Source organism: Arenibacter echinorum (assembly GCF_003259375.1).
GTDB classification, from domain to species: Bacteria; Bacteroidota; Bacteroidia; order Flavobacteriales; family Flavobacteriaceae; genus Arenibacter; species Arenibacter echinorum.
This window is the reverse complement of record NZ_QLLN01000002.1, coordinates 519,044-576,714: the sequence shown is the minus strand read 5'-3', so window position 1 is coordinate 576,714 and position 57,671 is coordinate 519,044. Positions and strand designations below refer to the sequence as shown.

Sequence of the window (57,671 nt, the reverse complement as noted above, 5' to 3'; positions counted from 1 at the left end):
TGACGTGCAGTCTCAACTGCTCCTTGTCAATTTCCCTTTGTAATTTTAAAATAGCCAACCTTTGATCTATTTCATCAAAAGAAGTAAAAACTTGCTTTGCCATAATTCATCAATCAAAATAATATTCCGAAAACTTCTTTAGCATAGGCTTATCCAATAGATCTCGGTATAAATAAAATACAATTCCAACCAAACTATAAAACAGTCCCACGAACAAAAATCCTAAAAAAGTATTTTCCAACCATAGCCCGATCCCATAAGCAGCGGCAAAAGACAACATAAATAATGCAAGCAAGGCAATACTTCCCAACATCAACATCTTGGCAAAAATGGTCATGCTCCGCATTCCTATCTTAAACCCTTGGAGCTTATAATACTCTCCGGTATTTTCTAAATACGATCGTATATCCCCATCAACTTCAGAAAGATTTTCCCTAATTTCCTCTAAGGCCATATAGTCCTCCCTTATTTTTGCAGTTGTGCATTCTTATTCTTAAGATCGGCCAACTTCTTTTCCAGGGCACTTATAATGTCGTCTGCCTTGTAGCTCATATTGGAAATAGTCTCTTCCAACTTTTGCTCGAAGTCCACTTTCTTGGCCTCCGCCGTTTTGGTAAGCTCCTCTTTTGCATGGGATATTCTACTAGTTAGATCATCGGTTGTCTCCATGGCCTTCTTCTTGATCCTTTTTCTAGTTTTGGTCCCTTTATCAGGTGCATACAAAATTCCAATTCCTGCACCTATGGCAGCACCTGTTAATAAAGCTAATAAAGTATTTCCACTATCGTTTGTCATAATTATATTTTTATGTTGTTATTAATAATATATTAAGGTACCCCATTTAAATTTCCACTCCTTCTATTTTTCAAAATTGATGAAAACATCCATAATTGAAATTCTGTGTGCTGAAATTTTACTAAGGGCGTAAAACCCAAAGTTAATGGAAAGAAAGATCACTAATTGACGCTATCCATCAAACTTTTGATCCAAACTGCCCAAATGGATAATATTTCAACCAAAAACTAATTAAAGGCCCTACAGCACCTCAAAACACCAATTGTTATAGAATTACCTTCGCCCAAAAAAAAACCACAGCATATGCGAGCTGTGGTCTTCGATTTTTATAGAAAATACCAATTGTTATATCAAAAGGTATAAGCTAAATTGATATTAATTTTTTTCCTGAATTTTGGCCCAAGTATCCCTTAGACCAACGGTTCTGTTAAAAACCAATTTTTCCGATTTGCTATCCGGGTCCAAATTAAAATAACCCATTCGTTGAAATTGAAAGCGATCCCCAATTTTTGCATCTGCCAAACTTGGTTCAACAAAGGCCGAGATAATCTGCAACGAATCGGGATTAATAAAATCCAAGAAATTCTTGTCTTTATGTGCATCCGGCGTTTCATCCGTAAAAAGGCGATCATACAACCTTACTTCTGCGCTAAGGGCATGCTTTGCAGAAACCCAGTGCAAAGTTCCCTTAACCTTTCTTAGGCTTTCTTCTGTACCGCTTCCACTCTTGCTCTTGGGGTCATAGGTACATTGCACCTCAATAATATTCCCATCGGTATCTTTCGTACAGGAATCGGCCTTTATGATATATCCATTCTTTAATCGCACCTCACCACCGAGCTTTAGTCTAAAGAATTTTCTATTTGCCTCCTCCTTAAAATCTTCCTGTTCAATATACAATTCCCTTGAAAATGGTAGTTGTCTATAGCCAGCCGCCTCATCCTCAGGGTTATTTTCCGCCTCAAGCCATTCTTCTTCCCCTTCTGGATAATTCGTTAATACAACCTTTAACGGATTTAAAACACCCATAACCCTAGGTGCAATTTTATTCAAATGTTCCCGAACATGAAATTCCAACAAAGAAACATCCACAACGTTGTCCCTTTTGGCGATACCAATAATATCCGCAAAATTTCTGATGGACTCAGGGGTATAGCCCCTTCTTCGCAATCCAGAAATCGTAGGCATTCTGGGATCGTCCCACCCTTTTACAAATCCCTGGTCCACCAATTGAAGCAACTTGCGCTTACTCACAACGGTATGGCTAAAATTTCTCCTTGCGAACTCCCTTTGTTTTGGCCGTACCAAATCCTTATCTACCACTTGGTCCAAAAACCAATCATAAAGCTCCCGGTGCATAGCAAATTCCAGCGTACACAAGGAATGCGAAACCTGCTCAATATAGTCGCTCTCTCCATGTGTCCAATCATACATAGGATAAATACACCAATCGGTATTTGTTCTGTGATGTGCCCTATACAAAATGCGGTACATTATGGGATCGCGCATCAACATATTGGAAGAAGCCATATCCACTTTTGCTCTTAAAACATGCTCCCCTTCCTTAAACTTACCTTCCTTCATCCCTTGAAATAACTGCAGATTCTCCTCCACGGACCTATTCCTGAAAGGGCTTGGAGTACCCGCCTCTGTGGGGGTCCCCTTTTGCTCGGCAATTTCCTCTGAAGTTTGACTGTCTACATAGGCCTTACCCACTTTTATTAAATCGATTGCCCAGTCATAAAGCTGTTGAAAGTAATCCGAAGCAAAACACTCCGTATCCCATTCATAACCAAGCCACTCTACATCCTCCTTAATGGCATCTACATATTCCTGTTCCTCCTTGGCCGGATTGGTATCATCAAAACGTAAATTAACAGGAGCCCCGTACCTTAAACCCAAACCGAAATTAAGGCAAATTGAGCTCGCATGACCAATGTGTAAATAGCCATTTGGCTCAGGTGGAAATCTAAATCTTAGCTTCTCCTTTGGAAAGCCGTTCCTTAAATCCTCCTCAACGATATGCTCAATGAAATTCAGTGATTTTAGTGCTTCACTCATATTCTCCTTTTTGATGCGCAAATGTAGGCAAAATGCGGGTAAAGCCGATGATAAAATGCGCATAGCATACAATAAAGTGGGTTTCACAACAGATTTAAATACCCTTACAACTTTAAATTTCCAGTATTATAATTATATAACATATTTGTATTTGAATACTTTGTAACTCAATGTATTGCCAAAACTTGTAAAAAGTTATCTGACAATTATCAACAATAAAAGCTGGTAGTAACCCCTAACTACAACATCTCATGAACCCGAACAAAAAAAATAACCTACTAATTTTCGTTCTTACCTTGATGCTGTTGGGTACAAATTCAATTTTAGCCCAGACCCTGAACAAACCTACTCCTGCCGACAACCCAAATCTAGCGGGCAATTCGGTTTGGACAGCTGCCTGTGCATCTGCAACCTTTAACGAATACTACATAAACTTCACATGGCTACCTAATGTAAATAGTGACAATGAATTTGTGTTGGAATTATCCGATGCCACTGGTTCCTTTGGCACTCCCAAGGAATTGGCCAGGGTAGCGGATAAGAATTCCGATTTTGACTTTGAATTTTCATTTGCACTGCCTACAGATACTAGGGGAGATGCTTACAGATTTAGGGTGAGGAGTACAAGTCCGGCAAAAACAAGTCCTGTTTCGGATGCCTTTGAAATGTATTATATAGACTTCAACTCTACACTGGCCATCAGGGAAATGGGCGACACTGGAGCACCACCAGCACAGAAAATACAACTCTGTAATGGAGGTACAACCACCTTGGAAGTATACAATGTACCTAACCCAGAAACTTATCGGTATAATTGGTACAAGAATACATCGCCCTTTACCAGTAGTGGAAGCGGATCCTCCATTGAAGTCTCCGAGAGCGGCTATTATGTTGTAGAATTGGATTACGGGTCAACCTGTTCAGGGTCGGCCAATACCCAATCGCTCTCCATTGAGGTTGAAATTGGAACCAGCGTAGGCTTGGCCTTGAATCCACCTGCGGAAACTGCCTTATGTTCAGGAGAGACTTATGCGCCCCTTGAGGCCAACATGAACTACCCAGACCTTGCCTACACCTGGTACAAAGGATCCACCATAATTCAACCAAGTACCTTAGGAGCCTATACCTATAACATAGATACCAATGATGCCAATTTTCCTGGCGACTATTCTGTAAAAATACAGGGAGATGGTATTTGTACAGAAACTTCCAATGCCATTAGCATTACCAATGCCGGACTTTTTACCGTCTCCAGGGACAACCCGGCCAATATGGTCATCTTACCTGGAGCAACTGCCAATTTAATTGCATCTTCAGATGCTACCTCCGTAACCTACCAATGGTATAAGGACAACACTTTAATTCCTGGGGCAACAAGTAGTACCTATACCGCAAATGCAGTAGGTAACTATTATGCGGAAGTTACCCTAAGCGGCGGTGCCTGTACTTCAGCGACCAAAAACACGGAAACAACTACGGTGGTAAACCCTGATTCCTTTGAACTAATTACCAATTATACCACAGAATATACCGATTGTATTAATACAAGTGTGGCCATAGAGGTCGGTAGAATCAATGCCGTATTATCGGATGGTACTAAAACCGATGTAACTGCAGATTTAAAAAGCAATTTCTCCTACCAATGGACTAAGGACGGTGCCAATATACCAACTGCCAATGGAAGTAGTATCAGTTTAACCAATACCAGTGAAAACGGAGAATATAAAGTTCAAGGTACGCTGGACAGTTTTACTTCAACTTCCAATGCCTTAGCCGTGCGTTTATTGACCAACGAAACCTTAACCATATCATCTACTGGTACCGTAATCTGCAATTCAAGCGAGACTATAGACATTTCAACCACCACTGCACTAACTGGTGAAAGCTTTGATTGGTTTAAAGATGGGGTAAATTTAAATACCTCGAGCGAATCATTGTCGGTTAGCGCAGCAGGAACCTATCAACTAGTAGTACAGAAAAACGGTTGTGATCTTAGATCCAATGAAATCGTTATTTCTCCCTTGGACGATTCCTTGATAGCCCTTAGTACCACCAACAATGAAGTGGTATTTCCCGAAGGAGGAAGTAAGATTATCTCAGCCAGTGGGGCCACAAGTTACAAATGGTACGACCAAAACAATGTTTTGCTAAGTGATACGGACACTGTTTCCATAACCCAGGAAGGAAGTTATATGGTAACGGCAACTATAAACAATTGCGAGGTTTCCAAATCATTTACCGCCTCCTATCAAGACACTTTTGGCATCCCAAATGTAATCACTGCCAACGGGGACGGCTATAACGATCAATGGATTATTCCCAATACATATACTAAAGACCCCAATATCTCAGTTATTATCTATAACGACAAAGGGGAGGAAGTACTAAGTCAAAAACAATATAAGAACAATTGGCCAGAAGCTTCCATGAAATTTCCGAAGCAAAACATGGTATTTTATTACACCATAAAAAATGCCAAGGAAACTTTGAAGAAAGGTACTATTACAGTAATACGTTAATGCACCATGTTTAAGAAAAATTATTTATATATAATCTTTATTTTACTCTGCCTTTCCAAGGTTACTGGACAGGAAGAGAGTCCGTTTGTATCTTACGACGTTCCCTCGCAGAACCTCCTAAAATTCAATAGATTTTTAATCAACCCTACCTTTTCTACGGTAAGGGAAGATAAATCCTATATAAACCTATTACACAGAAACCAATCGGTATCTTTTAATGATAACAACCAGGACTATTTCCTAAGTTACAGTGGTCGTGTTAATGATCGCAGCGGATTGGGATTAAGTCTATATACGCAAAGGGAAGGATTAATATCCAACTATGGAGTGATGGCCAACTATGCCTATGGCATTAAATTAAGCGACAAGAGCAATTTTACCTTTGGTGCTAACCTGGCTTATTACAACAGTGGATTTGACAGGAACCGAGCCAATGCCTTGGATCCAAACGACCCAGCTCTAAACGGACTACAGGATTCCAATCTTCTGTCTTTCCAACCCGGTTTTAATATTTCCTATGGCAAGTTCGATTTTGGTGTCTTCGCAGAAAACCTATTTGATTACAACCTGAAGAGCAGTGAGACAATAACCGATTTTGGAGATAAAACCTTCTCGGGACATTTACAATATACCCATCAGTTTGAAAATGGAGCCGGTATCCTTGAAGCAGGCCGTTTAATGCCGTTGGCAAGGGTACGAAAAATTGGGAACGAAGAGGTAGTCCTAGGTGGAAGTCTAATCTTGGACCTCCCCAAATTAGGTTGGCTACAAGGTGGTTATGACAGTTTCTACGGTGCGTCCGCAGGTATTGGTTTTAACATAAACCGTAGACTTTCTTTAGGCTATACCATGGAAAAAGGTTTGTCCAATAATTTTGACAATTTTGGACTAACCCATGAGATATCCTTTGCCTACTCCATAACCCCGAATCTTACAGAAGATCGTGTAATGCTGGAAGAAGGTTACGAGGAATTGGCGGAAAATGAGGAAGAACAGGAAGATACCCTTACTGCACAACAACTGGAAATAGAAAAACTAAAGAAAGCCTTGGCGGAAAATGATGCCATATTGGCCGAGCTAATGTTCCGTCAAGATTCATCGGAAACCAACCGTCAAAAAGATTTGGAACGCAGGTTCGAAATGGTAATGAAAATGGTCCGCGAAGAAACTCAGGGCAAGCGTCCGGACATTGAGGAAAAAGCCAAGAAAATGTATCTCGTAAACAATGAAAACGGCGGGCTGGTCAACAATTCCAAACCAAGTCCACAGGAAAATAAACCGAACGTTATAAACCCTGTTGCTAAACCAAAGGATGCTATAGCCACTAGGAATATTGAAACCAAAATAGCCCCTAAAGTAAAGACAGAAGAAGAAGCTGATGATGAGTTTACAAGGGTAGCCCAACAAAATAATATTAAGAGTAGAAAATTTAGGAATTTGGATGGGGTAGCGGACGGCTACTATGTTGTAGCCAATGTATATAAAGGTGAAAAATATCTCAATAAATTTGTAACGGAACTTGCCAATAATGGAGTTAGGGCAGACTATTTCGAAAATTCCAACAACGGACTTAAATATGTATACCTAGAAAGGTACGATACATGGCAGGAGGCACTGGCCGCCCATAAATCCAATATCAATGGTACCTACGCCCAGGATATGTGGATAATGAACGTGGACAATACCCGTTATACTGACGCTGACAAGGCCTATGTAGACAACGTTAATAAAATCAAAGAAAAATCATCGCAATATGCCCTGGACAAACTTCAGAAAAATGTTGTGGTAAAAGACAATGTAACCTCCAATGACCCTAATGCCAAAGTTTACAAGATAAACGGTTTGGGAACAGGTTACTACATCATTGCCAATGTATTTGCCAATGCTAACAATGCCAACAAGTTTGTAAAAATGTTAAATGCCCAAGGGCTTAGTGCCAGTTATTTTATCAACCCCGAAAATAACTATAGATATGTATATCTCAAGAGACACGAATCCTGGAACAATGCATTGGTTTCCTATTACTCTAAGATAAACGATACTTACACCGACAAAATGTGGATCATGCGGGTAACGCCAAATCAAATGACATAATTGGATTCCCACTTAAAGGATACCTTAACCCATAAATTCAGTAACCTATTGAACTAAACTTCAGATTACAAATTTTATAATCGAAAAGCCGTTTTGATCAATGTTCCAAAACTTGGCATAAGATTGGAATTATTAATAAAATGAAACATTAAAGAGCATAGCAATAGGTATATCTATCCTAACGAAATAAGGAAAAATGCTATTCCAACCTATGTCATTTTAATCATAAAAACAAAGAGATAATTCAATTCCGGCACTCAACATTTACCCCAACGTAACCCTGCCTAACCCCATTAAGGTCAAAACATTGATATTGGGTTTGTCGATTTTGACAACAAACCGATTATTAAAAATATACTCCCTTAAGGTAAGGCCATGCTCACTGTTCTATTTTCCAGTATCCAATAGGTCTTATTTGATACCGGCTAAGCAAGGGTTTAACTAGCAATAATTGATAGTTGCTTCAAAATTAAATTCTTACAAGCCGCTTTTAAAAAAATGGCTAACCATCATATAAAAGCATTTCACAACATAATACAACACCCCTACAACATTAAATTCCACACCTCATTATTAAGATTAATATTTGTTATGAATGTTAGGTTTTTGGAAACTTATCAAGAATGTTTTTAACAATTTTTGGTAAAGATCCCAAAAACCAACCTTCCAAGTAGACATTATAAGCGACCCAAATCACTTAATAATGTATGCCATACCAAACTAATTTACCTAATGGGATCAAAAAATACTAAAAAATTACTGCTGACCTGTTTTTTACTATTAGGCATTTTCTCTGCCTATTCTCAAGTTAAAAACAATTTTGATGTTCGTTATGAAAATGAACTGCGTGGTGATATAACCTTTATAGCCAACAATATCGTCAACAGACAAACTGATGGTTATTGGAAGGGAAAAGGCAAGAATAAGGAATGGGTACCTGGAGAAAACCCTAACGATCCCTATAATGACACAGGGAACTCCTCGGAATACAACGACGACCTCGATATGCAGTATATCGATATCGATGGCGATGCCTCAACCTTTAGTTCCAGTAGTGCAACTTTAACCGTTCCTAACCCCGATTGTGCCAAAGTAAGGTACGCCGGACTATATTGGTCAGCAGTATTCAGTTCAAGTAACAGAACGGGCTTTAACCAGCTTAAGTTTAAGATTCCCGGTGGCACTTATCAAGACTTAACGGCAGATGAAATATTATTTGACGGCGCAGGAGACGCCGATTTTGGCTATTACAGCCCATACGCCTGTTATAAGGATGTTACTTCCATTGTTGCCGGAATGGCCGACCCCAACGGGGAATACTTTGCTGCCAACATAAGGGCCAGTTCGGGAAGTAGTATTTCCGGGGGTGTTTCCGGAGGATGGAAAATGGTCGTTGTCTTTGAGGACCCCAATTTACCTGGAAAATATATTACGACTTTTGACGGATATGCCGGGATAAAATCCGGGCAAACCGTTGATATCCCGGTAAACGGATTTACAACTCTCCCAGCACCATTTCCCGTAATTGCACAATTGGGTGTTGGTACCTTGGAAGGGGATAACAGAATAGGTGGTGACGGACTTTCCATTAAAGCCAATAGCAACCTAACCTATACCGCTTTAGGGAATACAGTAAACCCTACCAATAATTTCTTCAATAGTAATATTACCAGGGCCAATGCCATAGTCATGGACAGAAACCCCAACTCCATAAATACATTGGGTTGGGATGTTGACTTTTTTAATATCAACAATCCACTTAACGGCGTTATTCCCAACAACGAAACAGGGGCTACCTTAAGGGCCAGCTCCTCACAGGATAAATACGATATTTTCTTTACCTCCTTCGACGTTGAAATTATTGAACCAGTAATAAACTTAACTAAAACTGTTGAAGATATTGCAGGAAATGATATAACCGGACAAGGGGTAAACCTTGGCCAGACCTTGGACTATGTGCTAACCTTCCGAAACGTTGGTAACGATAGTGCTGATAATTATACGATTAAGGATATACTTCCCATTAATGTTACTTTAGACGAAACCAACTTTACCCTGCCTACGGGGGTAACTTATACCTATGACGAGCCTACCCGTACGGTTCTGTTTTCTATTCCAAACAGCTTGGTGGAGAAAAACGATCCCAGTTACGCTATACGTATGAGGGTGAAGGTGGCGGAAAACTGCTTCGATTTTGTGGATGCCTGTTCGGATCTTATCCAAAACCTGGCTTATTCTACATATCGTGGAGTACTAAACAGCAACCAAATTAGCGATGACCCCAGTGTAACTGACTTCGATAATTGTGGATTCGTTATACCTGGTGCCACCAACTTCCTTTTGGACGATTTGGCCGATTGTAACTTTATCAGAACAGTAAAACTTTGTGGAGATCAAGCATTATTGGATGCCGGTGATGGTTTTGACGATTATATATGGTATAAGGATGAAAACGGCAACCAAGAATTGGATGCCGCCGATACTGTAATAACCGATGGTGATTCGGATAACGACCCTAGTACCTTTGTGGTTAGCGCCATAGGCACCTATATTGTAGACAAAATTGTTGCCGACCCATGTAAGGGCTTTAAGGAAATATTGGTTGTGGAGCGTTTTGGTGCCACACAAACAAACCCTATTGTTGATTTTTTCAACAACAGTAACAATGATGCCGATCCTACCAATGATGTACAGGGCGAAATTGTAAGTTGTTCCGTAGACGGTAGTCCATTGCCAAAGATTTTCCTTTGTGGTGTAAATGACACCCAGCTGATACAGGTAAACATTGCCGATGCCCAAAGTATGGTTTGGGAACAGTTGGTTGAGGGTAGTTGTACGGATTCAGGGGACGATTGTGGTAACAAAAATGCCACCTGTACCTGGAACCAAGTGTCTATAGGTCCAAGTTTTACGGCAAATAGTGCCGGTAAATTCCGCTTGGTAGTCAATTACCAAAATGGTTGTTTTAGCCGCTTCTATTTTAACGTTTTCCAGAACAATTTGGATATACAGTACAATGCCAACGATATTATTTGTACTACACCAGGTAATATTACCATTACCAATCTAGGTTTGGGTTATGGCTATCAACTATATGATGTTGCCAACGGCACCATTGTAGTGCCTTATAGCGCCAATAACGGTCCAAGCTTTGATATTAGTACCAATGGTGCCTACAGAGTGGGTATTACACAATTGGATAATGTTACTGGGGAGCCAATAGATGGATCCTGTGAATTTACCACCCCGGATATAGGCATTAGAAATCGAAATTTCCAACTCAACATTACAACAACGGCAGCTACATGTAGTACGCTAGGCAGCATAAACATTCAAGCAATGAATGCTGAGGCAAATTACGAATATGAGATTAGAATAGATGACGGGAGTAACGGTGGCAATGGTACACTACTGGACAATGAGACAGCACAACCAGATAACAACTTTACTTTTGAAAATTTGAATGCTGGTAACTATATAATCCGTGTACGCACGGACGATGGTTGTTTCCTAGAGGAAAAGGTCACTGTCATCAGTGAGGCCGACCTTGACTTAACCGCAAGGATTTCCCAACATATTAGTTGTAAGGAAGGTAATATCCTTATGGATTCCAGTGGTGGAAAAACACCTCATACCTATGCCATTTGGTCTTATGTGGATGAAGGTGGTAATACTGTTACCTCCTATCCCAATGTAACCTCTATACCCCCAGGTAACTTTCAAACCAGCCAAATATTCGATATTCTAGACCCGGGAGATTATACCTTTGTGGTAGTAGATCGGAATAATTGCTATTCCTTTTCCAACACCGTTACCATAAATTTGGTTCCAGCAGTGGAATTCACCACCTCGGTCACTGATGAAAGTTGTTTTGGAGCGGAAGACGGTAGTATAGTCTATAATATGACTAATACCAACGGCTATAAGGTTGAGTATACCTTAACCTACGAAGATCCCGACACTGATGACGTAATCAATTCCTCAGGAACTTTTACTGGACTACCTCAAGGCAATTATACCGTAACACTTACTCAATCCAAAGGAGGGGCAAGTTGCGATTTCGTTCAAGATTTCACCATTGGTGGTCCCGCAGACGGCGTCTCAGGTGATGCTGCCTTAATACAGGATTATACTTGCCTACAAGACGGTATCATAGAGGCACAAAATGTTACTGGTGGAACTGCTCCTTACGCTTATAGTATTGACGGGGTTAACTTTGTTTCGGGCCCGGGTGCGGAAACTTTTTCCAATCTTACGAGTGGAAGTTATAGTATTACGATTAGGGATGCAACACTTTGTACCTTTGTTACCAATACCATAGTAATTGATCCGCTTGATGAGCCAACAGACCTCACCTTTACCTCAACAGCGCCAAACTGCCCTACCCAAACATCCAATGTTACGGTAACCGCAGTCAACGGTATTGATCCATTGACCATAGAGATTATTGCCCCTTCGGCAATTGCTTCAAATTCCATAGCTGGTAAAACGGCAACTTTTAATAACCTTAATCCGGACACCTACACCTTTAGGGTTACGGATAGTAAAGGTTGTTCCTATGACGAAACCTACACCATTACTCCTGTCGATCCTATTACCGCTGTTGGCACTTTGATCAACAACGTAAGTTGTATAGGAAATGCCGATGGAGCCATAGACTTTGATATAAACGATTTTAGCACTACCTATAGCTATTCCGTTAATGGCGCAACCGCCATTACGGGACAGTCTGCCAACACGATTAATTTAACCGGTCTGGTAGCTGGCGACTATACCATAGTAGTTACCGATGAAACTACTAACTGTACCGATACCAACACGATTACTGTAAGTGAACCGGCAACTGCCTTAGGTATTACCTTTAGCACAACCCCTTTAACTTGTAGCACCGATGGATCGGTTACCATAACAGCAACCAATGGCTGGGGAGGATACTCCTATGAACTTGAACAGCCCGATAATAACATTTTAGGTCCTCAGGGAAGCAATGTGTTTTCAGGTCTTAGTCAAACCGGTACCTATACCATAAGTGTTACCGATGCCGGAGGATGTACAGTTACCGACACCTTCGATCTTTTAGCCCCGGCTAATCCTACTGCAACTCTAGATGCCACAACGGACCTATGTTATGTTCCTGGTACGGGAGTTAGCCTTACTGCTACAGCAGCAGGTGGAATTGCACCATACACCTATAGCCTAAATGGTGCCCCGGCACAGAATGGCAATGTGTTTAACAACCTTGCTCCTGGCAACTATTCCGTTGTTGTAAGGGATGCTTATGGATGTAGTGTTACTACAAATACAATAACCATTGAGCCTCAGCTGACAGTGTCCAATGTTATTACCAAAGAATTGGATTGTTCCGCCTCTCCCGAAGCGATAATTGATATTACCATAAATGGTGGGTATGCCGCATATAGCTATCAAATAAACGGTGGAACAAGTACCGCTATAGTAGGTAATACCATAACTTATACCACGGCTGTAGATGGTAGCTTCACCTTCTTAATTACGGATAGTGAAGGCTGTACAGCACAAACCACTGTTGTTGTGGATCCCATTACCAATCCTGTAGCAACCAATAATATTACCAATCCAAATTGTGATAGTGCCGGGAACGGTAGTGTTGAAATTGTTATAGATCCCAACTTTGGAACTGCACCTTATCAGGTAAACTTTAATAGTGCAGGGCTTAGCAATCAGACCACATACTCCGGACTTGCTTCGGGAACATATAATTATATAGTTCGGGACAGTAAAGGTTGTACTTTTAATGGTAGCGCAACTTTGACAGCTCCCAATGCCATTACTGCAGATGCCGTACTAACACAACCATATACCTGTCTGCAAACTGCCAGTATACAAGCCCAAAATATAACTGGGGGAACACCTGGATATACCTTTAGTATCGACGGAATTAATTTTGTAGCAGGGGATACCTTTACTGGACTTACCGATGGAGATTATACGATCACCGTTCGTGACGCAAGTGGATGTACTTTTGCTGCCTTACCCGTAAATGTTCCGGCATTAGATCCACCAACCGATATTACTTTTACTAGTACCGCGGCCAACTGTCCGTCCGAGACATCAAATGTAACCTTAACAGCCATAGGTGGAAGTGGAGCAATAACTTATGAAATCATTGCACCTGCAGCCTCAATCGCAACAAATGCAACAGGAGTATTCAATAATCTGGTTCCGGACACCTATACCTTTAGAATTACAGATGCAAAAGGCTGCTCATATGACGAAAATTATACGGTAAACCCAGTAAGTAAAATAGATGCATTGGGCACTTTGACCCAAAATGTGTCCTGCCAGGGTAGTGCCGATGGAGCCATACAATACAATATATCCGGATTTAGTGGCAATTATAGCTTTACCGTAACTGGACCAACGGCCATTGCCCCACAATCTGGAATAAATACCAACCCATTAATCTTTAGCGGTCTTTTGGCTGGGGATTATACCATCACCGTTACCGACGATACTACCAATTGTACCGATACGGCCACTGTGACCGTAAACGAGCCTGCAGACCCATTGGCCTTTACCTTTGTGGTAAGCCCATTGACATGTGCTACTGATGGATCGGTAACCATTACCCCAACAAACGGATGGGGAGGATATACATATCAAATTGAGCAACCGGATACCGCTGTTTTGGGGCCACAGGGAAGCAATGCATTTACTGGACTAAATCAGAATGGTACTTATATTATCAGCGTTACCGATGCAGGTGGATGTACCGTTACCGATACCTTTGATATAGTTGCACCCGCAAATCCTACAGCAACTTTAGCTGCAACCACGGACCTTTGTTACGTACCGGGAACAGGGGTTAGCCTTACTGCGACCGCTGCTGGCGGAATTGCTCCATACACCTATAGTCTCAATGGTGCACCTGCACAAAACGGAAACGTATTCAACAACCTAGCCCCAGGATCTTATTCCGTAGAGGTATGGGATGCCTATGGCTGTAATGTTATATCGAATACCATAATCATTGAGCCACAGCTAAGTGTATCAAGCGCTGTCACAAAAGAATTGGATTGTACCCTAAGCCCAGATGCCACAATAGAAATTACGATAAATGGCGGATATGCTGATTATAGTTACAGAGTAGATATTGACGCTGCAGGATATGGAGCTTCAACCGCCTTGGGTGCCGGAGTGACCAACTTTAACTACACCGCAACTACAGCCGGAACCTATGTTTTCGAAATTACGGACAACGAAGGCTGTACCGTCCAAACAACAGAAATCACAATAGATCCTACCAGCAGCCCGCAGGCCTCTGAAACGGTGACCGATGTAAGCTGTAATGGTGGTAGTGATGGAGTTGTAGAAATAGTGTTCGACACCAATTTTGGAACTGCGCCTTACCAAGTAAATTTTGATGGGGGAGGACTAAACAATAATACCACTTATTCCGGCCTGGCCGCAGGAACCTATTCCTATACCGTTCAGGATGCCAAGGATTGCACCGTAACCAATTCGGTTACCGTGGGAGAGCCAGCAGCTATCACTTTCGATACCGCTATCATACAAGAATATACCTGTCTTCAGGATGCTAGTGTGGAGGCCCAGAACGTAATTGGAGGTACTTCTCCATATACGTATAGTATAGACGGCATCAATTTTGGAGCCAATAGCTTTTCCGGACTTAAGGACGGTAATTATACGCTTACCGTTAAGGATGCCAATGGATGTACCGCCACTAGGCCCATCACCATTGATCCATTAACGCCACCAACAGACATCGACTTTAGTGCCACGGCAGCCAACTGTCCAGCCGAGACTTCTGATATCACTTTAACTCCAACTGGAGGAAGCGGTGCAATCACTTTTGAAATTATTGCACCGGTGGCTGCAGTCGCTTCCAATGCAACAGGTATATTTACAGGACTTGCTCCCGACACCTATACGTTTAGAATTACTGACGCCAAAGGATGTTCATATGACGAAAACTACACCCTGAACCCTGTTTCCAAGATAAATGTGCTGGGTACTTTGACACAGAACGTATCCTGTCAGGGAAGTGCGGATGGAGCCATACAATACAATATATCCGGATTTAGTGGCAATTATAGCTTTACCGTAACTGGACCAACGGCCATTGCCCCACAATCCGGAATAAACACCAACCCATTGAACTTTAGCGGTCTTTTGGCTGGGGATTATACCATTACCGTTACTGACGATACCACCAATTGTACCGATACGGCCACTGTGACCGTAAACGAACCTACAGCTCCTTTGGCATTTACTTTTAATTTAAGCCCAATGACCTGTGCCGCTGATGGATCGGTAACCATTACCGCAACGGACGGATGGGGTGGATATGTTTATCAACTTACCGAACCCGATACGAATGTTAAAGGCCCACAGGCCAGTAATGTTTTTAACGAACTCAACAAACTGGGAACCTATACCATAAGTGTTACCGATGCCGGTGGATGTACCGCAACAGATACCTTTGATATTGTTACCCCTACCAATCCTACAGCCAGTATTGACATGGCAGCCTCTAGTTTATGCTATACCTCAACTGGACTAGCAACAATTGTAGTAGGCGCCACAGGCGGACTGGCCCCTTATTATTATAGTTTGAATGCAGGTCCTACCCAAACCTCCAATACGTTTGTGGACCTAACACCTGCTACCTATGACTTTCATGTAACTGATAGCAATGGATGTACAGATACTGTTCAATTTACCATAGAACCGGAGCTTACGGCTAATGCAGTTTTAAGCAAGGATCTGGATTGTTCCGTTAGTACAAATGCTGAAATCAATTTGAGCGTTAATGGAGGTTATCCTGCCTATACCTATGAAGTAGCATTTAACGGTGGAGCTTATGTAGCATATGCCGGAGCCTTCCCTTATACTACACCCAATGCAGGTACGTATAGATTTAGAATAACAGATTCCCAGGGTTGTATTACTGAGAGTAATGTAGTAACCGTTACACCGGCCGAAACGCCAGTTATCACGAGTGTTAACCCAACTCATGTTCTTTGCTACGGGGATAACTCCGGATCCTTGGATATCGTTGTGGATACCAGTGTAGGGGTTGCTCCATATACCATTACAATAGTTGAAACTGGTTCGGGCACGAATTATGGTAGTCAGACCTCAGGATTACCGGCCGGGAATTATCAAATAACATTGACCGATGACAAAGGATGTTTTGTTACCACTACTGAAACTATAACAGAACCCACTGCTATAAATGCCAATGTAAGCCATACAAATTTATCCTGTTCGGCTTCTACAAATGTAATGGGTACAATAACAGTAGATGCCAGTGGAGGAACATCTACCTACATATATGAAATAAATAACAATGATTATTCCTTTACGGATACTTATGATACTTCATCAGGTACCAATGACCATACCTTCACAGGATTAAACTTTGGAGATTATACCGTTAGGGTAATTGACAATAACGGTTGTGAAAGTATCTCCACTGTTACCATCACTACTGGTCCTGACGTCCTTATTACTACTTCACCTGTGGCTGGATGTGCTCCTGGAACTGGTGAAATGCTGGTAGAAGCCGCAGCAAGTAATGGAACTTTGGGGACAGGCACCTTCTACTTTGCCATTTATCCTGAAACAACTTGGTATGCTGGACATCCCGATTGGTATCTTCAAGATGGAGGTGCCGGATCACCCCCTTATACCCACAATTTTACAGGTTTAAACCCAGGTGTTACCTATACCTTTATAGTTTATGATTCGGATACTGGGTGTCAATATATTCAAGAAGCTACGGTTCCAGTAACAACAAATTCAACTTTAACTTCAACGGTAGATGCTACTTCAAATATAAGTTGTTTTGGCACAGTGGACGGATCCGTAAACTTTACCTATAGCGGTTATGGTGGAACACAAGTAAACTATGAAATCTATACCCAAACCACCAATATTGCCACCGGAATTACTGGTAGCTCTAGTGTGGTAATCGCAGGAACTTCACAAAGTAGAACATTGGCAGGGCTTGCACCAGGAGAATACTATATACTATTTGAAGAAGTAAATGGTCCAAATGCTGGATGTGTCAATGCATCGGATCCATTTGTAATAGAGCAGTCCCCAGCCTTATTGGAGATAACGGCTACTTCAACCAATGACAATTGTGTGCCCAATGCAGGTACCATAACCGCCAATGCACGTTATGGTAAGGCCCCTTATTTATTCCAGTTGGAATTGGCCTCTGCAGCGGCCCCTGATGTGTCCACATGGACCGGAACGAATACCTCTGGATTCTTCAATGCCGATGCCGAAGATTATAGAGTTTATGTAAAGGACGCCAATGATTGTATAAGATTTTTTGATGTCACTGTAGGGCAAGATCCTACACCGGCAATCAGTCTTACTGTACCAAATCAATGTGCTACAACCGAAGGTAATTTTATCATCCAAGTTACTTTGGACACCCCTGGCATGCAACCTTATTTCCTCAGTTTGGATGGAGGTGCATTTCAGGCAGTTACCTTTACCGGTGGCCCAGCAACTTATGATTTCACAGGACTAAGTTCAGGAAACCATACCGTAGAAATAAGGGATGCCAATGGTTGTGGCAATATCGAAAATATAGATATTTACACCCCAACCTCCTTGTCGGCCGAAGTTGTGGTAACTCCATCGTGTAATGCCTTATTACAGGATGATGGCGAGATTAAGGTAAATGCCTATGGGGGTACCTTGTTCAATTACAGATATGAACTTAGGGATACCTCGGACAATATTATAAGACCAAAACAATTATCATCAACTTTTACAGGTCTAACCCCAGGTACTTACAGAGCCTATGTATATGACAATCTTGCGACAGGTTGTGATTCATTTATCGATATTACCTTGGACGTACCAACGGCTGTAGTTGCTGCCATAGGGGATATACAAGATGTAAGTTGCCATGGTGCCAGTGATGGTTCTATAGTAGTAACTCTAGATCCAGGCATGGATAATCCACCTTATACCTATCAATTATTTGATAGTACTGGAATTATTCCAAGGACCTTGTTACCACAATCCTCCAATGTCTTTACCGGATTGGATCAAGGCGATTACATTGTAAGGATAAGATCGGCAAGGTTCTGTAAAACAGATATTCCATTTACTATCAATGAGCCTAGTGAATTAGTGGCCAACGCAACTGCCACCAGTTTTGCCTGTGCCGCAGATAATTCTGTAGCCCAAGCTGTAATAACAGCGGATATTCCAACAACTGGAACAGCACCTTATACATACAGCATAAATGGGATAAACTTCTTTACTACCAATACCTTTAACATCAACGATACCGGTGCAGTTCAAAATTTCACCGTAACTGTACGTGATGCCAACGGTTGTACAGATACCGATACTGTAACCATAAACCCTTTACCCACTATTACAGCCGTTACCGTTGGTCAGCAGACCGCCATAACCTGTAACAATGACGAGGTGGCAAGGGTTACCGTAACAGGAGGTTCGGGCGACTTTACCTTTGAGCTTTTGCCAACGGGAAGTGCCCCGACCCAGAGCTTGGTGAGCCAAACGGCCGACTTTACATTGACCACACCAGGGGACTATACCTTCAGGGTGACCGATAATGTGACCGGTTGTTATTTCACCACAGCTCCTTATAATGTGGCGCCTTACGACCTGATAGAAGTGGTGGCCACGGCCATTACCCCGGTGACCTGTTATGGGGACTCCGATGGGGAATTGCAGATCCAGGTGAACAACTATCTGGGCAATTACGATTATCAGGTGTTCAACAGTAGCGGAGCCAACGTTACAGCAGTTATAAGTACAGATACCTCAGCAAACCCGAGAACCATTTCAGGATTGCCCGCAGGAAACCTATACGTGGTCCTTACCGCTACGGATACCCCGTTCTGCGACGATACCACCAACACTGTGACCATTGTATCGCCAGCGGCGGACCTAGACCTGACAGTGACCAAAAATATCAATGCCAACTGTAACATCGGTGCACAGGTGACCGTCTCTGCCAGTGGCGGGAACGGTGGGTATACCTATGCCTTTGTACAGGACGGTGCGGTTGTGAACCCAGGTGATTATACCCCTAGTGCCAGTGATGTCCTTGATCCTTCCACCAACCTCAATTGGGACGTTTGGGTGAAGGATGCCATGGACTGTACCTATAAGATCGATGTGGTCATAGCCGAAGATCCTATGCCGACGGTAAGCCTTCCGGCCTATGCCGACGACCAGTGTACCTCCAACGGCACATCATATACCTTTACCGCAACAGGTACAGGTGTAGCGCCTTTAAAATACAGCATCGGGAACGGATTCCAGAGCAGCGGCACATTTACCGTTTCCGCCCCGGGAACCTATACCGTCACCGTTCGTGACGCCAACGGATGTACCGTTACCGATACCATTACCATAATGCCCCCATTGGGCGCGGCAGCAGTCGCAACCGCACAGCCCTCATGTACCGCAAACGACGGGGTGATCACCATCACCGCAAGCGGTGGGGCAGGTGCAGGAAACTACGAGTACGACCTTTTGAATTCCGTTGGTAACAGCGTAACCGGAGGGGCCCGTCAGGCTTCCAACGTATTCAACGTTCTGGCTCCGGGCAACTATACCGCCATCGTTTATGATACCTCGGGATCTGGATGTGATGCAAGGGTGCCCGTATTCTTGGAAACCCCTACTCCGGTAGTATTTACATATACCAAAGAGGACGTGTCCTGTAATGGGGGTGCAGACGGTTCCATTCAGGTAATCCTGGATGCTTCCAACGACAACCCGCCATATACCTTTACCATAAACGATGGTGCAAATCCACCGACCACACAGAACAGCAACCTGTTCACAGGTCTCACCGCAGGTACATACGACATTACCGTTACCTCGGACAGGGGTTGCTTTACCTTACAAACCGTAACCATTGATGAACCTAATGTTTTAGATGCCGCGATCACCGATGTAACCGATTTCGCTTGTAATATGAACAATGGCGTCCAATCTGCTTCTATTGAAGTTACTATTACTGCTGGTACTGGAACACCTTCCTATACCTATAGTGTTAATGGTGGTGCCTTTATACCTACAGGTGGAAATGTATTTACCTATACGGTTACAACAGCTGGCAATTATGATATTATTGTAAAGGATAGCAATGGCTGTACTTTTACAATTCCAACCCAGACTATAAACCCATTACCCACCATTACGGATGTATCCGTTGCTCAGATTACAGAAATTACCTGTAACAATGATGAGGTGGCCAGGGTGACCGTGACAGGAGGTTCGGGCGACTTTAGCTTCGAACTTTTGCCAACGGGAAGTGCTATCGTACAAGCACCTGGTGCAGCTACCTATACGGCCGACTTTACCTTGACCGCCCCAGGGGACTATACCTTTAGGGTGACCGATAATGTGACCGGTTGTTATTTCACCACAGCTCCTTATAATATTCCTCCATACGACATTATAGAGGTGGTGGCCACGGCCATTACCCCGGTTACCTGTTATGGGGACTCCGATGGGGTTATGGAAATAGAGGTAACCAACTATACCGGAAACTACTCCTATGAGGTATTCAATAGCAATGGTACTACAACCACCATTACAAATACCGGCCTGGCACCAGGTGTCCTCAGTATATCAGGATTGCCTGCAGGGAACTTCTATGTGGTAATTACCGCAACGGATACCCCGTTCTGCGATGATACCACCAATACGATTACCATAGGTTCTCCGAACGCAATTCTGAATCTGGTAGAAACGAACAATATCAACGCCAACTGTAACATCGGTGCACAGGTGACCGTACAAGCCACTGGCGGGAACGGTGGGTATACCTATGCCTTTGTACAGGACGGTGCGGTTGTGAACCCAGGTGATTATACCGCTAGTGCCAGTGCCGTACTTGACCCCGTAACCAACCTTAACTGGGACGTTTGGGTGAAAGATGCCATGGACTGTACCTATAAGATCGATGTGGTTATAGCCGAAGATCCTATGCCGACGGTAAGCCTTCCGGCCTATGCCGACGACCAGTGTACCTCCAACGGGACATCCTATACCTTTACCGCAACAGGTACAGGTGTAGCGCCTTTAAAATACAGCATCGGGAACGGATTCCAGAGCAGCGGCATTTTTACCGTATCCGCCCCGGGAAACTATACCGTGACCGTACGTGACGCCAACGGGTGTACCGTTACTGATACCATTACCATACTGCCCCCATTGGGTGCAGCAGCAGTGGCTACCGCCCAGCCTTCATGTATCGCCAACGACGGGGTAATCACCATCACCGCAAGCGGTGGGGCAGGTGCAGGAAACTACGAGTACGATCTTTTAAATAATAGTGGAATAAGCGTTGTTGGTACCCCACAGGCTTCCAACGTGTTCAACGGACTGGCCCCTGGAAACTATACAGCAGTGGTATACGATACCTCGGGATCCAATTGTGATGCACAGGTGCCCGTTTCCCTGGAAACTCCAACGCCGGTCGTGTTTACATATACCACAGAGGACGTATCCTGTAACGGGGGTGCCGACGGTTCCATTCAGGTAATCTTGGATGCTTCCAACGACAACCCGCCATATACATTTACCATCAACGACGGTACAAATCCGCCGACCACACAGAACAGCAACCTGTTCACGGGTCTAACCGCAGGTAACTACGACATTACCGTAACCTCCGATAGGGGTTGCTTTACCATGCAAACCGTAACCATTGACGAACCAAATGCAGTGGATGTAACCGCTACCGCTACCACTTTTGCCTGTAATGTTAATAACCAGGCCTCTCAGGCAGTGATAACCGCAGTGGGAACAGGGGGAACAGCTCCATATACCTATAGCATCAACGGAGTAAATTTCTTTACTTCCAATACCTTTAATATATCCGATAATGGATCCGATAGGATTATTACAGTTACCATTAAGGATGATAACGGATGTACAGATGTTACCATAGTGAACATTCCTGCCTTGAACAAGTTTACTGCTACCTTGGCCAAGGATGCGGCCATATCCTGTGCAGGACCTGAGCAAGTAACAATAACCGTAAACGACAATGGCAATGCCGCCAATGTGTATACCTATCAGTTGTTACCTGTTGGCAATACCAATGCCACACTAACAGGAAATCCAACTTATAACAGTGCCACCTTTAATTTAACTGCTGTGGGAAGTTATACCTTTAGGGTTACCGACACCACAACCGGATGTTATGTGGATACTGCCACTTATACCATTGCTCCTTATGATTTGATCAAGGTGAGTGCTACAGCTATAACACCTGTAACCTGTTTTGGCGACAATAACGGTGCCTTGCAAATAAATGTAAGCGGCTATTCCGGTCCTTATAACTATACGGTATATACCAGTGCAGGTGTAGCCACTGCAATTACGGGATCGGCCAACACATCCACCAACCCATTGACCATTACTGGACTAACGGGAGGAAATTATTATGTAAGGGTTACCGAAACCAATGCTCCATTATGTTCTGAGAATTCCAATACAATAAAAATAATTTCTCCAGACAGAGCGCTCACCGCTATTGTTGATGCAATAGCCAACGTTACCTGCTCGAATGATCAAGGTGAAATAATAGTAGACCCAAGTGGAGGATATGGTCCCTATGATATTGTACTGACCAATACCACCACCTCACAGGTATACAATGCCACTGATGTTAACGTAATGGTATTTGGAAATCTATCAGCCGGGAATTACACAGTACAGATTACCGATGCCAATGGCTGTATCCTAAACGATACCGAAACTTTGGTACAACCCGCTCCGATTACTGCAGACATCACTCCAATATCCACTACATTGGATTGCTACGGAGATAGTGATGGTGCATTGACTGCCATTAACATGGCTGGAGGTGAAGGTATATACCAATATCAATTGAATGTTTATGATTCCACAGGTAGCAACATTGTATATACCTCCGGCGGACAAGTTAGTCCAATATTCAACAACCTAAAATCTGGTATCTATACAATTACCGTTTCCGATGGTTGGGGATGCGATGTTGAAACCGTACAGGCCACTATAATAGATCCTACGGAAGTTTATGCCTCTTTAATAAGGACAAGTCCATTAACTTGCTTAAACGACGCAGAATTGCTGTTAACGGCCCACGGAGGAACAGGTCCTTATGAATATAGTTTGGACGATATCAATTATTTTCCAATGAGTGGTGGTAACACACATACTTTCACAGTGCCTGCAGGAACTTATAGATACTTTGTTAGGGATTCATTTGGATGTAATTCCACTTTGTCCAATCAAATCAAGGAAGATGTCATTGAACCATTAACGGTCACCATGGATACCTCTGCTGCTGTCATTAATTGTAATGGTGATAATACCGCTATGTTGATTGCCAAGGCAGATGGAGGATTGGGTAATTATCGTTATGAACTGTTCACAGATGCTGCTTTGACCAATAGTATTGCCGGACCACAAACAAGCCGTCAGTTCAGCAACCTTACAGTTGGCAGTTACTGGGTTAGGGTAACAAGTGATGATTGTGTAGTAGTATCCAACGAAAACAGGATAACGGAACCAACTCCATTGGTTGTTGACGATTCCTTTACGAACGTTAGCTGTAATGGCGCCAGTGATGGTAGTATAACAGTTTCCTTAAGTGGTGGTTCCGGTGGATATCAATATTCCATTTCACCCAACTTGGACAAATTTGATACGGTAAATACATTTACAAATCTAGCTCCTGGTAACTATACTGTAATTGCACAGGATATTAATGGATGTTTTGAGCAATTGAGATATACCATAACAGAACCGGCCATTATAACTGCAGTACCTACAACCACACCGGAAATATGTATTGGTAGTGAGGATGGAACCATTTCCTTGACCATTTCCGGAGGAACCGCTCCCTATAGCACTAGTATAAATTCAACTGCAGATAGCGATTTTGTCTTGGACAGAACCATGTTTACCAATCTAGCTGCTGGAACTTATGCCGTTTTCATAAGGGATGCACAGGGTTGTATGATCAACATGGCTGTAACCATTGATCCGGGAGTAAACTTAAATGCTACAGCTACCCCAATATATGAATGTACGGGTAACATCCCTAACAATTCAATTGATCTGGTACTGGAAGATCCAACAGTTGCCCCGGAAGTAATGTATGCCCTGGACTCCACCGATCCAAATGACATGGTCTTGGAACCTAATTTTACCAATATTGCTCCTGGAACCCACTATATTGCCATAGCCCATGCCAATGGTTGTGTATTGACCATAGATTTTGAAATAGAGAACTTTGAACCGTTGGTTCTTACCTTGGCACCTGGGAACATCAACGAAATTACGGCTGTTGCCACAGGTGGACAACAAGAGTACACTTTCTATTTTGACGACAAGGACAATGGTACGGATAATACACGTTATATAACGGAAACAAAAACCCACATTGTAAGGGTTGTAGATCAGAACGGATGTGAAGCCATTGCGGAAATCTTTATGGAGTTCATTGATATAGAAATCCCTAATTTCTTTACCCCTGACGGTGATGGACAAAATGATTTCTGGAGACCTAGAAACCAAGAAGGCTTCCCAAAAATACTAACCATAATATTTGACCGTTATGGTAGGGAGGTTTACAGAATGGGTCTTAATGACCAAGGATGGGATGGGCTATACCACAATACCGAACTTCCAACTGGAGATTACTGGTATGTAATAAAACTTAAAGGAGAAGAAGATGACAGGGAATTTGTTGGACATTTCACACTTTATAGATAAAGAACTTAACCTAATAAACAATGCGCAGTAAACTATTAATCTTTGTGCTACTTTTAAGTACCTTGATCACTCGTGCCCAAGAACTTAATTCGCCCCAGCTTTCACAATATTTGGCAGACAATCCCTTTGTACTTTCCCCAACATACGCAGGTATTGGTGACCACGTGAAAATTAGGTTGAACGGACTTGCGCAATGGGTTGGTATTAAGGATGCTCCTAGGACCCAATCCCTTGCAGCCGATATGAGGTTAGGGGAAAAATCGGGAATAGGTTTATTTCTATACAACGATTCCAATGGCTATACCAAACAACAAGGTGCACGTATATCCTTTGCCCACCATTTAACTCTGGACCGTTACGAGGACGAATTTTTATCCTTTGGTATCTCCTATAATTTTAATCAATTTAGATTGGATGTAGAAGAATTTATAGATGCCGGTTTTGATCCAGGCGTAACCGATGACAGATCCACTTCCAACCATAACTTTGATGTTGGTCTTTTGTACCGAAAAAATTCCTTTTATTTCAGTGTAAATGCCTCCAACGTTATCAACAAGGATGTATATATTTTCGATCCCATCTATGAACCCAACAAACTTAGAAATTTCTATGCCTATACTGGATACCGATATAAAAAATCCAGAAACAGCAATATGGAAATAGAACCATCCCTTTTATACAAAATATTTGAAAGTGACGGCAGATCCGAAGCGGATTTAAACCTAAAATTTAGATGGTACGATTTTGAGGATTACTATTATGCAGGTGTTACCTACCGTTTTTTAAATGACCAAATAGGACGGCCACTATACATAGCTCCTTTGGCCGGACTTAAAAAAAGCAATTTCTATTTCGGATATTCCTATCAGATCATACTTAACGAAATATTAGGCTATAGTACAGGTACCCACGTGGTAACTATTGGAGTAGACCTATTCCAAGGTATAAGCAATTGCAGATGTACCTACTAATACCATGCCTTTAATAATTGCAACCCTAAAATATTTCTAAAATCCATTCTTTTAAGTTTAGATTGATTTAATTTTGTACAAATTATTAATGTGTTGGGGAAAGTAAGGGTAAGCAATATAAAAGTCTATGCCAATCATGGTTGTCTTAAGGAAGAGACTATTATTGGAAGTAATTACCAAGTAAATGTTGAAGTAGATGCCGATTTAAAAAAGGCATCACAAACCGATGAACTTTCGAAAACGGTTGATTACGTACATATAAATTATATCGTAAAGGAAGAAATGTCTATTCCTTCCAAACTATTGGAACATGTGGCACAACGCATTCTAAATAGAATATTTGTCGAAATACCCATAGCTAAAAAAGTAAAAGTTGCGGTCTCAAAAATCAACCCCCCAATTGGTGGGGATGTCCAAGAAGTAACCATAATACTTAAATCCAAAAGATAAAGCTTTTAATTTTTGAAACATAAAAAAAGTATTACCTTTGCACTGCAAAAAGGCATTGTGGCCGAGTGGCTAGGCAGAGCTCTGCAAAAGCTTGTACAGCGGTTCGAATCCGCTCGATGCCTCCAAAACCTTCATCTTTACAGATGAAGGTTTTTTTGTTCTGTAAAGAAAATACATCCTAAAATCATAACCATTAGTTGCGCTTATTCAATAATTGAGGGATTCATCCTTGATTGGAAAGTTTGATCCCAATTTCTACAAGATAAATTTGTTCAAGGTTTCCTTGTTGCCTATCGTGTCATTGCATTTTAAAACGTGTTCATTTTCAGTCTCGCAGGATAAAAACAATTAGGAAAAAGAGACTAAACAAAGTATCAATACCTTGGATTTATTAAACCATTTCCTTAAAACACGGTATAGGAGATAAACAATACCAAGCAATAATACGATCATAAAAATTTGCCAAGACATGATTTTCATAACTTCTTTTTTAATCGGTTATGAGTGCAATTTATATTTGTTTGACAAAAAACAGTTTATCTTAACGTAGTGTCTATGTAAATAAATTCCTATATTTTTTTATAGGTTATCTACTCTTATACAAATGGGCCAGGTTGTTATGCAACCTTCTATGTTTCAGGGTCTAGATTCTCAATACTCACTTCTAAGTATCTTTATTTTACTACTTTATAAGTTCTATTCCCTTTTCTATATTTAATTGATCTTTGGGGAGAAAGCCTTTTATTATCAAAACCAATCCACAAATAACAAGGACTATCCCAATGCCTTTTTTAACCAAAAGAATTCGCCTTTTGGTTAATTTTTTACGCAATTGTTTGGCCAATAATATTTTAAAGATATCAGTAACAAAATAGGCCCCGATCATAGCGGAGAAGAAAAGTATTATTCTCTTGGGATCATTATCCAGACTAGGCCCTACAACAATAATAATACCCAACCAAAATACCAAAACGCCAATATTTATAAAGTTCAGCAAGAATCCCTTGACACACAAACTTAAATAATCACCTTTCGTTATCCTTATTTTGGTTTCATGTTTAACAGACTCTTTCTTAAATACATTGGTGAGCCCATAAACCAATAAAATGGTACCTCCAAAAACATAAAGTCCAGGATGATTGCTAAGATTTTCCAACAACTGAAAACTGCTAAAATAGGCTAAAGAAATAAAAACAACGTCGGCAACAATTACACCAACATCAAAACACAGTGCGGCCCTAAATCCTTTAATAGCACTGGTTTCGAGAAGTACAAAAAAAACAGGCCCTATCATAAAGCTCAACAATAAGCCTAATGGAATAGCTGCCTGAATATCCTCGATCATAAAATTTTATTACTTACATTCTGGTAATCTTTCCTCCAAAAACCGTTTTTTCTTCCATTTTGGCAGGATTGCCATAAACCATAACCTCTCCACCAGCCTTTACTGCGGCCTTTACATAATCACTTGCAAACACTTCTGCCCTAGAACCAGCATTTACATTGATTGTACTAAATTTAGTTTTGAAATCCTTACCCTTGTAGACACCTCCTGTATTTATTTGAACATCTTGAATATTGGAAGAACCCGAAGCAGAAATAATTCCTCCAGTAACACTTTTTATAAGCATTTGGTCTACTTGGGCACTGATGATCAACTCTCCACCTTCCTGAGCCTTTAATTCCAAAATATCCTGTCTTATAGGCTCTTTGGAAGAAATCCTCGCATCCTCATTAGTATCAATAACAACAAGTTTTTCAGTATAATGGACATCCACGAAAGTTCTATAGCCGCTGAATAGTTTAGTTACTTCCATTCTAATCTTAAGCACTCCATCATTGTTTACAATAGCAACATTGCCAGTATTGGCACCAGTAATCACAGCCTTGTTAACATCGGATTTTATAAGGTTCACGGACAATCCATCAAAAGCCTTAACTTCTTTGAACGGTTGTAAATTCTGAGTTACCTTTTCATTTTGCGACCTCAGTGATTGGGTGGCAACCAGTAACAAAAGCATTACTATTAATTTCTGATCCATTTTCTTAGAGCTATAGTTTATTGGCTAATTATAATTAACCAATAAACATTTTTTGCGGACTAAATCCGTAAAACACATTTATGCAATGGCAACACTTTTTTTTAAACTTATAGAGTTACCTCCTTGAGTTAAACAAATTCCGTTCCAAAACAAAAATTTAGGCGTTTTTTCCAATTAAGGAAAAATCCAAATGGCGCTTTATTAAATCTGTACTCTTAACCATTACAATAACTTCATCTCCCAATTGATAGGTTTTCTTGGTTTTTTCACCAACTATAGCGTACTCCTTTTCGTCAAAGGTATAATAATCATCCTTTATATCCCTAATTCTCACCATTCCTTCGCACTTATTCTCAATGATCTCTACATAAAGTCCCCATTCGGTAACCCCGGAAATTACACCTACAAACTCTTGATCCTGGTGATCTTCCATAAATTTTATCTGCATATATTTTATGGAATCGCGCTCTGCATTTGCAGCCAAACTTTCCATATCAGAAGAATGCTTACATTTTATTTCATAAGGTTCTGCCTTTGGAGTTTCCCCCCCGTCCAAATAATGCTGTAATAACCTATGTACCATTACATCCGGGTACCTTCTAATTGGCGAGGTAAAATGCGTATAATAATCAAAGGCCAAACCATAATGACCAATATTGTCCACTGTGTAAATTGCCTTGCTCATACTTCGTATGGCCAGAGTATCCACTAGGTTCTGTTCCTTTTTCCCTTTTACATCCTCCAATAGTTGGTTCAAGGAATTACTTATAGACTTTTTATCCTTAAAGTCCAGCTTATGTCCAAAACGTGATATTATCCCGTTAAGAGCCATTAATTTATCCTCATTAGGCTCATCATGTACCCTATAAACAAAAGGCTTAACCGGTTTTTGCTTTCCTATAAATTGTGCCACCCTTCTATTGGCCAGTAGCATAAACTCCTCTATAAGCTTATTGGCATCCTTGGATTCCTTAAAATAAACTCCTTCAGGTTCCATTTTTTCGTTAAGATTAAAACGTACCTCAATTTTATCGAAAGATATGGCTCCCTGTTGCATACGTTTATCCCTCATTATCTTGGCAAGTCGGTCCATGGTCAAAGTAGCATCAACAACCTCATCGCTAACAGTATAAGCACCGTCCCTTATGGATATCTCCAAAGGAATTGAACCTTTCCCGGTCTCTATAATATGTTGTGCCTCTTCATAGGCAAATCTCTGATCGGAATTAATTACGGTACGTCCAAACCATTCATTCTTTATAGCCGCTTTTCCATCAATTTCAAAAATGGCAGAAAAGGTATATTTTTCCTCATTAGGACGAAGGGAACAGGCGTTATTGGATAATACCTCTGGTAACATGGGTACAACACGGTCCACCAAATAAACAGAAGTTGCCCTATCATAGGCTTCATCATCAAGGATAGTATCCGGTATTAAATAATGGGACACATCTGCAATATGAATTCCAATTTCATAATTACCATTTTCCAATATCCTAAAGGAAAGGGCATCATCAAAATCTTTGGCATCCTTGGGATCAATAGTAAAAGTCAAAGTTTCCCTAAGATCCCTTCTTTTAGCTATTTCTTCCTGTTTTATACTGGTATCCAATGTATTGGCAAACATATCTACTTCCACTGGAAACTCATATGGCAAACCATATTGGGCTAATATAGAATGTATTTCTGTATTATGTTCCCCTGGTTTCCCCAATACTTGAGTTATGGTTCCAAAAGGAGAATCCGCATTATCTGGCCATTCATTTATTTCTACAATTACCTTGTCTCCATCCTCGGCCGTTGAATATTTATTCTTTGCTACGAAAATATCCGTATACATTCTGTAATCTGTAGGGCGCACAAAAGCAAAATCCTTTTGCATATCTACGATACCAACAAAAGAAGTCTTATCACGTGAAACGACTTTTGTAATTTCCCCTTCTAATTTTTTTCCTTTTCTTCTAGGAAAAATATATACTTCTACAACATCTCTGTGAAAAGCTTTTTTTAATTTATTGAACGGAACAAAAACATCATCATCCAAACCTTCAACTACAATGTAAGCATTTCCTCTTCCTGTAATATCTACGGTACCGGTATGGTACGTCTTAGTAGAAGCTACAGCTTTGTACGAACCTCTTCCTTCTTCCAATATTCTTTTCTTTTCTTTTAATTCCACCAATCTCTTGATCAGAGTGTTTCTATCATTTGCCTCTACAACTCCTATTTTAGCAGCAATTTGCTTATAATTAAAAGATTTTTCCGGCTCTTTTTCAAGAACCGTAAAAATACCTCTGGTTATTTCGTTTTTTCTTTGATTTTTGTTTCTCTTGTTATTCTTTGACATTAACACTTTTATTTTTGGAAAATTACGAATTATAATCCATTGTCTTTAGATTCCAATTTTAAGTTTCCTTCTTCTTTAATAAATATTGTTATCAACATTTATATTATATATATGTTTTCTTTTTTCTAAAATTTAAAATAAAATGGTGATTATGATGGCTTGTTTATAGTGGATATAAATATTTACCTTTAAACTTGCTTTAAACCATTAAATAAGTTTATTGACAATTTATACAGAGAGTAAAGATTATAAATCAAGCCTTTAAATGGGTTATTAATATTTGTTGACAACCCATATGAACATAAAATTATTGAAAAGTTAATGTTACGCGAGTGTTAATTACTTCTATTAATTATTTAATATCTTTCTATAAGAATGTAAGAAGTAAATTATTCTTTTACGATAACATTTTGTAAAGCAAAATTAAGGCGGATAATAAAAATTTAATATTTACTTTTTATAAGTAGTTTGTTAACAATGAGTAATTATCACTAAACGACTAAATAACAATGCTTTTCGGTTTTATTAAAATTTATGTTGTTAATAACCCAGTTTCTGTGGTGAAACCATAGGTATTTGTACATTTGTGTGAATAGAACTACTTATTTGGTATAATTTTTATTTTACTTAATTCATTAATAACCATCCTTGAACAATGAAAATAGCAATTGGTAATGATCATGCTGGTACTGAATATAAACTTGCCATTATTGGATTGTTGAAATCTATGGGTATAGAAGTAATAAATCATGGTACCGATGGATCTGACAGTGTTGATTATGCGGATTTTGTACATCCTGTAGCCATTGAAGTGGAGGAAGGAAATGCAGATTTGGGTATTATTATTTGTGGCAGTGGCAATGGAGTATCAATGACAGCCAACAAACATCAAAAAATTAGGGCCGCTTTATGTTGGACAATCGAAATAGTAAAATTGGCCAAGGAGCATAATGATGCCAATATATTAAGTTTGCCTGCCAGATTTATTTCCTTACCACAGGCATTGGAAATGGTGAAAACATTTTTGAACACTTCTTTTGAAGGTGGTCGCCATGAAAGAAGAATAGAGAAAATTCCCTGTAATTAAAATAATTACTTCATTACCAAATAGTTATAGGGTGTATTATGTAGCATTCTTTTTTCCGGGTTCTTAAATAAATGATGAGGCTGTATTTTGTAATCCCGAAATTTAGCTGTTGATTAAACTATCTAATTTTTTAAAATTGAAGGCTACTTATATTATTGTTGATATATAAAGTATGAGAACTGAAATAAAAAGATTCCAGGAACTTGATATACAGCAGTTATATGATGTGCTACAATTGCGTAGTGAAGTATTTGTAGTGGAACAAGATTGTGTGTACCAGGATATAGACTATAAAGATCAGCTTGCCCTTCATATAATTGGGTATAAGAACAATAAAATTGTAGCTTATACCAGAGTTTTTAAACAAGGGGACTACTTTAAGGAGGCAAGTATTGGTAGGGTCGTGGTACGAAAATCTGAACGTCAATATGGATATGGCTTGGAAATAATGGAGGCATCCATAGAAACAATATTTAAAAATTTTGGAACTACTCTCATACATATTTCTGCCCAGAAATATTTGACCAAGTTTTACACTTCCCTTGGGTTTAAGGTAGTTGGTGAAGAGTATTTGGAGGATGGTATACCCCATGTTGGAATGATCAAGGAATAGCCTTATTGAGTATAAATCCTTTATTTTGCGAAATTTAAACCATAAAAAAAGAGCTGTATTTTACAGCTCTCAGTGTATATATTATTAGTATTCTAATTTATATTTTGATAGGTGTTTTATCACTTAAATTGATATCCTCCAACATATTATCGGTAAATTTATAGTGTCCTTTAGTGGTGATAATTTTGAAACGATTGGAATTCATTCGGCTTAAGGTATCCAAAAACAACCATTTGGATTTCAATAATAATGGTCTTTCGGATTTTAAACTAATCTCGAAATAATATTTTTTGCCATTTTTCAAGGCTACAATATCCGGGGTAATTTTGGTGTCGCTGCCTCTTTTTAAATAGGATTTTGGACAATCATAACCTTCAATATCCGCCTTGATTTTTTCAAAACCGTGCGCTTCCAAGTGGGAAATGGACTTCTTTAGGAACTCCTCGTTTGCTGATTTTTCAATTTTTATCATAATTGTAATGTATAAAAAAATTCGATTAAAAGCAAATAAATACGCTGATTAACAGTTATTTAAGTGTATTTTAACAAATTAGTGGACATTAAGGAAACGAATCTAATTTAATTCAAGATAATTGCCATTTAATGTGGATGTTTTAATTGGTATAGGGAATAGTAATTTGAGTAAGGTCCCCATTTTGTTGCACTATGTTTTATTAGATTTCTTTTGAGATACCAGTACCTAAAAACCGGGGAATAAATTAAATTTTGTAACTGCGCTGCCCCGTATTCCTTAAATTTTTATAATTTTCCAAGTTCCAAATAAGATTTTGTATTAACAATCATAGATTTTTTTAATGAATCGCTGCCGAAAAGGAATAAACTTTATACTAATTACATTAGTTATTCTATTCATATCCTGTGAACAAAAGGTTGATAAGGATGAGCTTACCATCAATACAATAATTGAAGACGTAAAACAGGAATTTGCCCCGGACAAAAGGGTAGCCCTGTTTGATATGGAATATGTTAGGAAGGGTAATGAAACTATTCTAAAGGGAGAGTCCAACCTACCCGAGGCCGTTGCCAGCTTTAAGCAAAAGCTGGATGAGCAAAAAATAACCTATATAGATAGCATTCAATTATTGCCTAGATCCAATTTAAATGGTTTTACCCAAGGTCTTATTACGATATCCGTAGCCAATTTACGTGGTAAACCGGCACATTCATCGGAATTGGTTACCCAGGCTACTTTGGGGACTCCTGTGAAGATTTTTAAGGAAGAAGATGACTGGTATTTGATTCAGACTCCGGATAAATATTTGTCCTGGGTAGATAGGGGAGGTATAAAGCCATTATCAAAAGAAAAGTTTACGCAGTGGAAATCTACTCCTAAAGTTATATACACCAATACTATAGGTCATTCTTACACCGAACCTAATAAAGATAGCCAAGTTATTTCCGATATGGTTGCAGGAGGTGTTTTGGAACGAATAGGAGAAGAAAAGGATTTTTATTATGTGGCTTTTCCAGATGGAAGAAAGGCTTATGTTACCAAAACAGAATCTATGAATTATGAATCTTGGTTGGCGGCATTGGATCCCGGTCAGGAATCCTTGGTAAATACTTCCAAAACTTTAATGGGCGTACCATATTTATGGGGGGGTACCTCTACCAAAGGAGTAGACTGTAGTGGTTTTACCAAAACTATTTATTTTTTAAACGGCATTGTTTTACCAAGGGACGCTTCCCAGCAAATACATACGGGCAAGGAGATAGATGCGGTTAAGGATTTTGATAAGTTGGAGCCGGGAGATTTATTGTTTTTTGGAAAACCGGCAACAGATACCACCAAGGAACGTGTCATCCATGTAGGGATGTGGATAGGTAATAACGAATTCATCCATTCTGCCGGAAGAGTACATATAAGCAGTGTGGACAAAGATGCCCCAAATTTTGACGAGTACAACCTTAATAGATATTTACGCTCCAATCGTTATCTCAAGGAACCTAAGGATGGATTGATAGAGCTTGCCAAAACCCCTGTTTTTAAGGACTGACCCAAGCTTATTTTAGGTCCACAGCCATTACAAAGTCGTCCGCAGTGATATAAAGTCTTTTCTCTTCGGTATCAAAAGCACAATTGGCCGTAGCCTGTCCCGTATGGATTCTGGCCAAGGCTTTTCCTTTGGGATTAAATATCCATACCCCGCCCGGTCCTGTGGCAAATAAGATTCCATTGCTGTTTATTTTTAATCCGTCTGGCAAACCTTGTTGACCTTCTTTACCAATTAGTTCTGTTACCTCATAAAAGAGCTTTTTATCGTTTACCTTTCCAGGCTCCGGAAGTTTATATTGGTACCAAGCAGCATGTTCCGGATCTGAATTTGCTACGTAAAGGACATTACCATCCGGGGATATTCCTATTCCGTTAGGACGGGAAATAGAGTCGAGCAGTATTAATTCTCCGTTAGTCATTAGGCAATAAATTCCTTGAAAATCCAATTCTTTGCCTTCATCATCCATTCTTTTTGGCAGTCCATAGGGTGGATCCGTAAAATAGAGGTTGCCATTATTATCGAATGTGGCATCATTGGGGCTGTTCAATTTCTTGCCCATATAGGAATCAACTAGGGTAGTAAAGTCGGATGAAGGAGAACTTAACGGTGCATTCATTTTGGCTACTTGACGATTCCCGTGTTGCATGAGCACCAACTCCCCATCTTTATTTAGCAAAAGTCCATTAGAGCCCGGTTCTTCCCCTGTAAAATCGGTTCCTGAAAACCCGGAGTGATGCAAGTAGGTGACCGTATCGTTATTTTTTGGGTCCAACTTATAGACTTTATTGTTGGGGATATCCGAAAATAATAAATAATTGCCGTCTTTGATCCATAGTGGCCCCTCGGTCCAGGCGAAACCACTGGCAAGGATTTCAATTTTAGATTTCGGATCTATAATCTGTAGGGCTTCTGCATCCAAAATCTCTATAGACATGGGAGAAGGGTTGGCTTCAACGGCTATGGTTTTTTTATTCGATTCCTTACATGCCCCTAATAAAAGGGCCGAGCCTACAATAATTGCTGTTATTTTTTTCATTTTAGTGCATTATTTTAACGATGATAGTGATGACGGTCATTGCGGTGGCACCTAGGACAAAGGTCCCGGCCGATTGGATCTGATAGCCTTGTTTTACGTTCATTCCGGTAAGTTGTGTAAGTACCCAAAAGAAACTGTCGTTTACGTGCGATACTACAGAAGCACCTGCACCTATAGACAAAACAGTCATTGTGGCCATAAAGGGGTCGTTAAGACCCAAAGCAGGCATTAATGGGGCTATGATGGAAGCTGTGGTTACCAAGGCCACTGTGGACGAGCCCTGGGTGGTCTTAAGACAGGCAGCCAAAAGAAAAGGCAGGAACAGGCCCAATTCCATTCCGGTAAATTCTGAGGTGATGGTATCTGCAATTCCTGAATTCTGTAACATTTTACCAAAAATTCCTCCAGCTCCAGTAATAAAAATTATGGGGGCCGCCTCCCTTAAGGATTCTCCAAACCAACCTGTGGAGGAGAAAATCTTTTCGTCCAATTTTTTGGGCAATACAAGGGACAATAAAACGCCGATCAAAAGAGCAATTACGGGCGTGCCCATGAATGAAATAACTGTCTTTACCGGTGAGGGTTCAAAGGTAAATTCCGGATAATCCATGACCGACTTAAGGATAATGAGTACAATAGGAATTACTATGGCCAATAAGGATTTCCATAGGGCCGGTTGCTCCTGTTGTGTTGTCACAGCTTCGAGCGTTATAGGAATATTGATTCGTGATGCAAATTTGGTGGCAAAGAAATAACAGGCAATTAGTGAAATACTACTGATCAATAAGCCCCATATCATAACACTTCCCAAATCTGCCCCTAAAATACCGGCTGCAGCAATAGGCCCTGGGGTAGGTGGCACCATGGTATGCGAAGCGGTTAATCCCAATGCCAGGGCCGCGGTGGTACCTGCAAAGGAAACACCTGCCTTGGAGGAGAGCACCTTGTTTAAAGGGTTCATTATCAGCAATGCACTGTCCGCAAATACGGGGATGGATAGGATATAACCAGTTAGCAACATGGCCAAATGAATGGATTTTGCACCTATTAGTTGTAAAATTTTGGAGGCAATAACAAAGGCTCCGCCGGATTTTTCTAAAACCTTGCCAATGGTAACTCCAAACAGGATTATAAGCCCAATTTTACCCATGATATCCCCAAATCCGTTATTTATGGAATTGATTATGGATTCTATATCCATTCCCGTCATAAAGCCGTAGGCTATGGCAGAGAAAAGAAGGACAAAAAAGGGATGCACTTTAAATTTGATAATACCCACAATCAATAGGGCAAGGGAAAGTACTAAGGCTATAAGGTAACTCATGGTTTTTTGGTTGGTTATTGGTATTATTCGGTTATAATTTTACCATTCGGTAAAGTTTCCATCGGGTCCGCGCCATATGGGGTTGGACCAATTATGGCCAATTTTATGACCTTCCCTTAATTTTTCTTCATTCATTTCAACCCCCAATCCTGGTTTCTGAAATAGATCAATATAACCATCCTTGATATCAAAAATTTCAGGATTAAGAACATAGTCCAATAGGTCGAAACCTTGATTATAATGGATACCTATACTGTTTTCCTGAATAAAGGCATTGGCGGAAACAAAGTCGACATGTAATGCGGAAGCCAAGGATATAGGCCCCAACGGACAATGGGGGGCCAAAGCTACATCATAGGCTTCGGCCATTGTAGCAATGCGCCTTACCTCGGAAATGCCTCCAGCGTGACTAAGGTCGGGCTGAATAATATCCACCACCCCTTCTTCCAGAATTTTCTTAAAATCCCAACGGGAGAACATTCTTTCCCCTGTGGCAATAGGGATGCTGGTGTAGGCATAAATATGCTTTAAGGCGTCATTGTTTTCGCTAAGTACGGGTTCTTCAATAAACATAGGTTCATAAGGAGCTAGCTCGTCTATAAGCCTTTTTACCATGCCTTTATGTACACGGCCATGAAAGTCGAGTCCTATATCCAAATCGGTCCCGAACTCCTCTCTTAATAATCTAATGTTGTTGGACACCTGTTTTACATCTTTCAATGTAGAAATCCAATCCATACCCCCGGTAGCGTTCATTTTTACCGCTTGGAAACCGGCCTTTACCTTTTCGTGCGCCTGTTCCAATAAAACCTCTGGATGATCTCCGCCGATCCAGCAGTACATTTTCATTTTATGGCGCACTGCCCCGCCCAATAGATCGTAGACAGGAACACCAAGAAATTTCCCCTTTATATCCCAAAGTGCCTGATCAATACCGGAAAGGGCGCTCATAAGGATGGGACCCCCTCTATAAAACCCTCCACGGTAGAGTATTTGCCATATGTCTTCAATATTTGAGGCCGACTTGCCAATGATATACTGCTGAAGTTCCATTACGCAGGCGGCCACAGTATCTGCCTTACCTTCCACAACAGGTTCGCCCCAACCAATAATACCTTCCTTGGTGGTCACCTTAACAAACAGCCACCTTGGCGGGACTTTGAATAGTTCAATTTTTTCAATAATAAGTTGTTCCTTCATAATGATTTTACAAATTTTTAGACCTCTGTGGGGGGGTCAAAACTTGTTTTTATTGGTTGGTATTTATATAGTTCAAAGTCAATACCTAAAGCCTTGAATTTAAGGTAAAAGGGAAATAAATATAACTAAATGTTATGAATATTAAGAACTTTGGAATTTTTAAACAATTTAATTAGAGCTCAATAGTTTTTCCGGTTCGTACAGACTCATCGGCAGCCAAGACAATTTTTAGACTATTAATGGCATCCTTTAAATGTGATGATAAATCATCATCGTTCTTAATGGCGTTCAACAAGAACTTCTGTTCCAGTAGACAAAGTCCGTCATGATCCGGCTCATCTTCGGTTTTTATAAAGTCGTCTTTTTTTACAAAATCCCCGTCCTTGGTCAATTCGCTGTAATGGAGTTGTAGACTTCCTGTTTTTGTATGTCCCTCTATATCTTGGGAACTATCTTTGGGTTTGTCCGAAATGGAAACAGCTCCTTTTGGGCCAATTACATCCTTTATAAACACTGCTGTTTCGCTCATCATAGGTCCCCATCCGGCTTCGTACCATCCTACGGATCCGTCTTTAAAACGCACTTGTAATTGACCATAGTTGTACATTTTGGGATCAATTTCTTTGCTCAAATTGGCTCCAATGGCACTGACACTAATTGGAATGGATTGGGTCATTAAACACATAATATCCACATAATGAACGCCGCAATCTACTATTGGGGACATGGAATTCATTAGTTGCTTATGGGTATACCATTTGTCCCCCGAACTTTGTTGGTTTAAGTTCATGCGCATTACCAAGGGCTTGCCAAGGGTACGGGCAACTTCCACAAACTTGGTCCACGACGGATGTACCCTAAGAATATATCCGACCACCATTTTTCTGTTTTTTTCCTTTGCCAAAGCCACTAGTTCCTCGGCCTCTTCTACCGTTAGGGCAAGTGGTTTTTCTACGAATACATGTGCGCCTGCCTTAAGACTTTTTCTAACATAATCGGCATGGGTGTCCGGATAGGTGTTTATGGATACCACATCCGGTTTTGAGTGCCTCAGGGCGGTGTCAAAATTATCATAGGTAGGCAATCCTCCCAATTCCTTGGATAATTTCTCCCTACTTTCCGGTTTACGGCTTACCAGTCCAACAATTTCAAATTCCGAGAGTTGGTGATAGGCTCTGGCATGGGAAACACCCATATTTCCACAACCTACAACAAGTGTTTTAAGTTTGTTCATTTTCTTTATGTATATAATTTCTTTATTCAAGAGAAAAGGCAATAATCCTATTCCCTTTTTCAGTACCTAATTTTTCGCCGCCACAGGCTATGGCAATATACTGTTTGCCATTTACTTCATACATGGCGGGCGTTGCAAATGCTGCAGCGGGAAGTTTGTATTCCCAAAGAAGCTCCCCATTCTTTTTATTAAAAGCTCTAAAATATCCGTCTTTTGTGGCACCAATAAACAAAAGTCCGTTTTCGGTAACTACTGCACCGCCATAGTTTTCTGAACCTGTCTGAGGAAATCCCTTTTCTTTCAGGCTCATTGTTTCTCCAAACGGTTTGGACCATAGGTAATCACCGGAATTTAGGTCTATTGCATGCAATGTACCCCATGGCGGGGATATGGCAGGCAGTCCATTGCTGTCTAGGAACTTTTTATATCCCTTGTGTTTATAAGTTGATTTTATAGTTTTTGTTTTGTTCTCGGCAACAATTTGAGGAATCTCTTCCCCAAATAAAAATTGTATCAAAGCTTCCATTTCCTTTTTTTCAATTTCAGGAAAACCTGTCATCATGCCTTTTCCTTTTTTTATGGTCAGGGCAAGGGCCTCTTTATCATGGGTCGATTTTAGCTTCGTTAACGAAGGATATCCACTTGCCACATTACCCTTACGGTCTTTTTGATGGCATACAACGCAATATTTGTTATAGGCATATTCCCCTGGAGCCAAGTTGGTTTTTAAGGTATCTTTGTCCATTTGAAGGAACCAGGCCATTTCATTGGAATTTACGTACAAAATGCCATCTTCGGGATCGGCAGCGGCACCTCCCCATTCTGCAGCACCATCGTACCCAGGAAGAAGAAGCACAGGATCCAGACTGGGCGGGGCATAGATTTTTTTGTCCGCCTTACTGAAAAGGGCCAATAATTCTTCCTTGTTTTCCGCGTAGGGACTAAGGTCTTTTTCGGTCAACAAATTGGATTGTCTTGCAAATGGTTTGGGCTTGGAAGGAAAAGGTTGGGTTGCCCATGCTTTTTCTCCTTCCAAAGTGGATGGAGGTACCGGTATTTCCTCAATATCAAACAAAGGCTCTCCCGTTATCCTGTTAAAAAGAAAAACATACCCCTGCTTGGTTACTTGTGCCACTGCGGGAATTTTTCCCCCAGCTCTGGTTACGGTCAAAAGGTTAGGGGGTGCCGGTGGATCTCTATCCCATAAGTCGTGATGGGTAAATTGATAATGCCAAAGCAGTTTTCCTGTTTGTGCGTCTAAAGCCAATAAAGAATTGGCATAAAGATTACTACCTTTTCTGTCGCCACCATAAAAATCCGGCGCTGCGGAACCTGTAGGCACGTATAGGATTCCTGTTGCTTCATCCAGGGCCATACCTGCCCAGTTGTTGGCGGCGCCAACGGTGTCGCTTTTATAGCTATCCGGATCTTCCCATGTGTCGTTACCAGGTTCTCCGGGATATGGTATGGTGTGGAAGGCCCATTCCAATTGGCCCGTTATTACATTAAAAGCCATGATATCTCCCGGTGCGGCACCACTGCCTTCCGAGAGCCGGATAGGCATTACAATTAAATCCCTGTAAATGGTTCCAGGAGTGTTCGAGACTACAAATTTATCCCTTGCGCTAGTTGGTAATCCGGAGTGGAGATCGATTTTTCCATTTTCCCCGAAGGAAGAAATAGGCGTACCTGTTATGGCATTTAGGGCAAAAAGATTGGAGCCCTGGGTAAAGAGAATACGTTTATCATCATCTTTTGCCCAATACGCTACGCCCCTGCTAGTGGAATTTGTAAGTTGTAATGAATCTCCAAATCTCCATATCTCCTTCCCAGTTCCAGCGTTCAATGCCACTGCCCGTAAAGCTGCCGTAACCCCGTACAAAATGGTATCCACTACTATAGGGTTCATTTGCATTTGACCACTATCAGGAGCAGAGTAGGACCAGGCCATCTTGAGTTGGACAACGTTGTCCAAGGTAATTTGTGATAGAGTGGAAAAATGGTTGCGATCTGGCCCACCCAAATAGGAGGTCCAAGTAGTGTATCTATAAATGTCCGTTTTGGTGGAATTATCAAGGTGGCAACTTATTAAACAAATGGCCGCTATGATTATTAACGATAAATGCTTTGTGGCTTTAAGCGACATTGGCGGTGGTTTTATCGCTTAAATTAATTAATTTTTAAGTATTAAAGCGTTATTTCTTTGTGTACTATGAACTAATATTTTGGACTGGGATACAATCTTTCTTTCCCTAATTGATACAAACCCCATAAAAGGCGAGTGGATTAGACTTTAGAAAAGCATATGTATTTACACTATAACTCTTTCAAGGTTTTGTTGAGCACAGGAATAATAAGCTCGCCAAGTTCTTTATATCCCTCCTTGTTATAATGAACGTCTTGATCCCCCAAACCATTTTTGTGGTGGATGGCAATGGATTTTTTGTAGATATCGTTAATTATAACACTATTTTTTTTCATTACGGACTTTGCAATTGCATTGTATATGGCAACGTCCTTAGAAAATCTACCTACTTCATTAAGAGGAACATAGGTAGTGGTTACAAATATCAATTTAGCTGAGGTACTGGTTTTGAGGATACTCACCAACTCTTCCAGATTTTGTCTATAGGTTTTCAGATCATTGGTTAAGGTACCCTTAATTTTATCTCTATTTCCGTAGACTTTGGAATCTGGATGTCGGTAACAAAGATCCCATAATCCCCAATTGAATTGGATAATATCCCAATCTTCTTTACCTATCCAATCTTTGATTTTCTCCAATCCTGTCCCTGTATGTTGAGCGTTGCCAGGATTGTGCATAACTATTGCCTTGGTGGCCAGTGCTTCTTTTACCTTTGAAAAATAACCTATGGAAATAGAGTCGCCTATGATTAATATTTTAGGTTCTTTAGGTTTGTATCCCAGACAAAGAAAAACACATAAGGCTATTAGGAAGTAAAATTTGTTCTTCATCCTTTTGATCTTTATAAAGGAGAAAAGTAATTAAAAAATATAGAACGGTAATGGCTAGGGTGCCATAAGGTCGGTACTTTTTGTTTATGAAAACCAAGTTGCCCATTAAGATGGATTGGATAATTTGCATCCATTCATAATATTTTATGAATGTCCAAAGAAAATCACTACATTGTTATTACCAAATAATCAACCACGTACAAAATGACCAACCAAGCCACCAACCTTTCCAAAAGGTTATTTTCCCTTGACGTATTTCGAGGATTAACCATGTTTTTACTAATTGCGGAGGCCGCAGGATTTCATCGTAGCTTTGGGCTCTATACTGAAAACAATGCGGTTTTACACCCATTGGCGGAACAGTTGCACCATCATCCCTGGAACGGTTTGCGGTTTTGGGATCTTATACAGCCTTTTTTTATGTTTATAGTGGGGGTAGCCATGCCATTTTCACTAAAAAAACGCTTGGCTATGGGAAGTAGAAAGGCAGCTACCCAACATATTTTAAGAAGATGTTTTTTGCTTTTTAGTTTTGGGGTATTGCTGCACTGTGTGTATAGTCATGCATTGGTTTGGGAACTCTGGAACGTTTTGGTTCAATTGGCCTTTACTATTCTTATGGCCTATGCTATAATGAACCTTCCGCACCGTACACAGATTCTTATTTGCCTTGGAATTTTGATACTTACCGAGATTCTCTATCGGGTTTATAATCCACAGGACCCATACAATCAAGGGCAGAGTTTTGGGTCGTGGGTAGATATGTTGGTAATGGGTAAAATTAACGGTGGAGGCTGGGTTTTCATCAACTTTTTGCCAACTGCGGTACACACAGTGATGGGTGTAATTTGTGGACAAATGTTACTTTCCAATAAATCCGCCAAAGAGAAGTTAAATCCCTTATTAATGTGGGGAGCGGCACTACTTTTTTTGGGCTACGGGATGGATCTACTGGGAATAACCCCTATTATTAAAAGAATTGCGACTACCTCATTTACCTTGGCTTCGGGGGGATGGGCCTTGCTGGCCTTGGCTTTGTTTTACTGGTGGATAGATATTAGGGACCATAAGAACAAATGGTTGAAGATTTTTTCCGTTGTGGGAACCAACTCCATATTTATTTATTTGTTTGCCGAAACTGTAGGATCTCAATGGTTTAGAGATTTTGGGCATATTTTTACCGAAGGACTTTTAGCGCCTTTAGGTATGGATGAATATCTAATATGGATTATCAACTCCATATTTGTTCTATTCATGTTTTGGTATTTAACCTATTTCTTGGATCAGAAGAAGGTTTATTTTAAGATATAGTAGTTTAATACCGAGGCACTATTTGGTCGGAATTTCCTTATTTCAGAATATTCATGTATTTGCCATTATCGTTCAATAGAACGGTGGCGGTCATAATGGCTTCGTCATTTTGTAAATGGTAATCATAAAGACCTTCCCTGTAGAAATAGCGTTTAAGAATTTCATCCTCCAAATTCTTCTGGATTTCAGCTTTGTATTTATCCAAAGCCATCAATTTATTTTTATCCATCTCCAACAATAGCGATTTATACTGATCTGTTACCTCGTTGCCAAATATAGTGCTGTCCTCGCCCGACATGGCCTCTTTTAGTGCTTTTTCGGCCTTGGTCTCAAAATTAAAACTACTTTTGGAGACATAATTTTTGAAAGAAGCAAAATCACTATCCTTATAACTGAAGTCCAATACATTTTCCACGGTGTTGTTATAATAGAAATCGGTGGCGTAGTCAAAAATAACATTATCGGATAATAGGGCCTGGGTAAGGGTATTGGTTTTGGCAGCAGCAATTTCTATATCTGGCAAAACACCTCCACCATCTTGGACTTTTCGCCCATTTTTGGTTTTAAAATCCCTAAACTGAGTATTTTTGACTGCGTTTCCATTCTCATCCCTATTCCAATAATCCAAGGATTGTATACACCTACCCGACGCTGTATAATATCTGGATATGGTTACTTTTAATTGGGTACCATAAGTAAGTTTTAAAGGGCGTTGTACCAATCCCTTTCCAAAACTCCTTGCACCTACTATAACGGCGCGGTCCAAATCCTGTAGACTTCCAGAGACAATTTCACTGGCCGAGGCACTTCTACCATTGACCAATACAACCAAGGGTATTTCTGTATCTACAGGTTGGTTGGTAGTCTTATATTCCCTGTTAAATTTTTTTACCTTGGATTTGGTGGTTACCACAAGTTCCCCTTTTGGAATAAAAAGATTGGTTACATTGATGGCCTCGGTCAATAGGCCACCGGGATTATCCCTTAGGTCCAAAATAATTTTTTTGGCGCCATCATTTTTTAAGCTTAGGAGAGCTTCCTTTGTCTGTTCAGAAGCTTTTTTATTGAATTTTGACAAAACAATATAACCGGTGTTCTCCTTGATCATCTTGTAATAGGGAACGGCATCTACTTCTATAGATTCCCTGTTCACCGTTGTAGACTTGGTTTCTCCCTGCCTAACATAAGTAATGCCCACACTGGTGTTATTGGCTCCTTTTAAAAGTTCGTCGGCATCATCCTGTATATCCGCTATGGCAATATCACCGATCTTAATGATTTCATCCCCGGCCTTAAGTCCCGCCTTATCAGCGGGATAACCTTTGTAAGGTTCAACAATAACTACTTTATCCTTGTAACTACGAACCACGGCACCAATACCTGAATATTCACCTGCATTGTTTATTTTAAAGGATTCAACGTCTTGCTCATTAAGGAATTTGGTATAGGGATCCAGATCTTCCAACATGTTTTTAATGGCAGTATCCATTAATTCCGCAGGATTGGTTTCATCCACGTAGTTCATGTTCAACTCTTTGAAAAGGGTTGTAAAAATTTCGATCTGTTTGGCAATCTCAAAAAAATCGCCCTTAAAACTACTTCCTGCAATAAGTAATGTAATAGCGATAATGGGAATAAGTACCCGTTTTTTAATTATCTCTTTCATCTGTTCATAAGTTATTTGCTAGCCTTAGCAATTTCATCGACAAATTTCCGCATCAAAGGAATCATGGTATCTGTTATTTTGGATTGCGAGGGCATCTCCTTACCAAGATATAAAAACATAAACGCAAAGTTACTCTCTATGTTGTTAAAAATTAGGTGTTTGTTCAACCTATAGCTTTCCCGCATCAATCTTTTGATTCGATTTCTTTTTACGGCACTTTTAAAATTTCTTTTGGACGCGGTCACCCCAACCTTGCATATGGAACCATCGTCAAAGCTGGTTTTAAGATAAACAAGTTTTATGGGATAATTGGTAACACCAATCCCTTCCGCAAACAACTGTTCAATTAGTTTTTTGCTCTTTAGTTTTTCTTTTTTTGGGAAGCTAAATGACATTTGGCCGTAAATGTAAAATAAAAAGCACAGTTATGGGATATGACAATCATCATAGTTCAAAATCCATTTAGCCATTATCTTGGGTTATCTTTTTTACAAAACTATAAATAAGGGATTTATGGGAGAATTGCAAGTTGAAAAATTGAGGAACAATCCACTTAAAGCCAAGTATATTAAACAATTGTTGGCAGACCTTGTGGCCTTGGAACAGATACAGGATAAAAAGATGTTCGAACAAAGTCCAATTAGGATCGGTGCCGAGCAGGAATTCTGTTTGGTTGATGAATCATGGCAGCCATCCAATAAGGCTTTGGAAGTGCTTAAAAATATAGATGATCCACATTTCACCACCGAATTGGCTCTTTATAACCTCGAAATTAATTTGGATCCCATTCCATTATCCGGGAACTGCTTTTCTGAAATGCACTTGCAGTTAGATCATTTATTGGCCATTGCCAATAAAGTTGCGGAGGAATCTGCTACTAAAATTATACTGTGCGGAATTTTGCCGACCATTTCTAAAAGGCATTTGAATTTTGAATATTTGACTCCTATTCCCCGATATAAGATTTTGAACGAGGTGATAAAGGAAATAAGAAATAATGATATAGAAATACATATAAAAGGGGTAGATGAGTTGAATATTCGTCATGATTCCGTGTTGTTCGAAGGATGCAATACCAGTTTTCAAGCCCATCTGCAGATAGACCCATATGATTTTGAGGATACTTATAATTGGTCTCAGGCCATTGCAGGGCCCATCCTGTCCATTTGTACCAACTCCCCCATGCTTTTTGGAAGGGAATTATGGGAAGAGACCAGAATAGCCCTATTTACCCAAAGTGTGGATACCAGGGCCAGTAACTTTCTATTGAATGAAAGTGAACCTCGGGTGAACTTCGGAAATAGTTGGGCAAAAGGAACAGTTGTGGATTATTTTAAAGACTCTATTACAGGATTTAGGAGCTTACTTACTTCTAATAACGACGTGGACAGTTTAAACGAATTGAAACAGGGAAAAATGCCAAAGTTAAAGGCGCTGTCACTCCATAACGGAACAGTCTATACCTGGAACCGTGTCTGCTATGGTATTACCAATGGAAGACCCCATATAAGAATTGAGAACAGATATATCCCCTCCGGACCCACTACTGAGGACGAAATTGCCAATATGATGCTGTGGGTGGGAGTAATGATGGGAAGGCCTAAAAAATTCAATGCCATTCATACCAAGATGGATTTTAAGGATGCCAAAAGCAATTTTTTCAATGCCGCCAGATATGGTATGGCAGCTCAATTTTATTGGGATGGACAACTAATCTCTAGTCAACAGTTATTGTTGGATCACTTCTTGCCTATGGCCTTTAATGGATTGTATAGTATGGGGGTAGCACCAAAAGATGCAGAGCATTACTTGAAAATTATAGAACGGAGGATTGCCACTCAAAACGGTTCACGATGGACGATTAAAAGCTATAGAAAACTTAGAAAGGAGTTTAAGCTTCCAGATGCCCTGACCATATTAACGGCCAAAATGTACCAGGGTCAACAAAAAGGATATTCGGTAGATGCTTGGGAATTGCCAAGAGGTGATGAATTTGTAATTGACGAAAATGAGAGAAAGGTGTACCAGATAATGAACGTACATACCGTAACTGCCCAGGATAGTGATAGTTCGGAATTGGTGTTGAAAATGATGCAGTGGAAAAATATTCATCATGTACCTATTCTAAATGATGATTTGGACCTGGTTGGTTTGTTGACTTGGACAGACCTAAAGGCGTATTTAAAGAATCCGGACAAATTTGAAGGGCCTATTAAAGATATTATGAAAACGGAACTGATTACTACAACAGAGGAGGAAAGCACTAAGCGGGCGAAGGTCCTAATGGAATCCAAAGGTATAAATTGTCTGCCGGTTGTACAAGGAAAGAAATTGATAGGTATTATCACAACCAAGAACCTATGATTAGAATGAAGGACCAAATAGGCAGGAGCCGAACCATTGGTCATTTTAAAGGTGGCAATGGTGGCCCTACCATGATATTTTTCGGGGGCATTCACGGTAATGAGCCTTCTGGTGAGCAGGCAATACAAGAAGTCTTCAAAGGGATAGCGGAAAATGGAATTTCTGTTAATGGTAACATCTATGGGATTCGTGGCAACGTTGCGGCACTTTTGGCCGGGAAAAGATTTTTGGATGGTGACCTAAACCGATTATGGACCGATGAAAAAATTGAAAAAATTAAGGCCAAAGCGGAAAATGAACTTCTTAACGAGGACAGGGAATTATTATCCATTCACCAAGTCTTATCGGATATCCTGAAAACGGAATCCGGACCTTTTTACTTTATAGATTTCCATACTACGTCCAGCAAGACCCTGCCGTTTATTACCATTAATGATGCCTTGATCAACAGGAAATTTTCAAAGCTTTTTCCTGTCCCTATAATTTTGGGGATTGAGGAGTATTTAGATGGCCCCCTACTTAGTTATATCAACGAACAGGGCTACTTGGCCCTTGGTTTCGAATCCGGCCAGCATACGGAGCGGGCAGCGGTGGACAATAGTATAGCCTTTATGTGGTTGGCCCTCGTCTATAGTGGAGCACTTAAAAGAGTTGATGTTGAAGGGTTTGAAGGTTATTACCTTCAGCTTCAAAATTCGGCCCAAGAGAACGCCAATTTTTTTGAGATTATTTACAGACATCCTATTGTATCCGGGGACAAATTTCATATGCTGCCCGGATTTAAGAGTTTCGATGTCGTAAACAAAGGTAAAATATTGGCCGAACACAACCATAAAGCGGTATTGGCCCTGCAAAAATCCAGCATTTTTATGCCTTTGTACCAAAGCCAAGGAGAGGATGGTTTTTTTTTGATTCGTAAGACACCTAAGTTGGCCTTGTGGATATCCGTCCTGTTGAGAAAAATTAGAATGCCCGCTTTGTTGCCCATTTTACCAGGGGTTTCATGGGCAGATAAGAAAAAGGGCACCTTATTGGTGAATGAAAGAACTGCCAGATTTATGGCAAAACCTCTTTTCCACCTGCTGGGGTATAGAAATAGGCTCATCAATAAAAATGAAATCTTAATGACCAGTAGGGAGGCCACCGCAAAGAATAAGATGTATAGTGGCACATGGTGGTATCGAAATAAAAAATCCGTTTAAAACAGCCATGGTCAGCCATCTTAAACGGATTTAAAAATTTAATTATTTTTATTCTTGGGCCTGCCAAACATTGTTTTCTTCATTTACATCTGCCATTAGTTGGGATGGGTCCAATACAATGGCCTTAACGTTATTGAGCTCCTTATCCAAGATAAAGTCGTAATTGGAATATGCCCAGGGCCAATCTTGCAATACGGTTCTTTTTAAATTAGGATATGGATTCTCTTTTTCGCCATACATCATACGCAAGGGAGCATAAAATGTTTCTTGGGTACCATCGTTGTACAGAACCAAAATATCTATGGGCATGGGCATAAGACCAATTCGTTCCAAGCTTACCTTGGTTTTTTGTCCATCTGCCTCCACCGCCTTAATACCGTAATCTATGGTGTTTGTCGTTTGGGTCCAATCTGTAAGGTACCAGTCCAACTCCATCCCGGAAACCTTTTCCGCTGTTCTTTTTATATCGTTTGGGGTAGGGTGTTTAAATTTAAAGTCCTGATAATATTTTCTCAGGGTCTCCATAAGCTTATCCTGGCCTATGATATAGCCCAGTTGCGATAGGAAAATAGCCCCTTTACTATAGGCGGCAACCCCATAGGCAAAATTTAGCTCATATCTATCGGAATGGGTGGTCTGGGGTTGTTCTTTACCTGAAGCAACCAAATTATAATATCCTTGATAGGAACCAGCAAAGGGATTTTCCTTTTTTTGGTCCATGACCTGGTCCATACATAAACTGGAGATAAAGGTGGTAAAGCCTTCATCCATCCATTCGTGTTTGGACTCATTGCTCGCCAACACATGCTGGAACCAGGAATGTGCCATTTCATGCACCATAACTCCTACCAGGCTTCCAAAATTTCTACCCCCGGTAATAAGGGTACTCATGGCGTATTCCATACCACCATCGCCTCCTTGTATTATCGAGTATTGTTCATAGGGATAATCGCCAATATTTTTATTGAAGAATTGCATGGCTTCGGCCGCTTTTGGCTGAAGCTTTTTCCAATTTTCTATAATTTCCTTATCGTTTTTATAGAAAAAATGGAGCATTGGCCCATTTTCTACCTTTAGGGTATCATGAATGTAGTCTGGATCAGCAGCCCACATAAAATCGTGGACCATTGGGGCCTTAAAATGCCAAGTAAGGGTTTTGCCCTTGGTCTTTTTTATTTTTGATCCAGGGGTTTCATACCCATGACCCATTTCTTCGGGATTCTGTAAATATCCAGTACCGCCTACCACATATTTCTTGTCCAAGGTAAGCTTAACATCAAAATCGCCCCATACTCCTTGAAATTCACGGGCAATATAGGGATCGGCGTGCCAACCTTCAAAATCGTATTCCGCCAATTTCGGGTACCACTGGCTCATAGAGAGCGCTACCCCTTCACTGCTGTTTCTACCGCTTCGCCTTATCTGTAAAGGTATTTGTCCATTGAAGGTCATTTCAAAGGTGGTTTTTCCTCCAGCGGGAATGGGTTTATTTAACTCCACGACCAAAATGGTTCCTTCTTCAACAAAGGAAACTGCTTGGTTGTCCTGTGTCAGGGAAGTAACTCTAAGATATCCCATTTCTTCCGGGCTAAGGCTTGAGATCCTACTTTTCCCGTCGGCCATCATTCTACCGTCCGGATCAGCAATACTTTGTAAACGCATGTCCATCTCGCTGCCAGGTTGAAAGGCATTAAAGAAAAGATGATAATACACTCTGCTTAGTTCATCCGGGGAGTTATTGGTATAGACCAATTTTTGAGTTCCGCTATATTGATATTTTTCAACATCCACGTTCACATCCATGGAATAATCCACGTTCTGTTGCCAATAGGAAGTATTGTTTTGAGCTTCCAATTTTGCTGTTAAGCAAATTATGGCAATCACTAAACCAAAAAAAAGTCCTTTGTTATGTCTCATACCTTACAATTTGTAAAATCTATTTTTTATAGTTCAAGGGCAGCCAAGGCTTATAGGCTGTCCCTTGAATTTTTTTTAACTATTATAGTTTTATTTTCCCTCTGGACACGGCATCCGCCATAATTAAGGCATTATATGCATTTACCATTTTACCTGATTTGGAGATTTTTTGAAAATCCATTGCCATAGAGGTATCACCTGCAACCACTACCTTCGATTTGGTCGTAAGTCCGGAATTCAGCAATATTGCCTTTACTTGGGAGGCTGATAATTTTGGATAAAACGATCTAACAAGGGCAGCAACTCCTGCAACAGCAGGCGCGGCCATGGAAGTACCTCCCTGAAAATCGTATTCATTATTGGGCATTGTGGAATAGATATCGTCACCAGGGGCAAAAATATCAACGTTTATAAGGCCATAATTGGAAAATGAGGCCACCATTTCGGAACCATATGTGCTTGCTAAAGCGCCAACGGTAATCACATTATTAGCCATTTCTGGCCCATTATTGATTTGATCGTTGGGGAAATTAGGGTTATTTGGGTCATCAAGATCTTCTCCTGAATTTCCAGCGGCATGCACAAAAAGTACATCATTATCAGCAGCGTATTTAATGGCGTCATAAACCCACTCTGCATTAGGGGAGTAGGACTTTCCAAAACTTCCATTAATAATTTTGGCTCCGTTGTCCACGGCATAACGTATTCCCAAAGCAATATCCTTGTCGTATTCATCTCCATTGGGTACTGCCCTGATACTCATAATTTCTACATTGTCCGCAACCCCGTTGGCTCCAAGACCGTTATTTCTTTTTGCTGCAATAATACCGGCAACATGGGTTCCATGACTTTCATCATCAACGCGGTTCTTAGGATTTCCGTTACCGTAGTCCCTATCGTCAAAATTATAAGGATCATCACCCACCATTTTTCTGCCATCAAAATCTACATTTAGATTATAGTTAAGTTGATCTGAAAAATGTTTAATACCATCTTTAAGTTCTGAAAGAACTTCTGGAATAGTATCCTTTATGCTCAACATTTGCATTAAAATACTTATGTTTCTCTGCATGGTCTCATCTTCCGTTTTAATATCGGTCAGGTCTTTTTTGGTATAGCTATCTTTCCCCAAAAGCTCCTTTACCTCATCATCCGCATTTTGGACTGCTTGCAATATTTGTTCGTACTGTCCTTTGTTTTGAAGGGCTTTTTGATAATCCTTGTCCAAGTTGCTTTTGGCCTTGGCCTGAAGGGAGGCATCCCCCAATTTTTTGCTTACAATTCTGGCCATTTCCAATTGCTCGTTGTAGGACTCCCCTAAAAAGTTGTACCCGTGTATATCGTCTACATAACCATTATTGTCATCATCCTTGTTGTTTCCTGCAATTTCTCCCTTATTGACCCAAAGTACGTCCACTAAATCCTCATGGGTAAGGTCCATTCCGGAATCCAGTACGGCCACAATTACTTTCTCCCCTTTTTTATTCCCGATTATTTCGGCGTAGGCCTTGTCTACGCTCATCCCTGGAATGGTATCGGTAAGCAGGTCCGTGTGTCCCCACTTCTTTTTTTGAGTCTCGGTTAATTCCGATATTTTTAGGGGTAGGGTATCAATATTTTCAATTGGGGTGGAAACTAGGGCAGTACTGCCACAGCCATAAAGTAAAATAGAGGCCGACACGGCCAAAAAAGTTCTGTTCAATGTTAGTGTCATTTATTTATAGTGTTAGATTAGAATGTCTTATTAAATTCATTTCCAAGAAATTTTGCTTGAAAGCTTGCTGTGCAGCCATGGTTTGCCATGAAAGGAATTTAAAATTGATCATATTATTCAAAAAGCTGGGCAAATGTATGTATTTCTTTTAAACGTATTCCCTTGTCAGTTGTCTGTAGTGTACAGATTTCGTTGTGGGCATCGTGTTCCAAAAACAGATGGTAATTGTCTTTTACGGACTTTTCCAAAAAAATCGCTTTTTCTGAAAGTGTTAATAGCGGCCTTGTATCATAACCCATAACATATGGCAGTGGAATATGGCCTGCAGTAGGGAGTAGGTCCGCTGCAAAGACGAGAGTCTTGTCCTTGTACTGAATATGAGGTATCATTTGTTTTTCCGTATGTCCGTCCACAAACAAAATTCCAAAATCCAATTCCGATTTTTCCGTGAAAGGGTTTTCCGTCCTTTCAACAAATCGCAACTGTCCACTTTCTTGCATGGGCGATAAGTTTTCTGTTAAAAAGGAGGCCTTTTCGCGCGCATTGGGTTGCGTGGCCCATTGCCAATGGGCCTCATTGGTCCAAAAAACGGCATTTTTAAAAGCGGGTTCATAACCGGTTCTATCCTTGTTCCATTGTATGCTTCCCCCACAATGGTCAAAATGTAAATGGGTTAGGAAAACATCTGTAATATCATCCCTGTGAAAGCCGTATTTTTTTAGGGAATTATCCAAAGAATGGTCTCCCCACCTATAGTAATACCCAAAAAATTTATCGGACTGTTTATTGCCCATCCCTGTATCAATTAGGGTAAGTCGATCGCCATTTTCGATTAATAGACATCTGGCGGCCATATCTATCATATTATTTGAATCTGCCGGATTGGTCCTGTTCCATATAGATTTTGGTACCACACCGAACATGGCCCCTCCATCCAACTTAAAATTTCCAGATTCAATAGGGTATAATTTCATAGAAAACCTAGTGTAAAGAAGGTGCAAATTAACAAAAGCACTAGGGATATTTCTTGAAACTTGGTTTTATTAGTGGTTTTTTAACACTTTATCAGCAATTTATCATAGGTGTTTAGCTATTGGAGGTAAACAACACTTTCCTTGGATTTTATAATGTCCTTGTAATGAAATGGTCGCTTTATGCCATTTTCATCGAGAATCAAAATGGGTAGGATGTCCTTATTTTTGGCACTGTGCTTAAACCAATTTCTGGTAGAGATTTCCTTTTCTATCTTATCTTTCTTTTCTTCAAAATTGTTCGTGGTAATTTTGTAGGACCAAGGTACCATATCGGTTTTGTTGGCAAACAAGGAAGAGGCATCCATATGATCCAACAGGTTTATACCTACCCCATTTTCAACTGGGGAGACAAGTACTATTCTGTTCGGGATATAAAAGGAGTTGTAGGCCAATTGTGCAGAAAGAAGATTAATCTCGCTATTGCCCGTAAGTGCTATAAAGGTATTTTTGTTAATAGCGTTCGCCGCCTCAAACGCGTCCTCCCTAAGACCGTTTCCATAGATTGCTTTTACCCCCTGTGCATTAGCTTCGTTCACTAAATCCTTGTTGTAGTCTATAAGGATTACTTCATTCTGTTCGGCCAATTGCTTGGCGATGTAGAGTCCCAAGGGATTTGCACCGAGTATTAGGTATCCATGTCTCGCGTCCTGTTTTACCAGTTCCCCGCGTTTTTTGAGCCAATTGGTGGTCCAAGTAAGGAATACCGGGACCGTAACGGTAGTAGAAATGGCCATAAAAACCAAAATTGAAAATATTTCCTGTGAAATAATGTTCATCTGAAGACCTATTCCTGCAATAATTATCTCCACAGCGCCCCTTCCGTTCATACCAGTACCAATAGTGAACCCTTCCCGCCAACCGTATCCGCTGGGTAAATAAAATAGCGTGGTCCCTAATATTTTTCCCACCACCGCACCTGTAATTACACATATCAGAAGGGCCAGGTCTGTCTGAAAGACATCCAAAGTAACATGAAAGCCTGCTGTAACAAAAAAAATGGGAGCTAAAAAACCTATGGAAATATCATGAAAGACCGCTGAAACGTCTTTGAGAATTTGCCTAGAAAACACGCTATCCCTTATAAAGAGTCCGGCCATAAAACTTCCCAAAATACCATGTAACCCGGCAAGTTCTGCCAATTCGGAAAACCCCAGCACCATTACAATTAAAATGGTAAAGAGAATTGTTCGGCTGGTTAGCTTGGCCTTGGTTAGTAATTTACCCAAAAGAGGAAATAAATAGATGCCTATCAACACGGCAATAGAGAAAAATAGAATTGCTTTCCCTGCCACCCAGGCCAGCCCTGCGGTATCAATACTACCCGCTTCTACATAGCCTATAATTCCGGCAAAAATGACAAGGGCCAAGGTGTCCGATATTAGGGCTCCCGCCATCAGCACATAGGCTATTCGCGTATCCAAAAGCTTTAGATCTACAAGGATTCTACTCTTGGTGGCCAAGGAAGTTACCCCAACAGCAATACCCACAAAAAGTCCGGCAATATTAGTACCCCCAAAATACAAAATGGTATAATAGCCTAGGACAAAAGGAACCACGAATCCACCAATGGCCGCAAGTAGACCAGCCCATGAGGCTTTTCCCAGATCCTTAAAGTTGATTTCCATTCCAATATAGGCCATAAGGAAAAGTATTCCCACTTCAGCCAAAATGTTCAGGTCATCTGAAGTTTCCAGAACGGCCAACAATGCGGGACCCAAAATGATTCCAATTATAAGCTCACCCAAAATGGAGGGGAAACCCATACGTTTGGCCAAAATCCCCCCTAGCCAAGCGGCGGCCAATACCATCAACAGGTTTACTATATTCAGTTCTACCATAGCAGTAAATTTTTGATGGGGAAACCGATGATAAAATACCTAAAAATTGGCAAATCCCAAAGAAACCGGGAACTTTCTATTATTACTCCCAAAAGAGGGTGTTTTTACCGTATTTTTTAAAATGAATTACCTTTTCCCGAAGTGGAAAACTGGCATTTTTTAATGGGGAGACAAGGTTTTTTTACCTTAGATGGATTATTTCTATATTAAAACTTATCTTGCTTCAAATTTTTTTATGGTAGAACTAGCGGGAATAATTGTTCTTGGAATCATTGCACAGTGGGTGGCATGGCGCTTCAAATTACCGGCCATTTTGCCCCTTATCCTTATAGGTTTATTGGTAGGACCAATATCTACTTTGTTTACAGAGGACGGCACCAAATTAATAAGACCTATCTGGAATAAGACCGAGGGTTTGTTTCTAGGGGAGAGCCTTTACCATTTTGTATCCCTTGCTATAGGTGTTATTTTATTTGAGGGTGGACTTACCCTGAAACGTTCCGAGGTAAAAAGAGTGGGCCCAGTTATCACCAAGTTGATTACCTTAGGTAGTGCAGTTACCTTTTTTTTAGCAGGTACCGCGGCACATTTTATATTTGATTTGCCTTGGCAAATCTCTTTTCTGTTCTCGGCACTCATAATTGTTACAGGGCCAACGGTAATTACTCCTATCCTTAGAAATATTCCTTTGAAAAAGGATCTGTCTGCGGTTTTGAAATGGGAGGGTATTTTGATAGATCCAATAGGTGCCCTTGTAGCGGTATTGGTTTTTGAGTTTATCAGTATCGGGGAAGGTCAAGGATATACCCAAACCGGTCTTTTGGAGTTTGTAAAGGTGCTTTTATTAGGTTTTACCTTTGGTTTCTCATTTGCACATGCCTTGACCTTGGCTATTAAAAAGAATTACGTACCCCATTATTTGTTAAATGTGGTGTCCTTGTCCGTAGTACTTTCAGTTTTTGTTATTTCCGAACTTTTTGCACATGAATCCGGTTTACTGGCCGTCGTGGTTATGGGGATGGTCATGGGAAATACCCAGCTGCCCAATATTAAAGAACTGCTCTATTTTAAGGAGTCGCTCAGTATACTATTAATTTCTATGCTTTTCATTTTGCTTTCGGCAAGTATGAATTTACCTGAGCTGGAATTGTTGTATAGTTCCAAAACACTATTGCTCTTTGCCATTGTAGTTTTTGTGGTAAGACCTTTGGGGGTGTTTTTGAGCACTACGGGCTCCAAGCTTAATTTTAGGGAAAAGCTGTTTATAAGCTGGGTCGGACCTCGGGGGATCGTTGCTGCAGGGATTGCCTCATTATTTGGTTCCAAATTAATTCTGCGGGGAGAACCTGGAGCGGAATATATTACACCATTGGTCTTTATGATCGTTTTGGGAACCGTACTCCTTAATGCATCCACCGCAAGGTTCATGGCCAAATTACTTGGGGTATTCTTGGAGAAGTCCGAAGGGATTCTCATTATAGGTGCTTCCAAGGTGCCCAGACTCATAGCCAGCTATCTTAAGAAGAATAATAGGCACGTGGTATTGATAGATAATAACCAAAACAATATAGAAAAGGCCAAAAACCTTGGTCTGGAGGCCTTTGTAGCCAACATCTATTCCGATGCCTTGACGGACAATATTGAATTGAACGATGTAGGATATTTAATGGCATTGACGGGTAACTCGGACATCAACGAATACGCCATAGAAACCTTCAAGAAAGAATTTGGGGAACAGGGTTCATTTAGACTAGTAAATTCGGATGAGATGAACGATCCTGAAAATAGTCCACCGGAAGGTCTTTTTTCACATACCGATGATTTTATTACCCTGACCGAAGCCGCCAGAAGTAATCCGGTAATTCATGAAATGGAATTAAAAGGCAAGGAACATTATGAGGGCCTCATAGAAATTACCAAGGCAGATAAGGATATAGTTCCAATTTTTATAAAGACCTTGGACGGGGACTTGAAAATTATTTCTTCGTTTAGTAAAAATTTTGAAGATATTAAAGAAGGGTGTAAGTTGGTGTACCTTGGAAAGTTGTTGGAGGCTGACAAGCCTGAAAAG

At 40.5% G+C, this 57,671-nt stretch carries 32 protein-coding genes and 1 tRNA gene (2 of these 33 running past the window's edge); 13 read left to right on the top strand and 20 right to left on the bottom strand.

The window, feature by feature from the left end; genetic code table 11:
* From LV92_RS06210 to LV92_RS06195, 4 genes are all read right to left on the bottom strand, one after another.
* Window positions 1-103: the beginning of a DUF6327 family protein gene (locus LV92_RS06210; RefSeq protein WP_085499906.1), read on the bottom strand. Its footprint begins 113 nt before the window's first position; the window shows 103 of its 216 coding nt (coding positions 1-103); its start codon is at window positions 101-103; the stop codon falls past the left edge of the window.
* Window positions 104-109: 6 nt separating this feature from the next.
* Complete coding sequence (locus LV92_RS06205; RefSeq protein WP_111622769.1) at window positions 110-454, bottom strand: phage holin family protein; 345 nt, start codon at window positions 452-454, stop codon at window positions 110-112.
* Window positions 455-465: 11 nt separating this feature from the next.
* Window positions 466-795, bottom strand: coding sequence for a YtxH domain-containing protein (locus tag LV92_RS06200; RefSeq protein ID WP_111622768.1), 330 nt, complete (start codon window positions 793-795; stop codon window positions 466-468).
* A 375-nt stretch (window positions 796-1,170) separates the two neighbouring features.
* Window positions 1,171-2,856 carry a glutamine--tRNA ligase/YqeY domain fusion protein gene (locus LV92_RS06195; protein ID WP_111622767.1) on the bottom strand — a complete coding sequence of 562 codons (1,686 nt, stop codon included), beginning with the start codon at window positions 2,854-2,856 and terminating at the stop codon, window positions 1,171-1,173.
* 251 nt (window positions 2,857-3,107) lie between these two features.
* On the opposite strand from LV92_RS06195, the gene LV92_RS06190 reads away from it, so the two are divergent.
* From LV92_RS06190 to LV92_RS06165, 6 genes are all read left to right on the top strand, one after another.
* Window positions 3,108-5,375: a T9SS type B sorting domain-containing protein gene (locus LV92_RS06190; RefSeq protein WP_111622766.1), complete on the top strand. Its 2,268-nt coding sequence runs from the start codon at window positions 3,108-3,110 to the stop codon at window positions 5,373-5,375.
* Window positions 5,376-5,381: 6 nt separating this feature from the next.
* Window positions 5,382-7,469 carry a PorP/SprF family type IX secretion system membrane protein gene (locus tag LV92_RS06185; protein WP_111622765.1) on the top strand — a complete coding sequence of 696 codons (2,088 nt, stop codon included), beginning with the start codon at window positions 5,382-5,384 and terminating at the stop codon, window positions 7,467-7,469.
* Between the two features lie 732 nt (window positions 7,470-8,201).
* On the top strand, window positions 8,202-25,256 hold the full coding sequence (locus LV92_RS06180; RefSeq protein ID WP_111622764.1) for a T9SS type B sorting domain-containing protein: 17,055 nt from the start codon (window positions 8,202-8,204) through the stop codon (window positions 25,254-25,256).
* A gap of 20 nt (window positions 25,257-25,276) precedes the next feature.
* Window positions 25,277-26,227, top strand: a complete 951-nt coding sequence (locus tag LV92_RS06175; protein WP_111622763.1) for a PorP/SprF family type IX secretion system membrane protein — start codon at window positions 25,277-25,279, stop codon at window positions 26,225-26,227.
* A 93-nt stretch (window positions 26,228-26,320) separates the two neighbouring features.
* Entirely contained in the window at window positions 26,321-26,677 is a 357-nt protein-coding gene (folB, locus tag LV92_RS06170) for a dihydroneopterin aldolase (protein ID WP_111622983.1), read from the top strand.
* A 51-nt stretch (window positions 26,678-26,728) separates the two neighbouring features.
* Window positions 26,729-26,802: transfer RNA gene (locus LV92_RS06165), tRNA-Cys, on the top strand.
* Between the two features lie 557 nt (window positions 26,803-27,359).
* Here the strand turns inward: LV92_RS06165 and LV92_RS06160 are convergent.
* The 3 genes from LV92_RS06160 to rnr all read right to left on the bottom strand — a co-directional run bounded on the left by LV92_RS06160 (window position 27,360) and on the right by rnr (window position 31,066).
* On the bottom strand, window positions 27,360-28,022 hold the full coding sequence (locus LV92_RS06160; protein WP_111622762.1) for a LysE family translocator: 663 nt from the start codon (window positions 28,020-28,022) through the stop codon (window positions 27,360-27,362).
* A gap of 13 nt (window positions 28,023-28,035) precedes the next feature.
* Complete coding sequence (locus LV92_RS06155; RefSeq protein ID WP_111622761.1) at window positions 28,036-28,719, bottom strand: head GIN domain-containing protein; 684 nt, start codon at window positions 28,717-28,719, stop codon at window positions 28,036-28,038.
* A 157-nt stretch (window positions 28,720-28,876) separates the two neighbouring features.
* Window positions 28,877-31,066, bottom strand: coding sequence for a ribonuclease R (gene rnr / locus LV92_RS06150; protein WP_111622760.1), 2,190 nt, complete (start codon window positions 31,064-31,066; stop codon window positions 28,877-28,879).
* A 655-nt stretch (window positions 31,067-31,721) separates the two neighbouring features.
* On the opposite strand from rnr, the gene LV92_RS06145 reads away from it, so the two are divergent.
* Together LV92_RS06145 and LV92_RS06140 are read left to right on the top strand one after the other, a co-directional pair.
* Complete coding sequence (locus LV92_RS06145) at window positions 31,722-32,153, top strand: RpiB/LacA/LacB family sugar-phosphate isomerase (RefSeq protein ID WP_111622759.1); 432 nt, start codon at window positions 31,722-31,724, stop codon at window positions 32,151-32,153.
* Window positions 32,154-32,325: 172 nt separating this feature from the next.
* On the top strand, window positions 32,326-32,766 hold the full coding sequence (locus LV92_RS06140) for a GNAT family N-acetyltransferase (RefSeq protein WP_111622758.1): 441 nt from the start codon (window positions 32,326-32,328) through the stop codon (window positions 32,764-32,766).
* A 97-nt stretch (window positions 32,767-32,863) separates the two neighbouring features.
* On the opposite strand, the gene LV92_RS06135 is transcribed toward LV92_RS06140, so the two are convergent.
* On the bottom strand, window positions 32,864-33,238 hold the full coding sequence (locus LV92_RS06135) for a hypothetical protein (protein WP_111622757.1): 375 nt from the start codon (window positions 33,236-33,238) through the stop codon (window positions 32,864-32,866).
* A gap of 343 nt (window positions 33,239-33,581) precedes the next feature.
* On the opposite strand from LV92_RS06135, the gene LV92_RS06130 reads away from it, so the two are divergent.
* The gene (locus tag LV92_RS06130) at window positions 33,582-34,784 is read left to right on the top strand and encodes an SH3 domain-containing C40 family peptidase (RefSeq protein ID WP_111622756.1); all 1,203 of its coding nucleotides are present in this window, start codon (window positions 33,582-33,584) and stop codon (window positions 34,782-34,784) included.
* A gap of 7 nt (window positions 34,785-34,791) precedes the next feature.
* On the opposite strand, the gene LV92_RS06125 is transcribed toward LV92_RS06130, so the two are convergent.
* The 6 genes from LV92_RS06125 to LV92_RS06100 form a co-directional block, all read right to left on the bottom strand.
* On the bottom strand, window positions 34,792-35,820 hold the full coding sequence (locus LV92_RS06125; protein ID WP_111622755.1) for an SMP-30/gluconolactonase/LRE family protein: 1,029 nt from the start codon (window positions 35,818-35,820) through the stop codon (window positions 34,792-34,794).
* Window position 35,821: 1 nt separating this feature from the next.
* Entirely contained in the window at window positions 35,822-37,144 is a 1,323-nt protein-coding gene (locus LV92_RS06120) for a GntP family permease (protein WP_111622754.1), read from the bottom strand.
* Between the two features lie 39 nt (window positions 37,145-37,183).
* Window positions 37,184-38,344, bottom strand: a complete 1,161-nt coding sequence (gene dgoD, locus LV92_RS06115) for a galactonate dehydratase (RefSeq protein WP_111622753.1) — start codon at window positions 38,342-38,344, stop codon at window positions 37,184-37,186.
* A 172-nt stretch (window positions 38,345-38,516) separates the two neighbouring features.
* Window positions 38,517-39,578: a Gfo/Idh/MocA family protein gene (locus LV92_RS06110; protein ID WP_111622982.1), complete on the bottom strand. Its 1,062-nt coding sequence runs from the start codon at window positions 39,576-39,578 to the stop codon at window positions 38,517-38,519.
* A gap of 22 nt (window positions 39,579-39,600) precedes the next feature.
* Complete coding sequence (locus LV92_RS06105; protein ID WP_111622752.1) at window positions 39,601-41,724, bottom strand: pyrroloquinoline quinone-dependent dehydrogenase; 2,124 nt, start codon at window positions 41,722-41,724, stop codon at window positions 39,601-39,603.
* A 170-nt stretch (window positions 41,725-41,894) separates the two neighbouring features.
* Window positions 41,895-42,554, bottom strand: a complete 660-nt coding sequence (locus tag LV92_RS06100; protein ID WP_111622751.1) for an SGNH/GDSL hydrolase family protein — start codon at window positions 42,552-42,554, stop codon at window positions 41,895-41,897.
* A gap of 204 nt (window positions 42,555-42,758) precedes the next feature.
* Between LV92_RS06100 and LV92_RS06095 the strand changes: the two genes are divergently transcribed.
* On the top strand, window positions 42,759-43,865 hold the full coding sequence (locus LV92_RS06095; protein WP_111622750.1) for an acyltransferase family protein: 1,107 nt from the start codon (window positions 42,759-42,761) through the stop codon (window positions 43,863-43,865).
* A gap of 37 nt (window positions 43,866-43,902) precedes the next feature.
* Here LV92_RS06095 and LV92_RS06090 read toward each other — a convergent pair whose 3' ends face one another.
* Window positions 43,903-45,531 carry a S41 family peptidase gene (locus tag LV92_RS06090; RefSeq protein WP_111622749.1) on the bottom strand — a complete coding sequence of 543 codons (1,629 nt, stop codon included), beginning with the start codon at window positions 45,529-45,531 and terminating at the stop codon, window positions 43,903-43,905.
* A gap of 11 nt (window positions 45,532-45,542) precedes the next feature.
* Window positions 45,543-45,926, bottom strand: coding sequence for a ribonuclease P protein component (gene rnpA, locus LV92_RS06085; RefSeq protein ID WP_111622748.1), 384 nt, complete (start codon window positions 45,924-45,926; stop codon window positions 45,543-45,545).
* A gap of 118 nt (window positions 45,927-46,044) precedes the next feature.
* Here rnpA and LV92_RS06080 point away from each other — a divergent pair, with 118 nt between their 5' ends.
* Together LV92_RS06080 and LV92_RS06075 are read left to right on the top strand one after the other, a co-directional pair.
* The gene (locus tag LV92_RS06080; RefSeq protein WP_111622747.1) at window positions 46,045-47,895 is read left to right on the top strand and encodes a CBS domain-containing protein; all 1,851 of its coding nucleotides are present in this window, start codon (window positions 46,045-46,047) and stop codon (window positions 47,893-47,895) included.
* The gene (locus tag LV92_RS06075; protein WP_111622746.1) at window positions 47,892-49,097 is read left to right on the top strand and encodes a succinylglutamate desuccinylase/aspartoacylase family protein; all 1,206 of its coding nucleotides are present in this window, start codon (window positions 47,892-47,894) and stop codon (window positions 49,095-49,097) included. Before LV92_RS06080 ends, LV92_RS06075 begins: the two co-directional genes overlap by 4 nt.
* A gap of 48 nt (window positions 49,098-49,145) precedes the next feature.
* Here the strand turns inward: LV92_RS06075 and LV92_RS06070 are convergent, their stop codons facing one another.
* The 4 genes from LV92_RS06070 to LV92_RS06055 form a co-directional block, all read right to left on the bottom strand.
* Complete coding sequence (locus LV92_RS06070; protein ID WP_111622745.1) at window positions 49,146-51,014, bottom strand: M1 family metallopeptidase; 1,869 nt, start codon at window positions 51,012-51,014, stop codon at window positions 49,146-49,148.
* A gap of 82 nt (window positions 51,015-51,096) precedes the next feature.
* Window positions 51,097-52,728, bottom strand: coding sequence for a S8 family peptidase (locus tag LV92_RS06065; protein ID WP_111622744.1), 1,632 nt, complete (start codon window positions 52,726-52,728; stop codon window positions 51,097-51,099).
* A 113-nt stretch (window positions 52,729-52,841) separates the two neighbouring features.
* A complete protein-coding gene (locus LV92_RS06060) occupies window positions 52,842-53,702 on the bottom strand; it encodes an MBL fold metallo-hydrolase (protein WP_111622743.1) in 861 nt (286 codons plus the stop codon).
* Between the two features lie 116 nt (window positions 53,703-53,818).
* The gene (locus LV92_RS06055; RefSeq protein ID WP_111622742.1) at window positions 53,819-55,600 is read right to left on the bottom strand and encodes a cation:proton antiporter; all 1,782 of its coding nucleotides are present in this window, start codon (window positions 55,598-55,600) and stop codon (window positions 53,819-53,821) included.
* Between the two features lie 235 nt (window positions 55,601-55,835).
* On the opposite strand from LV92_RS06055, the gene LV92_RS06050 reads away from it, so the two are divergent.
* Window positions 55,836-57,671, top strand: the 5' portion of a protein-coding gene (locus tag LV92_RS06050) for a cation:proton antiporter (protein ID WP_111622981.1). It continues 15 nt past the right edge of the window; only the first 1,836 of its 1,851 coding nucleotides appear in the window; it begins with the start codon at window positions 55,836-55,838; its stop codon lies off the right edge, out of view.

Bases quoted from the DNA above. Each gene is read 5' to 3' on its own strand.
- LV92_RS06205 (WP_111622769.1), bottom strand. From the start codon at position 454: ATGGCCTTAGAGGAAATTAGGGAAAATCTTTCTGAAGTTGATGGGGAT.
- LV92_RS06200 (WP_111622768.1), bottom strand. From the start codon at position 795: ATGACAAACGATAGTGGAAATACTTTATTAGCTTTATTAACAGGTGCT.
- LV92_RS06195 (WP_111622767.1), bottom strand. From the start codon at position 2,856: ATGAGTGAAGCACTAAAATCACTGAATTTCATTGAGCATATCGTTGAG.
- LV92_RS06190 (WP_111622766.1), top strand. From the start codon at position 3,108: ATGAACCCGAACAAAAAAAATAACCTACTAATTTTCGTTCTTACCTTG.
- LV92_RS06185 (WP_111622765.1), top strand. From the start codon at position 5,382: ATGTTTAAGAAAAATTATTTATATATAATCTTTATTTTACTCTGCCTT.
- LV92_RS06180 (WP_111622764.1), top strand. From the start codon at position 8,202: ATGGGATCAAAAAATACTAAAAAATTACTGCTGACCTGTTTTTTACTA.
- LV92_RS06175 (WP_111622763.1), top strand. From the start codon at position 25,277: ATGCGCAGTAAACTATTAATCTTTGTGCTACTTTTAAGTACCTTGATC.
- LV92_RS06160 (WP_111622762.1), bottom strand. From the start codon at position 28,022: ATGATCGAGGATATTCAGGCAGCTATTCCATTAGGCTTATTGTTGAGC.
- LV92_RS06155 (WP_111622761.1), bottom strand. From the start codon at position 28,719: ATGGATCAGAAATTAATAGTAATGCTTTTGTTACTGGTTGCCACCCAA.
- rnr (WP_111622760.1), bottom strand. From the start codon at position 31,066: ATGTCAAAGAATAACAAGAGAAACAAAAATCAAAGAAAAAACGAAATA.
- LV92_RS06145 (WP_111622759.1), top strand. From the start codon at position 31,722: ATGAAAATAGCAATTGGTAATGATCATGCTGGTACTGAATATAAACTT.
- LV92_RS06140 (WP_111622758.1), top strand. From the start codon at position 32,326: ATGAGAACTGAAATAAAAAGATTCCAGGAACTTGATATACAGCAGTTA.
- LV92_RS06135 (WP_111622757.1), bottom strand. From the start codon at position 33,238: ATGATAAAAATTGAAAAATCAGCAAACGAGGAGTTCCTAAAGAAGTCC.
- LV92_RS06130 (WP_111622756.1), top strand. From the start codon at position 33,582: ATGAATCGCTGCCGAAAAGGAATAAACTTTATACTAATTACATTAGTT.
- LV92_RS06125 (WP_111622755.1), bottom strand. From the start codon at position 35,820: ATGAAAAAAATAACAGCAATTATTGTAGGCTCGGCCCTTTTATTAGGG.
- LV92_RS06120 (WP_111622754.1), bottom strand. From the start codon at position 37,144: ATGAGTTACCTTATAGCCTTAGTACTTTCCCTTGCCCTATTGATTGTG.
- dgoD (WP_111622753.1), bottom strand. From the start codon at position 38,344: ATGAAGGAACAACTTATTATTGAAAAAATTGAACTATTCAAAGTCCCG.
- LV92_RS06110 (WP_111622982.1), bottom strand. From the start codon at position 39,578: ATGAACAAACTTAAAACACTTGTTGTAGGTTGTGGAAATATGGGTGTT.
- LV92_RS06105 (WP_111622752.1), bottom strand. From the start codon at position 41,724: ATGTCGCTTAAAGCCACAAAGCATTTATCGTTAATAATCATAGCGGCC.
- LV92_RS06100 (WP_111622751.1), bottom strand. From the start codon at position 42,554: ATGAAGAACAAATTTTACTTCCTAATAGCCTTATGTGTTTTTCTTTGT.
- LV92_RS06095 (WP_111622750.1), top strand. From the start codon at position 42,759: ATGACCAACCAAGCCACCAACCTTTCCAAAAGGTTATTTTCCCTTGAC.
- LV92_RS06090 (WP_111622749.1), bottom strand. From the start codon at position 45,531: ATGAAAGAGATAATTAAAAAACGGGTACTTATTCCCATTATCGCTATT.
- rnpA (WP_111622748.1), bottom strand. From the start codon at position 45,926: ATGTCATTTAGCTTCCCAAAAAAAGAAAAACTAAAGAGCAAAAAACTA.
- LV92_RS06080 (WP_111622747.1), top strand. From the start codon at position 46,045: ATGGGAGAATTGCAAGTTGAAAAATTGAGGAACAATCCACTTAAAGCC.
- LV92_RS06075 (WP_111622746.1), top strand. From the start codon at position 47,892: ATGATTAGAATGAAGGACCAAATAGGCAGGAGCCGAACCATTGGTCAT.
- LV92_RS06070 (WP_111622745.1), bottom strand. From the start codon at position 51,014: ATGAGACATAACAAAGGACTTTTTTTTGGTTTAGTGATTGCCATAATT.
- LV92_RS06065 (WP_111622744.1), bottom strand. From the start codon at position 52,728: ATGACACTAACATTGAACAGAACTTTTTTGGCCGTGTCGGCCTCTATT.
- LV92_RS06060 (WP_111622743.1), bottom strand. From the start codon at position 53,702: ATGAAATTATACCCTATTGAATCTGGAAATTTTAAGTTGGATGGAGGG.
- LV92_RS06055 (WP_111622742.1), bottom strand. From the start codon at position 55,600: ATGGTAGAACTGAATATAGTAAACCTGTTGATGGTATTGGCCGCCGCT.